The organism is Streptomyces sp. NPDC054770 (assembly GCF_053611985.1).
Genome location: NZ_JBSHBL010000026.1, coordinates 13,241 through 70,911, shown reverse-complemented (window position 1 = coordinate 70,911; position 57,671 = coordinate 13,241). Strand labels below are relative to the sequence as shown.

The window sequence follows — 57,671 nt, the reverse complement described above, 5'->3', positions numbered from 1 at the left end:
CACCGCTTGCGAGTACGCGGAGAGGGAGGACCCCAGGATCCGGACCGTGTCCCCTGGCTCGACCACGTCCGCGGCGGCCTGCACGGTGCAGAAGGGCAGGCTCTGCGACCCCGTCCCCGTGTCGCTGCACGCGACGTCATGGTTCACGTACAGCGTTCCGTCGGCCTCGGGGGCCGCCGTCGCCGTGCCGCTCCCCCAGCCGCTCATCGCGCCCACCGCGACGACCAGGGCGAGGGACAGTCCTACGGCGGGGCGGGATCTGTGCATGAGGTCTCCACGGAGCGTTCGCGGGTGCGGTCACGAGAACGCCGGAGGAGGCAGGTCAGGTCAGCGTTGTCATGCAGCAGTCATGATCGCAGCCCGACTTCAAAGGAACGCCATACTCCGCCCCGGTCTTGCTCAAGAGGCAGCCCGGCGGCGCGGGTTGGCAGGCCCCTGTGCAGACTGCACGGATGAACGAGACGGTCTTTCGGTATACGCGCAGGCAGCGCTTGGCGATGTGGGCGTTCGCGTTGGGGATGGCGGTCTGGGCCGGGGCGGTGAGTGTCCGTGCCGCCAGGTATCTGGCCGACGGCCAGACCGGTTCTGCCGTGGGCCTGTGGCTGATGTTCGGGCTGATACCGACCGTGCTGTTCGTGCCACTGGCGGGAATGCCGACGGGCTGGACTCGCATCGACGCGGAGGGCCTGCGCACCCGCGGGATGACCGGGCGCCGACGCGTGGCCTGGAGAGACATCGAGAGCATCCACGCGCTCTCGGGCCGTGGGCGCAACGGGAGCATCACCCAGATCGGAGTCACCCGGACCGACGGCACATCGTTCCTGCTGCCCATCCCCTTCTCCTCGGGGACGATCGCCGAGGATCCTGATTTCTACGAAAAGCTGGAGCTGATGCGCCGGGAGTGGAAGAAGCGCAGCGGTGCGGGCGGAGGTATGAGAGGCGAGGAATGAGAACAGCCCCTCCGGATCCCGGAGGGGCTGTCTGTTGTGGCTGGGGCCGGGGTCGAACCGGCGACCTATCGCTTTTCAGGCGATCGCTCGTACCAACTGAGCTACCCAGCCACGAGGTTTCACGTGAAACCTCAGCGGTCCTGACGGGATTTGAACCCGCGGCCTCCACCTTGACAGGGTGGCGAGCACTCCAAACTGCTCCACAGGACCAAGCTGTGCGTGCAACAGTGTTGCACACGATCTTGCGTGCCCCCAACGGGATTCGAACCCGTGCTACCGCCTTGAAAGGGCGGCGTCCTAGGCCGCTAGACGATGAGGGCTATCGGCCCGCCTGGGCGCTTCCTCAGCGCGTCGGGGACGTGAGAAGCATATGGGATGGCGGTGAGTATCGCCAAAACGGTTTACGGCGACGAGGGCGACGGTGTGCTGGTCGTGCCTCCTGAGGGTGACGGGCTCTGTGCGGGCGACGGGGTGGCGCCCGGTTGGTTCTCTTGGGGAAGGTGGCGGCTGACCTCGGCCGTCGTCTCGCCCAGACCGCCCAGTTTGATCTCGTCCCAGGCCTGGAGCCGGCGGCTGTCCCGGTCGAAGTAGAGGATCGAGGCCTCGATCGGGTCCGGGTACTTGCCCTCGACGGCCCGGAGTCCGCTGCCGCCCGTGGAGCCCTCCACACGGAGCCGGGTGCCGTGCGAGAGGAGCTCCGTCTGTTCGTGGTGGAGATGGCCCGCCAGGACCAGCGGCACCTCGCCGTCCGTCATCCGGGCCGCCGACGGCTCGTGGACGATCGCCACGTCCACCGGGGTGCCGGCCGCCCGCTGCTCCCGCAGGGCCGTGGCGAGGCGGTCCCCGGCCAGCTCCTCGGCCGCGTCGCCGCCGGGAACGGACGAGCGGTCGGGGGTGAACTGGGGGTCGCCGATCCCGGCGAAGCGCAGCCCCGCGATCGTCTCGGCGTGGCCGTCGTCCAGGACGTGCACGTTCTTCATGCGGGAGAGATAGCGCTGGGTGATGCGGGAGTCATGGTTGCCCCGGACCCAGACGTACGGCACGCCCAGGTCGGCGACCGGGTCCAGGAAGCCGTTCTCGGCCGCCGTGCCGTGGTCCATGGTGTCGCCGGAGTCGACGATCACGTTCACCTTGTACTGCTCCACCAGCGAGGCGATGATCTTCCAGCTCGCCGGGTTCAGATGGATGTCGGAGACGTGCAGGACGCGCAGGGTGGCCGGGTCCGGGGAGTAGGCGGGGAGCGTGGACGTGACGTCGTAGAGCTTCGTCACGTTCGTCACCAGGCGGGCCAGTTCCTTCTGGTAGACGTCGAACTCGGTGACGATGCTGCGCGCGTTGCCGACCAGGGCCGGGGCGGAGGAGAGCAGGCCGGAGAACCTCGGCTCCAGGACCGACTCGGGGTTCCAGGTGGCGTACGCGGTCGCGCCGGACGAGGCGAGCAGGCCGAGGGCGAGGCCGCCGGCGGCCAGGGCGCGGCGCGGGCGGCGGTAGACCGCCAGGCCGAGGGCGGTGGCGCCGGTGACGACCGCCACGCAGGAGCGTACGGCCAGGTCGAGGGTGCCGTGCTCGACGTCGTGGGCGACCTCGTCCTGGAGCCCGGAGAGGCGCTCGGGGTGGTCGACCAGGGCCTGGGAGCGGACCGGGTCGAGCTGGTCGACATTGACGTCGAGGCGGACGGGGCCGGTGTGGGTGTCCAGGTAGAGGGCGCCCAGCGGAGAGACGTTGATCTTCGTGCCGCCGCTGAGGGACGGGCGCAGCGTCATCGTGGTGTCCATCGGGCCGACCTGGGCGCGGACGTTCCCGACGATCAGCAGGCCGAGCCAGGCGCCGACGAGCACGACGGCGGCCAGGCCGAGGACGCGGCTCCAGACGGGCGGCTCATGTGCCTCGGGGGCGAGTTCCAGGGCGGGCAGGCGGGCTCGGGGTCGGGCGCGGACGCGGGCCATTGGTGCCGTATGCCCAGGATTGCTGGCTCATATGCGGCGGTTCGCACCGCTCGACGGTTCGGGGCCGGGGCGGGTCAGCCCCAGCCCAGTTCGTGGAGGCGGGCGTCTCCGATGCCGAAGTGGTGCGCCACCTCGTGGACGACGGTCACGGCGACTTCGTGGACCACGTCCTCCGGTGTCTCGCAGTACCGCAGGGTCGGCCCCATGTAGATCGTGATGCGGTCGGGGAGGACCCCGGCGTACCACTCCCCGCGCTCGGTGAGCGGTGTCCCCTCGTACAGGCCCAGCAGCTCCGGGTCGTCGGCGGACGGCTCGTCCTCGACGAACACGGCCACGTTGTCCATGACCCGCGTCAGCTCCGGCGGGATCCGGTCCAGGGCCTCGCTCACCAGTTCTTCGAACCCGTCGCGTGTCATCTCCAGCACAGGGCCATTGTCAGGGACGAACACGCGGAACGGGGGTTTCCGGTCCCTATTGCACGCCTGTGACAGTGCACGCACAGCTCTGTCATCCCCCGTGGGAAGACTTCTGCCATCACGAAGGGGCGGCACGGGCCGCGGGGACCGGATCAGCTCCGGAGACGGCAGGCAACTCCCCGCGACGACCACCTGTCGCGGTCCCCTTCGTCCTGGTCGTCCATCGTCATTCATCTTGGTCATTCATGCTGGTCATGCACCCTGGGGGGAACCCGATGTCCGCACGTTACCGTCGTCGCACCGCAGCAGTGGCCGCCACCGGTGTCGCCGCGCTGCTGGCCCTGGCCGGCGTGTCCGCCACCGCGACGGCCGCTCCCGCCGCCAAGGCGGTGACCGTGCCCCGGGGGCTGACCATCAGCGACGGCACCCGGCACGTCCTCGTCGGCGGCAAGTCGATCGACTTCGGTACCGTCGTCCGCGACCTGGCCTGGAACCCGAGCGGCAGCAAGGCCGCCTTCGTCGACGGCCACGGCAACCTCGTCGTCTCCGACCCCGACGGCAGCCACCGCGTCACCGTCGCCGCCAACCCGGGCAACCAGACCTGGTCCCACCCGACCTGGCAGGTCGCCGCAGCCGACAGGACGAACGGCATCCCCGCGAAGAACAACATCATCTTCGCCGCCAAGATCAACGGCAGCACCGTGCTGGAGCGCGTCAAGGCCACCAGCAACCACGGCAAGCCGGCCAAGATCAGCCTGTACAGCGACGACCCGGAGCAGGGCGCGCTCCCGCAGACCAACAACGCCTGGCCGAACGTCGGCGGGTCCTACGGCACGGCCGTCTACGAGAACACCCACAACGGCGAGGTCTACATCCGGGACGACTACCTGCGCCAGCAGGGCGGTGCGCTGACCAAGGGGTCCGAGCCCGCGCTCTCCCCCGACTCGGAGGAGGTCGTCTTCGTCCGCTCGGTCGGCGGCCACGACCACCTCTTCGTCGACGACCTGACCGCCGGCACCAACGCCGTCAAGGACATCACCCCGCACGCCACCACCGACTACACCGAGCCCACCTGGTCGCCCAACGGCAAGACCATCGCCTTCCGGACCCCGAACGGCACCTACACCGTCACCAAGTCCGGCCACGGCTTCGGCAAGCCGGTCAAGGTCTCCACGCACAAGGGACTGGCCGCCTACCGCGGCTGACCGCCGCCCAGGCGGCCGCCGGAGCGGGCGAGTTCGGCCCGTAGCGCCGCCAGGTGCTCGTCGGCCGTGTCGTGCGGCAGGAACTCGGCCACGTCGAGGAAACGGAACAGGACCTGGGACTTGGTGACGGCGAACTCGTAGTCGGCGAACCCCACCACGGCACCCAGCTTCCCTCGTACAGCACCCCGGACGACATGCGCGGTCATGTCGTCCGGGGTTTCCGCGCTCGTGCCCCGCCGGGCGTTGGGACGGGCCAGGTACGGGCAGACCATCGAGGCGTAGAGCATGCACGCGCGGTGCCCGGGAGCCTCCAGCGTCGGCGACAGGTTGCGGTACGGCCGCCCGGCGGCCAGCGCGTCGCGGATCGCGGCACTCTCCGCGGCGCCGACCACCCGCCACACCGGGCCCTTCGGCATCAGGGTGTTGCAGACGGAACACAGCCTGTTCCGTGCGCACTCCGCGCTGCGCTCGTAGTCGGTGAGTGCGAACTGGGGAGCGTCGCCCTCCCACGGGGTGATGGCGGGCACGGGGTAGCCGCGGCTGTCACGAGGTCTGGCCTCGACGCTCGCCGGCATGGGAACGGAGTCGAATCGCACACTCCATGGTGAACCACCCGCCCACGCCTCCGCGACGGCCGGGGACGGTTCGGTCCGGGGGTGCGTGTCCTCTTGTGGGCGGCGGGAGTTGGGCAGGTTGACTTCTTTCTCCGCCCCCGGAGGTGGCCGCCGTGCGCCCCTTGTACGTACCCGTCCGTCTGGCCGTCACGGTGATGGTGGCCGCGGCCGCCGCCGGCTGTGTGAGCGTGGGCGACGACGCGGGGAAGGCCAAGCCGTCGCACTCCGCGGGGCACCGGGACGGTGAGGTGGCCGAGGGCGGGTCCGGGGTGTCCGGCGAGGGCGGGGCGGGATACGGCGGGACGGCGGCCGACGGGAAGCGCGGACACGGGGAGAGGGCGAAGCCGGGGGAGTCGGCGTCGGCGTCCGCGAAGCCGACGAAGGGGTCGAGCGCGGCCCCGGCCGGGCCGGCGAAGCCGGGGCAGAGCGTGCCGCCCGGGGTGCCGGCCGGGCCGACGGGAGCCCCGACGACGGACCCGCCGCCCGCGGCCTCGCCCACCCCGCCGCCGGCCTCGCCCACCCCGCCGCCTCCGGCGACGGACCCGCCGTCGGCCGAGCCGTCCTCGTCGGCCCACGAGGACACGGGACCCCAGCTGGTCCAACGGGAGCCGGCACCGGAGGCGGGGACGCCGGCGTAGGGGGTGCGGGGGCCTCGGCACCGCAGGGATGCACCGCGGGGGCTGAGCACCGCCGCGGCGGCAGAGACTCTCGGGCGGCGGGCGAAGCCGGGGTGGTGGTCGATTGTGGGTGCGGGAAGAAGATGGGTGGGGTCGGGTGTTGGGGGTGTCTGTATGGCAGCGCGTCCGGTCTGTGCGATCTGTGTGATCTGCGAGTCGACGGATTGGCGTGAGCGTCTCTGGGGTCGTGGGTGAAACCGCTGTGAGCTGCGAGGTTGAGCTCGGTTTGCCTTCGAGGGTGTTGGGTGCGTATGGTGGTAGATCGTTTGATCCCATTTGCCCGGCGCCACAGCAGAGCGCGCCGTGTGGCGCGTACTCTCCCTTGCCGTGGCGGACCGCATTGAGGCGGTCGTGAGCGAATCACGGAGTTGACGGGCGCGTGCCGAAGAGACTCCGGAAGGTTTCGCATTCGCATGTCCGTGTCCAGTAATGACCAGATCGTTGTGCCCGAGAACATCCAGGACGACGAACTGGTGACCCAGGTCTCCGAGGAGACCGCTGACACCACCGACACCACCCCCCAGACCACCTTCGCCGACCTCGGCCTCCCCGAGGGCGTCGTGCGCAAGCTCGCGCAGAACGGCGTGACGAGCCCCTTCCCGATCCAGGCCGCGACCATCCCGGACGCCCTGCTCGGCAAGGACATCCTCGGCCGGGGCCGCACCGGCTCCGGCAAGACCCTCTCCTTCGGTCTGCCCACCCTGGCCACCCTGGCCGGCGGCCACACCGAGAAGAAGCGGCCGCGTGCCGTCATCCTCACCCCGACGCGCGAGCTGGCGATGCAGGTCGCCGACGCGCTCCAGCCCTACGGCGACGTCCTCGGCCTGAAGATGAAGGTCGTCTGCGGCGGTACCTCGATGGGCAACCAGATCTACGCCCTGGAGCGCGGTGTCGACATCCTCGTCGCCACCCCGGGCCGCCTGCGCGACATCATCAACCGCGGCGCCTGCTCCCTGGAGGACGTGCAGATCGCGGTCCTCGACGAGGCCGACCAGATGTCCGACCTGGGCTTCCTCCCCGAGGTCACCGAGCTGCTCGACCAGATCCCGGCCGGCGGCCAGCGGATGCTCTTCTCCGCCACGATGGAGAACGAGATCCAGACCCTCGTCGAGCGCTACCTGAACAACCCCGTCTCCCACGAGGTGGACGCGGCCCAGGGCGCGGTCACGACCATGTCCCACCACATCCTCATCGTGAAGCCCAAGGACAAGGCGCCGGTCACCGCCGCGATCGCCTCCCGCAAGGGCCGCACGATCATCTTCGTCCGCACCCAGCTGGGCGCCGACCGCGTCGCCGAGCAGCTGCGCGACTCCGGCGTGAAGGCCGACGCGCTGCACGGCGGCATGACGCAGGGCGCGCGGACGCGGACCCTGGCCGACTTCAAGGACGGGTACGTCAACGTCCTCGTCGCCACCGACGTCGCCGCCCGCGGTATCCACGTCGACGGCATCGACCTGGTCCTGAACGTCGACCCCGCCGGCGACCACAAGGACTACCTGCACCGCGCGGGCCGTACCGCTCGCGCCGGCCGCACCGGCACGGTCGTCTCGCTCTCCCTCCCGCACCAGCGCCGGCAGATCTTCCGGCTGATGGAGGACGCGGGCGTCGACGCCGGCCGTCACATCATCAACTCCGGTACGGCCTTCGAGCCGGAGGTCGCCGACATCACCGGCGCCCGTTCCATGACCGAGGTGCAGGCCGAGTCCGCGGGCAACGCGGCGCAGCAGGCCGAGCGCGAGGTCACCCAGCTCACCAAGGAGCTGGAGCGGGCCCAGCGCCGGGCCGCCGAGCTGCGCGAGGAGGCCGACCGCCTGGTCGCCCGAGCCGCCCGCGAGCGTGGCGAGGACCCGGCGGAGGCGGTGGCCGAGGCCGCCGCCGTGGCCCAGGCCGAGACCGAGGCCGAGGTGGCGGAGCAGTCGGCCGCCGAGGCGCCGGCCCGTCAGGAGTCCTCCTCGTACGAGCGTCCGCGCCAGCAGCGCGACGAGCGGGGCAACTACGAGCGCCGTGACCGCCGTGACGAGCGTCCGTCCGGTGGCTTCCGCCGCGACGACCGCCGTGACGGTGACCGTGGTGGCCGTTCCTTCGAGCGTCGTGACGACCGTCCGTCGGGCGGTTTCCGCCGCGACGACCGGCGTGACGGCGGCGACCGCGGCGGCTTCCGCCGTGACGACCGTCCGTCGGGCGGCTTCCGCCGTGACGACCGCGGTACCCGTTCCTTCGACCGCCGTGACGAGCGTCCGTCCGGTGGCTTCCGCCGCGACGACCGCCGCGACGACCGCCGCGACGGTGACCGCGGTGCCCGTTCCTTCGACCGTCGTGACGAGCGCCGGCCGTTCGACCGTGACCGTGACGACCGCGGCGGCCGCTCCTTCGAGCGTCGTGACGACCGTTCCTCCGGTGGCTTCCGCCGTGACGACCGTCCGTCCGGCCACCGGGGCAGCGACCGTCCGTTCAACCGCGACCGCCGTGACGACCGTCCGGGCTTCCGCAGTGGCGGCCACAGCGGCCACGACCGTCCGGTCGGCCGCCGTGACGACCACCGCGGCTCGTCCTCCGGCTCCTTCGGCCGCCGCGACGACAAGCCGCGCTGGAAGCGCAACGGCTGACACCGAGTGAGCTGAGGAAGGGCCCGTACGACGCGTTCGTACGGGCCCTTCGCATGTAAAGGTCGCCGGCGGCCGGGGACCGACGTACCAGGCGGTCGTCGGCGTCGGCGGCATCGCCGGGGACGGGAAGAACGACCTGGTCGTACGGGGCACCGCGGGACGCCTTCACCGCCATGGCGGCAAGGGCAATGGTTCCTTCGGCGGGCCGGTGCCGATCGGGGGCGGACGGCGGGGTTTCAAGGGGCTTTTCTGGCCAAGTTGTGATGCATGTCACGCCTCAGGCGAGGGAATCGCTGGGGGCATGACAGATGACGCGACAGGCACGCCGCTCTCCGACGAGGAACGGCTGGCCCAGCTCGGCTACACCCAGGTCCTGGCCCGCCGTATGTCGGCCTTCTCGAACTACGCGGTCTCCTTCACGATCATCTCGGTCCTCTCCGGCTGTCTCACCCTCTACCTCTTCGGCATGATCACCGGCGGCCCGGCCGTGATCACCTGGGGCTGGATGGCCGTAGGCCTGATGACCCTCTTCGTAGGCCTTTCGATGGCCGAGATCTGTTCGGCGTACCCCACCTCCGCCGGCCTCTACTTCTGGGCCCACCGGCTGGCCCCGCCCCGCAGCGCGGCCGCCTGGGCGTGGTTCACGGGCTGGTTCAACGTGCTGGGCCAGGTCGCGGTGACGGCGGGCATCGACTTCGGCGCCGCGTCCTTCCTGGGGGCCTATCTGAACCTCCAGTTCGACTTCAAGGTCACCCCCGGCCGCACCATCCTCCTCTTCGCGGCGATCCTGGTCCTGCACGGCCTTCTCAACACCTTCGGCGTCCGTATCGTCGCCATCCTCAACAGCGTCAGCGTGTGGTGGCACGCGATCGGCGTCCTGGTGATCGTCGGTGCGCTGACCTTCGTCCCCGACCACCACCAGTCGACGTCCTTCGTCTTCACCAAGTTCGTGAACGAGACGGGCTGGAGCAGCGGCCCCTACGTCGTCCTCCTGGGCCTCCTGATGGCCCAGTACACCTTCACGGGGTACGACGCCTCGGCCCACATGACGGAGGAGACCCACGACGCGGCGACAGCGGGCCCGAAGGGCATCGTCCGCTCGATCTGGACCTCCTGGATAGCCGGCTTCGTCCTCCTCCTCGGCTTCACGTTCGCCATCCAGTCGTACGACAAGGAGCTGGCGTCCCCGACGGGCGCGCCGCCGGCCCAGATCCTCCTGGACGCGCTCGGCGCCACGACCGGCAAGCTCCTGCTCCTCGTCGTGATCGGTGCCCAGCTCTTCTGCGGAATGGCCTCGGTGACGGCCAACAGCCGCATGATCTACGCCTTCTCCCGCGACGGCGCGCTGCCCTTCTCCCGTGTCTGGCACACGGTCAGCCCCCGCACCCGCACTCCCGTGGCCGCGGTCTGGCTGGCGGCCCTCGCGGCGCTCGCGCTGGGCCTCCCGTACCTGATCAACTACACGGCCTACGCCGCCGTGACCTCGATCGCGGTGATCGGCCTGTACGTGGCCTACGTCATCCCGACGCTGCTGCGGGTACGGAAGGGCGACGCGTTCGAGCGAGGGCCCTGGCACCTGGGCCGCTGGTCGCTGGTCATAGGCGTGATCTCGGTGGCGTGGGTGGTGGTCATCACCGTTCTCTTCATGCTCCCGCAGGTCTCCCCGGTCACCTGGAAGTCCTTCAACTACGCCCCGGTCGCCGTGCTGGCCGTCCTCGGCTTCGCCGCGATCTGGTGGCAGGCATCGGCCCGCCACTGGTTCCTCAACCCGGACCGGACGGCACGCCCCGAGGACACCGCCAAACTGGTCGATCTCTGACCGACCGCCCCACTTCTGCCACACGACGCGGCCACGACCCGATACCCGATCGGCGAGACGCCTCCGTCCGGCTATGCTCGGGGAGGCAACATCGCCTGGGCCGTTAGCTCAATTGGCAGAGCAGTGGACTTTTAATCCATTGGTTGTGGGTTCGAGTCCCACACGGCCTACCGGATGCGGGCGGGGGAGATGACCCCTGACCTGCTGTGCAGCGCCTGAGCCGACTTCGGTCGGGTCGGGCGCTGCTTCGTTTGCGGGCCTGTGCGTGAGCGATGCGTGAGCGGATGTGCCCGTGACGGCAGCCCCCTCGGTGGTGGTGGGGAGACGGTGCCGGGGAACAGAGCCGACGGGAAGACGTCGTCCCGGGCGTATGCCCTCACGGGGACGATGAACTTGGTGGGGCCCGCCGCTACAACGCGTCGAACGTGTCCGGAACATCATCTTCACGCATCGCGGCCTGGAGATCAGCGCCGATCGGACCTTATAGATGTCACCGAAGTAGGCGCTTTGGAAAGGCCGCCGCCCAGGCTCGGGACCGCCCTCAGACCTGCCAGCGTCCTTCCGGGCCAGGCACGTTCGGCCTCGGTCTCATCCCCGGCAGGCCGACTCTGCTTGGGCTGGTCGCCACTATGCTTTGCGGCAGTGGCGCGGTAGCGAGGAGCAGAGCGTGATCGAACTGTCTGAGATGATCCGGCAGTTGCGGCAGGAGCTGAACACCGCGATGGCGGACGGCGCGGCTGGTCCGGTCCGGTTTGAGCTTGGCCCGGTGGAGGTCGAGACGAGCGTGGCGGTGGACCGTGAGGCCGGGGCGGGAGGGAAGGTCCGATTCTGGGTCGTCGAGGCGAACGCGGGCGGCAAAATCGCCACGTCGGAGACGCACCGGATCAGTCTTACTCTGCAGCCGAAGCTGGTGGCGCCGGACGGGACACAGCGGGCTGTCCTGATCGCGGGGGATGAGGCCGACGGCGAACGCTGACCGCGACATGGTGGGCATGGCCGGGCTGCGAGCCGAACGCGTGGCGGAGATTCTCGTTACTCTGCCGGATGGTCGGGGCCGCCGTGGTTCCGGCTACCTCGTATCGGCCGACAAGGTCTTGACCGCAGCTCACGTCGTCGCAGACGCGACCGGTATCCGAGTCCGCTTCGACGCCGACCAGCCCGGCGAGCGGACAGCCGAAGCAACGGTGGAATGGGCACATCTGGCGATCGACACCGCCGTCCTCACTCTCCCGGGCACCGACAGGGACACAGGGCATCTCACGCCCTCCATCTTCGCCCGGGTCGACGAGCGCGACGTCGAACTGCACTGCAGCGCCACCGGATTCCCGCGTTTCAAACTCCGTAATGACGAAGACGGCACGCTCTACCGGGACTCCGAACACATCAACGCCACCTGCGCGGCGCTCTCCAACCGACGCGAAGGCACTCTCGACCTGACCGTCACCCCACCCGCCGCGTCCCCGGACCCGCAGACCTCCCCTTGGGAAGGAATGTCGGGTGCTGCCGTGTTCAGCAGCGGCAGAATCATCGGCATCATCGGCAAACACCACCTCGCCGACGGCCCCGGCCGCCTCGCCGCGCACAGAGTCGACCGCTGGGCCAGACAGCTCTCCGCACACGAGCTCGGACAGCTGGAGGCGACGCTGGGATGCAGCCTGGCCCCGGAAGACCTGCCGGACGTAGCCCCGCCATCCAGCCCCGCCTGGAAGATCCTTGACCGGTATGCCGGGATGCTGCGTGACCACACCCGCCCACGCCTAACCGACGTGCACAGTCACCTTGAACTCGATCGCAGTAGCGCCCGCCATAACCTGGTGCAGAGACTCACCGAAGCCGCCTCCGGCCCCAGCACGCTGGTCATCCTCGGTGAGCCGGACGTCGGCAAGTCCGCGCTCACCTTGCGCGCAGTGGAGGACCTGAGGCAGGCCGATGCCACTGTGGCATGCGTTGACCTGCGGGACCTGCCTTCCTCCGTGACCGCCGTGGAATCCGAACTCGGCGCACCCCTGAGTGAAGTCCTGCAAGAGGCGGAAGCCATCCCGGTTCGGCTGCTGGTCATCGACGGCGCGGAAGCAGTGCTGGAAGGCCGCGGGCCACTGCTAAAGGACCTGGCGGCTGCCGCTCTGCGAGCTGGATTCGGGGTGGCCGCGGTAACCCGGACCGACGCGGCACGGGCGGTGTCAGACACCCTGCGACACGCTGCCGACACCTTAGAACTGGCCCTTTCCGACTCGCGGCCCGCCGAGCACGAGGTACCGCGGCTTACTGATGCCGAGACAGAGGAACTGACCCAGACGTTCCCCGCCGTGGCTCGCTTCGGGCAACAGCCTCGCGCGGCCTGGCTGCTGGGTCGGCCGGGACTGGTCGATCTGCTGCTGCGGTCCGATGCCGCGCAGGAGCTGCCTGATGGCGCACTCTCGGAGGCGGACGTATTCGCCGCGCTCTGGAGCCGGCTAGTCCGCCGCGGCGAAGACGCACCTGCGGGCGGTCCATCGCCCGATGACAGGGAGCAGGCGATGGTCGCTCTCGCCCGCCGACGTCTGCTGCCCGACTCCGCGCCTCTTGCGGCACCGGATCCGGCGGCCCTGCCATCCCTACGCTCGGACGGGCTCCTGCTCCCCGCTGGCCCGCACCGTGCATGGAGGCCCGCCGACGATTTCGCCAGCGACCTCGTCCGTGACCTTGCGGTCGCCCATCTCCTGCTCACTGATGGCTGGGAGCTGCTGGAAGCCGCTGGCACCCCGCGGTGGACACTGCGCGCAGTGCGCTTGGCCTGCCAGGCGACACTCGCCGATGCCGGTTCGGACAGCGAGCCGGCGCGACACCGGCTCCAACAGGTCTTCGACGCCCTCGCGGTCGACCACGGTGACCGGTGGGGCGAACTTCCCTTCGAGGCACTGCTCACCCTCGGCTCGGCTGCCGAGGCCCTGGCCGCCGCCTGGCCCGCCCTCACCGAAGAGCCCGCGGACCGCCTGGCCCTGCTGCTCCGCCTCGCCCTGGACGGGCACAGCCGCCACGGAGTCGGTGACCCGGTGATCCTGGCGCCCCTCGTGGAACTCACGTACGGCACTGGCCTCTACCCGGGCAACGGGGACGGCCCCTACACATCGCCCGGTATCGCTTCCTTGGTACGGAAGATGGTGCTGGCCTGGCTCCGCGGCCTGGCCGCCGCAAACGCCGAGGCACTTCCGCTTCGCCAGCAGGTCCGCGATGTGCTGCTGGATGCCGAACCGGCACAATACGACGAGTTCGCCGTCGAGGCGATCGCGATGCTCGGTGCGGACCTGGACGCCCGAGCGGAAGGCTTCCTGCACGCCCTCGCCGAAGACGGCGGCGGCTTCTTGGCACCCGCCGTTGAGTCGGAGCATGTCGCACGGTCGATGTCGCGTACCCGCTCGGAACTGCTGCTGTCGCTTACCGAGGCGTACTACATCGAAACGCCTCGCGCCGGAGACCCCTGGTACTCCCAGTACGACCCCCTGGACGAGGGAGTACGCGGACACACCCGGAGGTCCGGGGCCTTCGGACCGACGGCGAGGTGGGACTTCGGCCCGTTCTTCCCTCTCCTCGCCGTGAAGCCGACCGAGACTCTCCAGATGATCCACCGTCTACTGGACCACGCTGCCGCGACGCGTGTCGGGCGCCCTGCCTCCCTCTCGACCGGCTATGAGCAACGGGGGCCGGAGGGACTGGAACTCGATCTCCCCGGAACCGGTCGTCGACTGTGCGTCGGAGATGAGCACGTATGGTCCTGGTACCGCGGCACCAGCATCGGCCCGTACCCGTGCATGAGCGCGCTCCTCGCTGTCGAAATGTTCGCCGATCATCTGATCGAGACGTTCGGTCTGCCGATGAGCAAGGTCACTGGGCTGCTGCTGCGCGGCTGCGGGAACCTGGCCATGCCCGGTCTCGTCGTCGGCCTGCTGGTACGTCACCTGGAGCGTGCTGGCACGGAGCTGGACTGCTGGCTGAGCCGACCGGAAATCTGGCACTTGGAGACCCTCCGCGCAGTGGCCGAGAACAACCTTCACGTCCAAGGCCCAGACTCAGCCGATGTCACAGGCCGTGACAGACGCCGCTTGAGTTTCCTCGAAGTGTCCACACACGTGACGGTCACGGCCCTTCTCAACGGAAACCAGGAGCGTCTTACCGTCCTCCACGGGCTTGGGGACGAACTGCTGCGCCACGCCGGTGACGAGGTGTTCGGGGAGCAGATCGGCGCTGAGAGCAGCACCCTTGCGATGATCAAAGGGTGGGCGGGCCGACTGCAGGCACACAATTATCATTTCGTCGAACTGGGCGACGGCCGTAACGGGCTGCACTACGAACCGCCCCCCGATGTTGTCGCAGGACTCGCCGCCGAGAATGCAGAACTCGCACGAGGCCAGCAAGCGACCCGGCTGTTGATGACGTACGCCATCAACGAAGACAGGTCAGCTCCGCTCGACACCCTCGCCCCAGATCTGGAACTGGCCCAGACGCTCGCCGCCAATCCGCCCGCGCAGGGGTCGTTGTACCCCATGGACCCCATGGTGGGAACCGCTACAGCCGCCATGGTCGCGCATGCCGACGGACACATCGACCTTGCCGAGGATGTCATCGACTGGGCCGCCAAACTGGTGCTCGACGCCGCCCTGCACCCGCACGAGGACGCGTACGCTGCCATGTCGAGCCTGTATCCCATGGGCGCCGACCGCTCAGCCGCGATCGCTGTGCCGCTCCTGCTGTTGCCCGCCTTCGCCACGGCACGCATCGAATCCAATGCCCTCGAACAGGCCCTGACCCGCTGCGCAACCAGCCTGTTCGACGAGGTGCGATCTGCTCTCCCGCTGGGTCTGGCCCGCGTCTGGAGGGCCCCCTGCGACACCCGCCCACATCAAGGCAGGCGATGGCTACCACGGCTCCGCTTCTGGCCGACACTGCGCGGTAACGGCTCTGTCCGCAGCCGCTGCCGGCACCAGATAGCTTGGGATGCGGTCGAGGCCGGGCTGCGCGAGTGCCGGATCGGCCCGTGGGACCCAGATCTGCAGCAGCGCGCTATCGAACCGCTCACTGGCCCGCTCCCTCGCGCACTGCGAGCAGCGACGGCCGACCAGCTTCTGGTCAACCGGCTCGCCGGACCGATCACCGCCGCCGCTGATGCTGTGCGCGCGCAGTGCTGCATCGCCCCGCGCGCGCAGCGGCTTCTCGACGCGCTCTGGGACGCGCACCGCGCAGGCGCAGTCCGCTGGGCAGCCAAAGGGTATGACGCCGCCACATTCACCAAATGCCGTCGCCAGATCGCCCGGGTACTTCTCACTCTGGCTGGCGACGGGACCTGCGATCCTCTCAACGAGCATCTCCAGGCATTTACCACCCAGGCCCGGGCCCTGGCCGAGCTACTTACCGATCTTTCGCTGCTGTACACCTACGACACCAGCCTGCGCCGTACTCTGCCGCGAGTCTGGCCATCCGTGATGCAAACGGTCCTCGACACGATTGGTGTTGGCGTCGCCCCCCGCACTGACAGCCACTGGGATAGCGAGGCCGTTGCTGGCCTCATCCCTCGCCCGCAGCCGGACATCACAGACAACGACCCCGCTGCCAGCCTGGCCGCAGCAGGCCGCGACTGGATCAGCCCTGAATCCCTCTCTCCTCTCATCGCTCGGTGGATACCCACCGCCCGAGGCACCCCCGAGACCGTCGACGCACTTCTTGGCCTGATCGAGACGGCCCAACCGCCTTGGCAAGCCACCATCGGATTGCAATGGATCAACGAACTGATCGACGGGCAGTACGCCGTCATCGCCTCACGCTCCTGGGGACTCCCGCAGTGGTTGGAGACCCTGCACGCCTTGCCGAGTCTTCCCCCCGTGAGCAGAGCGACTCTCCAGCGCATTACCGACGGTCTCGCCACCCACGGCGACAATCGCGCAGTACGACTGCAACGCCTCGAAGAATGATGCGACGCCGCGCTGCTCCGCCCCGGACTCGATGAATGCGGGCCTACACCGCCAACGGAGCGGACGGCCGGTGTCTCTCGTAGCTGCTGGGCAACCGAGTCAGAACCAACTGGCGTTTTCAGTCACTCCGTGGCAGACGAATCGGTGGCTGTCGGACGCGACCGAGGGATTAGTTTCGCTGCCTTCTCCGCGATTTCACGGTCCAGCTCAGGGAGCAGGCTCGTGTACGTGTCCGAGGTCAGCGTGATGGTGGAGTGCCGGAGGGTCTCCTTCACCGCGTGTATGTCACCGCCGCCTCCGTGCGTGAGCGTCGCGGCGACGTGGCGTAGGTCCCGCAGGGTGATGGGCGGCAGATCGGTTGTGGCGAGGATGCGGCGGAAGGTCTCGGAGACCGTCCCCGGGTGGAGCCACGAGCCGTCTTCCTTCGTGAAGACCTTGCCGGTGTCCTGCCAGGCGTCGCCCCACTGCACGCGCTCCTTCTCTTGGCGGGCTTTGTGGTCGCGCAGTTCGGAGATGGTCGTGCTGTCGAGTGCGATCGTGTTGGCGCTGCCGTCCGTCTTGGGCTCGGATTCGTAGGGGTCCCAGCCGTCCACCACGATCTCCTTCGCAGGGGTGATGAGTCCGGCGTCGAGGTCGATCTCGTGCCAGTCCTGGCCGACCGCCTCGCCGCGACGGAGGCCGCGGGTACCCATGAGGTGGAAGATCGCGTACAGCCGGTCGTTCTCGGCCGCGTCGAGGAAGGCGCCGAATTGCTGAGGGGTCCACACCATCACGGGGCCGGGGACCTCACCCGTCTCGCGCCAGCGCCGGACTCGTTCATCGGTCCAGAGAAGCGGCTTCGGGCGCTTGCCGGACTCCAACTCGACGTGGGACGCCGGGTTGAAGGTGATGAGCTGCTGGGCGATTGCGGAGTTGAGGGCGGCACGTAGTGTGCGGCGGACCGCCTGACGGGACGCCGGGCCGGTGATCTTCCGGAACGGCTTCATCTCCGCCAGCTTGGCCCGCTCGGCCGCGAGCAACTTCCGCTCGGCTCCTACGGGGCGGCCGGGCTTGCTCGGCTTGCAGCGGGCGATCTGCTCGCGGCGTGCCTCGTTCTCGGCCGCGATGACCTCATTGTCGTCGGCTATCCCGTCGAACATCTCCACCAAGTGGCCGACGCTGAGGCGGTCGAGGCGTACGTGGCCGATGCGCGGCTTCAGGTGGACGCGGATGTGGGAGGCGTAGCCGTTGAGCGTGGTCTTGCGGCGCTTCTTCGCGGCGAACCACTGGTCGAGCCACTCGCCGACGGCGAGGCTGCCACGGAGGGCCAGGCCGGCCCTCAGACGGCGTCGGGTCTCCTCGATGGCCGGGAGCGGGGCCTTCTCGACCGCGACCTCCTCCAGCATGTCCACGAGGCGCTGAAGGCTGTCCGGGTCGTCCTTCTCCGCGAGGGTGAGCAAGGAGCGGATGTGGTCGAGGTCGGCCTGCGCGTCCTTGAGGGATTCGTAGCCGGCGCGGCTGAAGGAGCGGCGGGTGCCGTCTTCGCGGGGCGGGAGTTCCTGACGTATGGAGTACGAGCCGTGCTTGCGGCTGGAGAGCTTGGGGCACTTCTTGCCGAGCGGTTTGCCGGTGTGAGGGTCGCGGCAGTAGCAGCGGCGGTGGGTGGAACCCTTCAAAGATCGTTCTCCTCGGTGGTGTCGGTATCGGGCGGGTCGACGTCGTCGAGCTGCGAGGGCAGGTGGGGTGGGGTACCACCGGCTTCGCGGATGGCGTCGCGGTGGCGGCGCAGTTCGTGCTTGGCGTTGGCGGCCTGGTCGGTGTACCGGGCCAGGGCGCGCTCGGCCGCTTCCCGTTGGACGCGGTTGGGCGCGGTCTTCACCTTCCAGCGTTCGTAGTCCTCGCTCTCCACGGCGGCCAGGGCCGCGCGGAGTTCGAGGTCGTGGGCGAGGAAGTGGTCGAGCATGTGGTCGGTGGCGTCTGCAGCCGGCGAGTTGCCGGTGAACCACTGCACGGCGTCCCAGGCCGGTTGCGGGTCTTCGTAGGGGAGTTGGCGGACTTCGTCGACGTAGCCGACGGGGTAGATCAGGCTGATCGGGGATATGCGCAGGGCCTTGGCGAGGACCATGACCTCGACCAGGGGCAGGACGGCGCGGCGGCCGGACTCCATGTTGGCGATCACGTTGCGGGGGATCGGGTAGCCGACCTCCTCGCACCTGTCGGCCAGATCCTGTGCGCTCCACCGCAGTTCCTTCCGCCGTCTGCGGACCTCGCCGGCCACGGTGGCCATCACGTGGTCCTCCCATTCGAGGTCGTCGACCTCGCTGTCTTCCTCATATCCATGGTCGGAACGGCGTTGTGTCATGAAGACACATTAACTTGCCTAGCGTTGATTCCATGGCCTGGAGACGAGCGCGATCGCCGTGTTCGCCGAGGGCTCAGTCATGGATGGAGCGCGTATGCGCGAGAACGCACCCGTCGGCCGCGTGAAGGGCATGAGCCGCGAGGAGCTGCTTGAGCTTCCCGCTGCCGTTGACCTGGATACCGGCAACCGGGCGCTTGGGCTTGGACGGAGCAAGGGGTACGAGTTGGCGAAGCGCGGCCAGTACCCGTGCAAGGTGCTGCGGCTGGGCAACGCCTACCGGGTGGTGACCGCCGACCTGTTGGCACTGCTGGGCCTGGCCGCGTGAGAGCGGGGAGCCATAGCAGACCATTCTGCGCTGAGCTGACACAGAAACGCTGGACTGTTGCCGGGCGTGGACGTACGGTCCGTGTTCCCTCGCGATGGCCTGACGCTCGTGAGAAAGGGGTGGGCCCCCGGCGGTGCAACGCCGGAGGCCCGAGCAACCCCGAACGGCCCTGGAAGAACCAACCCGGCGGCAAGGGCGTGCGAGCCCGCCACCGCCAGACGAGGAGCTGCCGAGTGCAACCCGAGAACCCCGAACCCTATTCCGCCCCCGCGCAGGCCATCTGGCCCGCAGCGGCCATCCCCGGCCGACCCGGCGCCCACCTGCGCGCCACGCAGGCTGACGACGCCGATCCGCGGCCCAGCGGTGATGCGGACGCCCGCAGCACCGACGAGGCGAAGACGCCGAGTGGCCTGGAAGCGATACCCGATGCGGAGACGACCCACGGCTCCAAGCTGCTGGGCGAACTGCGTGCGCAGATCGCCCAGTTCGTGATCCCGCCCTCGCAGGAGGCCCTCGACGCGATCACCTTGTGGGTGGTGGCGACGCACCTGCAGTCCGCATGGCAGCACGCCCCACGCCTGGCGGTAGTGGGCCCCGCGAAGCGATGCGGCAAGTCGCGTCTCCTCGACGTGCTGACCGAGACGGTCCACGAACCGATGCTCACCATCAACACCACACCGGCGGCCATCTTCCGCTCGATCACCGAGGAGAACCCGCCCACACTCCTGGTGGACGAGGCCGACACCATCTTCGGCACACCGAAGATGGCCGAGAAGAACGAGGAGATGCGCGGCCTGCTCAACGCCGGCCACCAGCGCAACCGGTACGTCACCCGGGTCGTCGGCAACGACCACACCCCGCACCGCTTCGCCACCTTCGCCATGGCGGCCATCGCGGGGATCGGAGACCTGCCCGACACAGTCATGGACCGGGCGATAGTGATCCGCATGCGGCGCCGGGCCGAGGGCGAGAAGGTCAAGCCCTTCCGGTCGCGGCGTGACATCCCGACCCTGCATGAGCTGCGCGACCGCATCGCCGAGTGGGCCAAGCCGCTGCTGGACGAGGCCGCGGGCCTGGAGCCGGACATGCCGGTCGAGGACCGTGCCGCGGACACATGGGAACCCCTCGTCATCGTCGCCGAGCTGGCAGGCGGGCACTGGCCTCGGCTGGCGCGGGTCGTCTGTGCTCGGATGGTCGCAGCCGAAGCGGCGGCCGAGGAGGACCACCCGAGCGGTGCGCGGATTCTCGCCGACATCCGCCGGGTCTTCTATGCCCACCGCGAGGTGGACAGCCTGTCCACCGAGGAACTCCTCCACCACCTGCGCCAGGACCCCGAGGCCCCGTGGGCGGAGTGGGGACGCGGCGGGCTGACCGCCCGCGAGCTGAGCAGGATGCTCCGCGAGTTCGAGATCAAGCCTGGCAACGTGCGCATGGCCGACCGGACCCAGCGCAAGGGGTACATGCGCAACAAATTCCTCGATGCCTGGCGCCGGTACTGCCCCGCCGTCCACCCCGTCGACGCCGACACCACTCACGGCAAGGACTGAGGCCCGCCCCCGGTTGCCGTACTTGCCGTCCCTGCCGTGATCTCGCAGGTCACACCGCCTTAAGGCAAGACGGCAGCCGGGGCCAAGACGGGAACGCGATCATCAATCGCGCCCTGCCGCCAAGACGCCGCCCGTATCCGTCTTGCGCCGTCCGCCGCCGTCCTGCCGTATCGCCGCAGGTCGCAGCCCTGCCCACCGGGACGGTAGACGCAACGCCACCGTCCCGACCGGGTGCACGGCCACACCGACACCGGGCCCGCCAGGACATCCCGCGCTTGTTCCTTCTCGGAACAGGACGTCGGCAGCGCCTGCCAGGACGGAGGGCCGAGGCGGTTGCCGTACCCGCTGTGACCTGCGCCTGCAACGGCCAAGACGCCAAAGACGCACACCACGCGACTACCCCAGGAGTACCCCGCTTGAGGATCCCTCTCGTGTCCCGTCGCCGAGACCATCCGCCGCTGAACGACCAGCCCGGTCAGGAGCAGCCGACGAAGACGAAGCTGGCTGCGGAGCAGTACGTGCTCCGTATGGCCGGCATCGTCATCGTGGCTCTTACCGCAGGTGCGTTCTGGCTCTCCTATGCACACCTGGCCGAGGTCGCCGCCCAGCACGGACTCCGCGACTCGCCGGCCCGCCGATGGGCGTGGCCCGCGACGCTGGACGCGTTCATCGTCGCGGGCGAGCTGCTCATGCTCCGTGCGGGCCTACGCCGTGTCACCGACCGATGGGCCATTGGCGTCACTGCCATCGGGTCCTTCGGCTCCATCGGGCTCAACGTGGCTGGGGTGACCGGCACTCGCGACGTCGGCAGTGTCCCGTTGCTCGACTACGTGGTCGCCGCGGTTCCCCCGGCCGCCGCGATGGTGGCCTTCGGCGTGCTGATGCGGCAGATCCACGAACTCGTGGCGCAGCCTGTTGTCGACCATTCGGCCCCCGATGCAGCGCAGGTGCCGGAACCACCGGCCACCACATCCGTCCACCTCACCGAGCCGTCGACCACCGCAGTCGGCCAGTCCGGCGAGGCTCCGGTCGACTACGTCCGGCCTGCCGGTCTGCTGGTTGAGCCCGGCCAGATCACTGAGCTGCCGGCGGCCGTATCCGTCCAGTCGCCGGAATCGCCCGCCGATGCCGCAGCGGGCAAGTTGCGCGGCGGCCGTCCGCCCGGCGCGCCACTCCAGGTACTCGTGGAGATCGGCCGGGCTGCTGCCGCTGAGCAGGGCAAGCTCACCCGGGCCGTTGTCCGGACGGCGGTTGAGGACAAAGGGCTGACGGTCGGCAGTAAGCGGCTGACCGAGGTGATGGACATCCTCCGGGCCGAACTCGAAGCCGCAGCCGAGACCGATCGGGCCGACGGCTGACCGGAACCGCCGCCGGGTGACCGGAACCCTTCCGGACACCCGGCTCGCCGGTCACCGCCCGGCGCAACGCGCGATCGTCCACACCTGTGGACGAGGCGGCAGCCGTCCGAACTCCATCTGATCTCCGCGGTGCCCAGCGTGACCTCCCCACCCCTCTCCGGAGAACCGTCCATGACGCACGACCCGCTCCACCCCGAGAACGCCCCCGACGAGCTGCCGCCGCTGACGCAGTCCCCTACGCTGACGGACCGTTGGCGCCGCGCGTTCGGACGACCTACCCCGGGCGGAGCCAGTAGTACCCCGAGTCCGACTCAAGGCCGGACTTCGGGGATCTCCGCCCCGGGGGTGGCGGAGACGGCCCAGCGCCAGGGGGCGCCAGGCCAGGACGTTGAGGCCGAGGGCGGCTCCGACGAGGACACGCTCCACACCGTCCAGCGCGAGACTCTGCGCCCCGTACGCGCCACCGACACCGCTGAGAGCGTCGGCGGTGAGCCTGTCGTGAAAAGCGTCGAGCCCACGATCCGCCGCTTCACCGGCACCAAGCGCCTCGTCCGCGTCGGCCCCTTGCGCTTCACCGGCGACGAACACACCCAGCTCCGGGAGGCAGCCGCCCAGCACGGCTACAAGGGCGACTCCGGCTTCGCTGCCGACATCGTCCTCGCCTTCATCACCGGCCGGTTCACCGCCAACCTGCCCCTGTCCGAGGACCGCCGCCGCACCCACGTCTTCCGCGCCCAGGTCCTGCGCCAGCTCAACCGGATCGGCGTGAACGTCAACCAGATCGCCCGCGCCCTCAACAGCGACCACACCCCACCCGACATCCGCCAGCGCCTGACCGAACTCCACGACCTGCTGGAGCTGATCGCCGAGGCCCTGCGCCAGCACGCCGACCCGGAGACAGAGGCATCCGCGTGATCGCCGCCATCAAACCGGCCGGATGCAACACCCGCGGCCTGCTCGCCTACCTCTACGGCCCCGGCGACCATGACGAACACCTCGACCCGCACATTGTTGCGGGGTTCGCCATGCTCGGCATGCCCGACCCCGGCCGCGACGAGAACGCCACCCTCACCGAACTCGCCCGCTACCTCGACGAGCCCGTCCGGCTGCGCAACAGCGAGTTCGGCAAGAAGGTCACCGACCACGTGTGGCACTGCCCTGTGCGTGCCGCTCCCGAGGACCGCTACCTCTCTGACACCGAGTGGGGCGAGATCGCCCAGCGCATCGTCCAGTCCGCCGGGATCGCCCCCGCGGGTGACGACCTGGCCTGCCGCTGGATCGCCGTACGTCACGCGGATGACCACATCCACATCCTGGCCACCACCGTCCGCGAAGACGGCCGCCGCTCCAAACTCCACGACAGCGGCATCCGGGTCGGCGACGCCTGCCGCGAGATCGAGAAGGACTACGGGCTGCGCCGCCTAAAGAAGGGCGACCGCGCAGGCGCCCGCCGCCCCACTCAGGCCGAGATGCACAAGGCACAGCGCCTCGGCTGGGAGCAGCCCAGCCCCGAGTGGCTCCAGGACCGCATCCGCGCAGCCATCCCGCACGCAACCAATGCCGAGGAATTCATCGCCTACCTCGAAGCCAGTGGCGTGGAGGTCCAGGTCCGGCGCGGTCCGTCAGGCGACCTCCTCGGTTACGTGGTCGGCCGCCCCAGCGATGTCAACGAGGCCGGCGAGCAGATCTACTACCCCGGAAGCAAGATCTCCCCGGACCTCTCCCTGCCCAAGATCAAGGCCCGCCTCGAATCCAGTCGGCCCGAAGAACACCCCACCGCCCGCCGCGACCACCCAAGCACCCCGTGGCACCAGGCCGCCGACGCCATCGACACCCTCCACGCCGACCTCGCCGACGACGCACACGCCCAAGCTCACATCACCGCCCTCGGTGAACTCCTCGAAGCCACCGCCCAGAACGCACCCGCCAACCTGCGCACCGAACTCCAAGCCGCCGCCAAGGCATTCGCCCGAGCCCAGCGTTCCCAAATCCGGGCGGAAGACCGCGCCGCCCACGCGCTGCGCAGCGCGGCCCGCGACATCGTCCACACCGCCACCGGCCCCGACGGCAGCGCGCTCGCCGCCCTGGTCGCAGCCCTCGTCTGGGCTGCCATCGTCGCCAGGCGCTGGCACGAAGCGAAGAACCACGCCCACCAGGCCGACGCCGCCCGCCAGGCCGTCCAGCACCTCCAGGCAGCCGCTGACCGCGCCCTCGCCCCGACGCTCGCCGACCTCGCAGCCCGGCCGCCCGGGGAGGAAGCCCGCCGCGTTCTCGTGAACGACGTACGAGCAGCCGTCCCCGACCACGCCGAGCGCATCCTCACCGACCCGGTATGGCCAGCGCTCGCCACCGTCCTCGCCGACGCCGAAGCCCGCGGCCACCAGCCCCACCAGCTCCTCAAGGAAGCCGCTGCTCAGCGCGAGCTGACCACCGCCCGCCAGCCGGCCCGTGTGCTCATCACCCGCATTCAGCACGCTGGCCGAAATCCGGCACCCAACCGCCGCGCCGAAGCCGCCCGCCGACGCTCCACCATCGCAGGCCCGGTTGCCATCCAACAGAGCAGTAACCCCCAGTCCTCAGTGGTGGCGACGCCACCTGCCGATCAGCAGCACCGCCTTCGCCGGTAGGCACCAGACGCTTCATTCGTCTTCTTCTACGCGGCTCCCGCTTCGCACGAAGAGTCGGAGGCAGCGGTCAGCGCGATGGGCAACAGCGCGGCCCGACCCAAAGCCTCGACCAGATGTTCGATCAGGAGGCCGGCATGGGGATCAGGCTGAATCAGTGCGGTCGCCTGACCGTGGGCGGTGCGTTCGACGGCCCATTCGTGGTCGAGGCTGGTGAAGTCGTCGTCGATCCAGATGGCGGGTGAGTCGCCGAGCCAGGCGTCAACGTGGTCGCGCTTCCAGAGGTAGCCGTTGGGGTGGCTGGTGGTGATCTGGGGACGTGGGAGGTCGACGTAGGGGAGGGGCGGGAGGCCAAGGAGCGGGCCGATGAGTGCGGTGGCGTCCTGGCGCCAGCTGGTGCACCAGACGGGGGTAACCAGGCCGGTTCGGATCACGTGCATGAGCAGAGGGCCGTGTGCCCGGTTGAGCCAGATGGTGACCGGGTCATCGGCGCTGCGGCCGGTAGGAACGACGACGTGGCAGCCGTGGGTGGCCGGGGTGGTGCCATCGGCATCCGGGAAGGGTATGAGGACGCCGTCGATGTCGAGGAGCAGGTAGGGCGGGCGCATCGGATTCTCCCAGGGGGCGGGTTGGGGGTCAGAGCTTGCGCGCGGTGATCAGGAGGGTGGTAGGCCAACGGCCTCCGTGGCAGGCGTCGTGGAACTCTTGGGCCGAGGTGAGCCAGAGGCCGGCGTGGGCGAGGTGTTTCTCCCAGCGGTCGGCGTCGAAGTCCCAGCGTGCGATGGGCAGTCGAGTGCGGTCGGGGAGGGTGACGTAGTCCTGGCGGGGCCGGTCGTCGGTGGCGGGGCGCAGGCCGCCGCGCTGGGGGTGGGGGACGGAAAAGGCGAGGGTGCGCCCGGGTTTGAGGTGCTGGGCGATGGCCGGAAGTATGAGTTCGGGGGCGACCAGGCCGATGGCCCCGAAGACGGAGTAGATGGCGTCGAAATGCTCGTCGGAGGCTTGCAGGTAGTGCAGGGCATGGCCGGCGACGAAGGCCAGGTTGTTCAGTCGGCCGTAGTGCGAGCGGGCTCGGCGGACCTGGAGGCCGACGAGGTCGACGCCGGTGGTCTGGGCGCCGTAGCGCGTGGCGAGGTGGGCGGCGTTGTGCCCGGGTCCGCAGCCGAGTTCCAGCAGCCGCTTGCGGCGAAGCTCCGGTCCCAGGATCTCGGCTCCGGGGCCGCTGCCTGGCCTCGTGGTCCATTCCATTTGCGCGGGTACGGACAGCGGCTCGGCGGGGCTGGCCGTGGTGCGTTGGAGGGCGTGGACGTACCACGGGGAAGCCTGGGCGAGCACGTCAGACCTCCAGGAGGTGGAGGACGTCGGTGAGGTGGCGGCGTACTGCCTTGAGGTAGGCGGGGTCGGTGGCCGGGTCGTTGATCCAGCGGATGGACTGTTCCATGAACCACTCGACGGCCCAGATGCGGTGCCATCCCAGGGCCCAGTTCTCGGCGGTGAGCCCGCCGCGCCGGGTGAGGGCGTCGGGAGTGCCGCCGGCGGTGACGTACTGCTCCAGGAAGACACGGAGGCGTACGGGGTCGGGGGTGTCGAGGGTGCCATGCCAGCTGGCGAGGTCGAGCAGGCCGGGACCGGTGAAGGCGCGGGCGAAGTCCAGCAGCCGCCAGCCGTGTTGGCCGACGTGGAGGCTGGTGGGATGGAACTCGGAGTGCACCCAGCCGAATGGCGCCACTGTGGCACCGGCCGAGCGGGCTTCGGCAGCCTGGGCGATCCGGTCGAGCGCGTCCTCGATGTCGTCCGCATCCTGCCAGCGCTCGGCTTTGCGGAGTCGGGCGAGGTGGTCCAGGGCCCGGTTCGGCAACGTGCGGAGGCGGGCCTGGTCGAGGACGGGTAGGGCGGGAGCTGTCCGGGTGCCGTGCAGGACCACTGCCGCGGCGGTGCCGTCGAGGTCGTCGGCGTCGCGGACGGTGGGGCCGAGGTCTTCCACGAGCATGCCGAGCCAGCCGTTCAGGACGGCGGAAGCGTGGACCTGAGGGACGGGGACGCCGTGCGTATGCGCCAGACGGAGGGCCTGATCCTCGCTGTCGAAGGGCCGCTTCGCGTACTTGAAGATCGCGGTGGTGGCGTCGGGGAAGGTCAGGCGCTCGACACCGGACATGGACCACACGCGCACCTCCTCGCGCGCGGCGCTGGTGCGGCTGGCCATGGTGAGCAGGTTGTCGAGGAGTTCGGCGCTGGGGTTTGCGGTCACGTGGAGGCTCCAGGGAGGTTGGGGGCGTCCGGGACGGGTGAGATGCATCGGCCCGCCCCGGAGCCAGGTGTGCGGTGTGGTGCTATGCGGCAGGGCTCACGCGATGGGCGTAGACCTGCTCGATCCAGCCGGACTTGAAGGCCGCGAGGTCGTCGCGGAAGTTGGTCATCGACGCACCGTAGGGCGCGACGACGCCGCCGGACTGGTCCGGCACGGACTGGCAGCCGTGCACAAGTCGGCCACCGAGGGCGGCGTGGGCCTTGATGGACTCGATGCGGCGGTGCTCGTTGAACCAGCCGCCGTGGTAGACCTCGTCGAGCATGCCGCCCATCTCGTCGTCCAGGTCGAAGACCACGGAGGTGGCGGCGGGGAAGAACCAGCACGGGCCGACGTTGGAGATGTGCCCGTCCAACTCGACCTTGTTCAGCGCCATCAGCGTGGCCGCCTCGCGCAGCATCCGCAGGTGCTCGGTGGTGATCTGCGGTAGGCCGAGGTCGGCGAGGTGTTCGTCGCGGAACAGGTAGGCGTACACCTCGTATGCGGCGGACAGCACGCGAGCGGCGTCCGAGGTGGACTCGGCGTGCGTCTTGATGAAGTCCAGCGCGAGCTGTTCGACCGCGCTCTCGGTGGTCTCCTCCAACTCCAGGAGCTGGGACTTGATCAGCTCCCAGTCGGCGACGAGCCACGTGCCGGACTCGAAGCGGAAGAAGTACTTGGCCGGGTCGATGGTGATGCGCCGGCCGTCGACCTGGACGCCGGGCAGGCGGCTCCAGCGCTCGTCGAACGCCTCGGGCAGTACGACCGTGATGGCCGTGGTGTCGATGGTGGTCACCGTGTCTCCGTCTCTGATCGGCCAAGTTCGGGCACACGAGTGCCCGAACCGGATGTAGGCGTACGGAACTTCGGGGAGCCGCCCGACCGAAGGGGGAGCCTGGTCACGGCGTTGGACCGGGGCCGGGCGGCTGATGTTTAGTGAACCCTCCGTCACGCACAGTGGGTACGGTGAGAGGCAGTTGAAGCGGTATACGCGGTTTACAGCTCTGGAGCGGAGGCGATCGTGGCAGCGCCGAGAGGCCCCAACTCCCGCCTGCGTGACGTCATCGAGGCGATTGGCTGCACCTACGAGGCTCTGGCGAAGGACATCCGGCGCATCGCGGCCGAGAACGGCGAGATCCTCCAGACCAACAAGTCAGCCGTCTCCCACTGGGTGAACGGCACCCGCCAGCCCACCGGACGAACTGGCCAGTACCTCAGTGAGGCGCTGTCCCGCCGAGCAGGCCGCACCATCACCTCGGTCGAGATCGGCCTTCGCGCACCCGAAACTGCGGTGGCAGAGGAGCCCGATCCTGTTCTGGCCGCCACCGATCTGGGCCGTGCCGACGTCGAGCGCCGCCGTTTCCTTGCCGTGGCTGCCTTCACTACGGCTGGCGTGGCGATGCCGCTCTTCTACGACCACGAGGCCACCGCCCGCATGCTGCGGGCCCGCACCGGCAGCTCGGTGGTCGGGATGGAGGATGTGGATGTCGTACGGCAGATCACCGCTGCCTTCAGCGCGGCTGACGAACGCCTCGGCGGGGGCCACGGCCTGACCACCGTCACCGCCTACCTCGCCGACACCGCCGCCCCCATGCTCCGCGGCCGCTTCCCGAACGAAGCCCTACGGCAAGCGGCCTTCGGCGCTGTCGCTGAACTCGCGTATCTCGCAGGGTGGAAGCACCACGACCTCGGCCAGGAAGGAGCCGCGCAGCGCTATTACCAGGTCGGCTACCAACTCGCCTGCGAAGCCGACCCACGCGGTCACGCCGCTTGGATGATGCGCGCCCTCGCTCACCAGGCACTGAGCCTCAAACAGCCCCACCATTGCGTCGACCTCGTGGAAGGCGCACTCACTTGCGGCCTCGGCCACGTCGACGGCCAGACCGAGGCACTGCTGCACATCACCCACGCCCGCGCCTACGCCGCGGTCAGCGAGAAGTCCGCAGCGGCCCGCGCTCTGCTCGCCGCCGAAGACGCCCTCCTAGGTGACGACGGCCCCCAGCCCAGCTACTCCCGCGTCAGCGGCCCGGCCGCCGGCACTGTCGCCAGCCACACCGCCCGCACCCTGACTGACCTCGCCGACCACGTCGGCACCGAACAACAACACCGCGATGCCCTGGTGCGCTGGGACCCCGAGAAGTACAAGCGCGTCCACGCCCTCACCTACGCCGACCTCGGTGACAGCCTCGCCGCCCAGGCCCGCGCCGATGAGGCCGTCGCCGCCTGGTCCCAGGCCCTGACCCTGATGGAGGGCATGACCTCCGACCGCACCCGCAAGGCGATCACCTCACTCCGCTCCACCCTCTCCATCTACCAGCGCCGCAAAGTGCCCGGAGCCGCCGAACTCGCCCGCCGCGCACGCGAAGCACTGGCCTAAGCTGCCCACCAACCGGCCGATGAAGGGACGTAACCGTGGCTCAGCGGACAACCGACGACCAGCCCAAAGCCCTACCGCCCGCCCTCGAATCCATGACCCTGCTGGTCGCCGCCGTCATCGTCCACGACCGCGCCACCAACCGTGTCGTCCTCCTCCAGCGCAGCCAGAACGCCAAGTTCGCCCAGGGCATGTGGGACCTTCCCGTCGGCAAGAGCGAGCCCGGCGAGCCCATCACGGAGACCGCCGTACGCGAGCTGTATGAGGAGACTGGCCTGACCGTGAAGCCAGAGACTCTGAAGGTCGCCCACATCATCCACGGCGCCTGGGGCGTAGAAGCTCCCAATGGCTTCCTCACGGTCGTCTTCGTCGCCTACGAATGGACCGGGGAACCCACGAATCGCGAACCGCGTAAACATGCGCAGGTCCGGTGGGTCGATACGGATGCGATCCCCAAAGAGTTCGTGGACACAACTGCCAGCGCCCTCCACCGGCACCTCACCGACGGTCCCCACGTGTCGCTGGATGGGTGGGATTAGAAACCGGGACCGGTTTGTCCAGTTAAATCTGCAGAAACTGGTCCCCTTCGGATCAGTCAACCAGGCGAAGGATGGGTCGAGATTCTCGGACCCCGAGAATCTCCCGGACCCGTTCTGGCTTCCAAGCCAACTCCTTCGCCAATTCTCGAATTGTTAGCCCTTGATTTTTCTGCGCGAGCTCGAAGGCTCTTTGGAGCATGATTGACTGTTCGCCAGGAAAATGTGCCACGGGTTCCGGCGCGAAGCCTGACTGATCAGACAAAGCATTCAGTCTTTGGTAGGCGCGGCTTGCGGTGGCATCGGATGCGAGGCCGAGCTCACGACACCTATAGATCAGGGACTTGACTGAGACGCCCCAGGTGCGTGACAGGTCAGCGAGTTGCGCTAGGTCCATTCTGTGTGGCAGGAGAGGGAGGATGCTTGCTCGTGGGGTGAGGAACTCGGCCGCGAAAGCGTCGGCCTCTCGCTCTTGTTGATTGTCGCCAGTGGAGGAAGAGTGTAGGACCAAGTGACCCAACTCGTGTGCTGCGCTAAACCGATGCCTGTACACATCATCGGCGCGATTGCGGGTTAGTACCATGAGCGGACGAGGTAGACCTGAAGTTGCAAATGCATCAATTCTAGTTGCAGTTTCATCGGCCTCGGGCGGAACGGAGACTACGATTCCATGAGTCTCAAGTTGTCGCACCAAGTGCTTGACGGGCCCTCGGCCGAGGTTCCAGTAAGCGCGAAGCTCATGTGCGGCTTCTCTGGCGTCAGAAGACAAATCGGTCCCCGGATGCACTTCGCCACCAGTGAATCCGGGAAGATTGACAAGAGGTAGTTGAACGCGACGTTCCAGGGCAAAAGTCAACTCCCATACCTGCCCTGCGAGGCCAAGTGCCCGACTCCTCTGTGCCCCGCTCGTAGACCGCAACGAGCGAAAATAAGCCATGGAGGTGTCCAGCTTCCCGATCGGCCTACCCGCGAGGAAGAACTCGATCGGGACCTCTAGGACATCAGCCAATCGAGGCAGAAGATCTGGCCGCGGTTTGCTACTGCCTGTCTCGTACTGTCCGACAGCGGCAGGGGAGACACCGATGCCCTGGGCAACGTCCTTCTTGGTCATGCCTGCTAGCTGGCGGGCTTGTGTGAGGCGAGGCGGGTGGAACGCATCCCAGACGGCCTTGGGGGACACGCCACCAAGGCCGGGGATCGTTGGATGATCAGTTCTCATCACTCTCTACGGCGTCGTCGTCGGTCTCGTCGGCTTGCTCGGTGGGCAGAGGCTGCTCAGAGTGTTGCTCCTCGTCGGGCCTGTCGGCCATCGGCAAGTCTGGCAAGTCACCCGAGTCGAACCGATCATCTCCTGTCTGGTCGGCTACAAGAGCAAGCGGGGGGGCGAGTGGGGCTACGAGTGGCGAACGCTCTGTCAGCCATCGAATAGCGCCCGCTTCATTCCGGAGCTCAGCCTCTCCCCACCAGATGCGCTTCAGCCCTGAACGATCCAACTCATAGACAACAAGCACCAAGCGCGGCCTCGGGTCACGCCCTGCGAGATCGGCTAGCGAAGCACGGAGCTGGTCCTCGATCTCGAAGCCGCTGATGGGATCGGCTACCCACTTCCGACCGGCCGCTGTCGAAGCGAAGATCTCCTTCATCAGCTTCGACAACCTCCGACGAGGCCAGCGATCTGCGTGCTCGTCCCCGTTCTGTGTATGGACCGGATAGATGAGCGTGTTCAGCACGAGAGGCAAGCCGTACCAGGAGCCCGTGCTGATGACCTCGGTGCCCTCAATCCCAAGCTCCTCCAGTTCTCCGACCAGGAGCTCAAACTGGTCGACAGCACGTTCACCGCCAGGAGCGAAGCCCTTCTTGTTCCGTGAGGCTGCCCGGATGTCAGCAACTCCCTGAGCCGTCTCGCTGAGGGCCCGCCATATTGCCCCTTGGATCGCCGCGGCGTGTTCGCCGAACCGCGACTGAGCCCAGGCGGGGATGGAACCGTCCATGCATCACTCCCGTCCACTGCTAGCGCTTTGTGCGTCACGGTACACCTGTCGCTTCAGTTTCACGCATGAAACTTGCATTTTTGCTTCAGGTTGCCGCATCGCGGGACGTTTCCGCAGGTGGGTCCGTGTGGTGGCAGGCGTGGACGTTCGTGTCCGGTCTCAAGCCTGCCCGGATCTCAATCGACGCCATGGCAGAGAGAGCCGCCCGTGTCTGCATCTCCTGCGCGGAGCGGGTCTTCTCAGGTCGAGAGCACGCTCGACGCGTCCACCCAGCGGGCGAGCACACTGAACGCCGCGAGTTGCTCAAGCGCCTCATGCTCTGGCAGCTCGGGGAGGCCGTCCTCGTGGCTGTTCGGATTACGGATGCCGGCGTAGCAGCCCTCGGCGAAGGCCATGGCTCCCCGGTGGAGGCTGCGGAAGGTGTCGCTGCCGTCGTCCGCCATGAGTCGCAGGCGGGGTTCGTCAGGCTTGGGGGCGTTCAGCGAAAAGGCACTCTGGAAGAGCTTGGTCTCGCTGGCATCCCGGCGGCCAAGCTTGTTCTGCGTCTCGGCGTTGACCTTTCTGGCAGCCGCTGTGACCGCCTCCCGAAAGTGCCCGCTGCGCCACAGCGCACGAGCCCCTTCCCATGCCCATGGGTGCATGGTGGCTGCACTTACCTGGGGAGCGTCATCACCGAGGCGGGCTCGGACCTCTTCGTCCCGCTGGAGGGCGGCGACTGCTCGTTGCGCGGCCTCCCGGTGTTGCCACCAGCGGTTCACAGTGCTGTTGTTCTTGCTCGGAACCTCAGTGCGCCAGCGCGGGAGGGCGCGGTCCAGGATCTGTTCCACCACGTGAGCGCTGGCCACAATGTCAGCCTGGGAGCCGTGGTTGGAAAGTCGGCTGCTGACCGTGAGTACGCCCGGCGGGTCGTTTGGCCGGTACAACTCGGTCAGTTGCAGGAACTGGTCCAACTCATTGCGAGCCCAGAGGATATCCATACCCATGTCGTCATAGTGCCTTGCGCCACTGACAGTCCCATCTGCCCGAGCGAGCTGGCCGGCGCGCCGAGCCTTCACAAGGAGCGACGAAGAGCACAGGGTGCTGCGCGATGGGACGGGCCTTGAGGGGCTTGATTCCGAGCGGGACCATACGGCCGCAGTAGTCGCGGTGCCAGGTGCGGATGATTACGGCGATCTTCGATGCAAGCTCGCCGCCGCCGGGGCCGCGGCTGATGATGCCGAACGCCCAGGGCTCCTCGCCTGCCCATGGCTGGCGCCCCAGCGTCACGCGCGCTCGCTGAAGGAGTCGCCAGCGCGGTGGTTGAACAGTGCCGGGACCTCCAGTTCGAAGTACGAGCTAAGCCATACGAGCCATGCGACGGACGGACAACCTCGCAAGGAAAATCAGGAGTTGCCTGCGAAGCACCGCGGTGGTGGCTACACTCGCAGCGTTGACTTGTCTAACCTGAGCGCAGAGGCTCAGGAGTTCCGACGCGTGGACACCGGCCATAAGCGTCGTCTCACGGGTGTATGTGCACTCACTCTGCGACAGCAGTGCAGCAAGCAGAATTTTTTTGGCGTCCAACTCAAACGTCGACCGGTGCGGCGAGTGGGGTTTTGGCATGCCAAATTCTGCAAAGAAGCGAGCTGCGCACATGCGCAAAGCATATTCGGGTGAGATTTACGAAGCTGCGCTTGCGGGAATCCCGAATGACCGCACTCATGGGTTGGATTCGTGCGCGCCAGGGCAGCGGAAGATGAACGCTCTGCTGGCCCTTGGTCTATTCAACCGTGGCGAAGATGGTGCACCTCCCGCGAAGTGGTTGTTGAGCACCCTCACCTGGTACACGATCACCGTGTCGCCTCGGTGGAATCAGCTGGTATTCATCAGTGATGCCCCGGATAACGTCACCAGGTATCTGGTGCCGCATGGTGATAGCACCCCAAGGCTTCCCGGGATGCGATTGAGGGCTATCCATGACTACCGGACGTATGCGTTGGAGCATGTCCCTACAGGGGCGCGATTGGTGGTCACGAGTCGGCTGGATGGAAAGCTGCAGGGAGTGCGAGAAGGCTCGCACTTCGATTTTCGTACGCTTGATGATCCTCTGGACTCGGTAGAAGAGCGGCAGCTTGCCGAGGTGCCTCCCATGGGGGACGCAGCTCAGACCCTGTTGGCTGGTATGGCTGCCCGTATGTCCATGACTGACCCCAAGGGGCGGTGGGCTACGGGGAACTGGTACTGGGACCCGTTGCGGCGTGATGAGGGCAGAGGTCGCGACGATGATTCGGATCCCCGGCGCAGGCTTTGGGGGGCAGGCGATGAATGGGACGCCCAGTGGACAGGACTTCCCTACCCGGAAGATGTCGCGGCTGCGCTAGCTGATCCGATGGTCGGTATTTCTGGAGCAAGGCTTGCGAAAAGCAAGAGGGCGTACGACGTGACTCTCGGCGATTCGGTTCTTAGGATTCGAATCTAGTGGAGATTTTAAGAACGGGTCCCCAAACCATCTTCGTGTAGAGAGTCGTCGCCGTGCTTGAAATCCCCCAGAGTGCCTTTACTGCAATGCCGTGGTGGGCTGCATTCTTTCTGGTCTTTGTGTTGAGTTTCGCCCGCGCGATCCTTCCGAAGGAGTCGCGTGACCTCTACATGTGGTGGGTTGCCTTGTGGGAACACCGCCGCAAGCATGCAGCCTTAAAAAGGAGGGGGCAGGAACGCCGTCGAGCAGCCAGGAAGGAAGGGAAGCAGAACGAGGAACAGGCGCCCCCTTCTCATTTAGGGTGAGGTCGACCTCGTCGTGGATGTGTTCGTCGGCCCAATCCGGATGCAGCCCGCGGGTCTTGGTGTCGGGGTTCGTCGCCTTACGCTTGCATCAAGAGTGTGATCGTCTGCGCGACGGTTTGCGGGCCTCCGCCCACACCGCCGTCCCAGAGGCGCGCCTGGGCCGTGTTCGCGTTAATAGTGGACTGATCCCAGGAAGCGGTCGAGGTGCAGTCGGTGGTGCGGCATGCCGACGAGCGGCGCCACCCAATCGCGGGACTTCATCCGCCAGGTGATCACGCTGCGCTGTTCGCAGTCGGCGACTTCCCTGACAGTCACGGGCGGGGCGTCGGCATGTTCGAGCGTGCTGGTCAGCGGGCTCTTCTGCGTGAGCGATGCGTGAGCGGATGGCGGAGCACAAGTCAGAACAGGGTGGATCGCGCCTGACAGCGGATGCGTTGTGACCAGGTGGTTCCGGACCCCGGCGCACCGTCCGGAACCACCCGGCAAGCTTTGGCCAGGACTTTTAATCCATTGGTTGTGGGTTCGAGTCCCACACGGCCTACCGAGGAGCCCCAGCTCAGACCTCGTCTGGACTGGGGCTCGCGGCGTTTCCCGGGCTTGGAGGTCGCTTGTCGGCCCGGTGCCGGCCCGAAGAGCCGCCGACACGATTCGGGCGGCGGGCCGGAGACCTTCTCGGTGGGGTGGGTGTTTGCCTACCTCAGAAGTAGGTCTCGGCCCATGGCGCTTGCCGGTCCCCTCGCAGCAGCATGATCTCCAGGTCACAGAGCGTGGCCTGGAAGACGGGACGGGGGGCGGACATGTGGCCGTTTCCGGTGGACGGGGCGCCCTGGCCGGCGGGCGTGCTGGTGGCGTTGACCGCGGTCTGCGCCGTACTGGCCTTCAGGGCGGAACAGGCGCGGGACCGGCCGGTGCGTACCGTGCGACGTGCTGGGCGGTTCGGCTGGCCGGTCGTGGCGGGGCTGGTGGGTACGGCCGCGTACAGCAGTGTGCCGACTCTGCTGCTCGCCCTGCACAACACCGCAGGAACGGGTGGCTACATCGTCACCGTGCCGGATCTCCAGCCCGACGGGCTGCTCGCGGTGACGCTGCTGACGGCCGGTCTGCTGGCCACCACACTGCTCAACTCGGCGCGCGTGCCCAGGCGGTGGGTACTGCCCGTGGTGGCAGCGGTGACCGGCGAACTGCTGGAATGGACGTACTGGCTCACACATGCGGTCACGCGTTCCTCTGTTTCCTACGGCCTGACACCCCTGAACGTCCTGGTGGGCTGTGTGAGCATCCCGGTGCTTGCCGCCTTCGCCGGTGCGGCTCTGCGCCGGCCGGCGAACGGCAGGCCCGAGCGCCTGGCCGGAGCCGATGCGCTCAGGTCCGCGCGCTGGGCCCTGCTGCTGCCCGCCGTCGTGGTGATGACCGGCAACCTGTTCGGCCTCGATCTGTGGCGGCCCGCGTCGCCGGGCACCGGGATCGGGCCGGCCGTGATGGGTTACCTGGCCGGGCTGGCGCTGCTGGCGGCCGTCGTGGCCGGGCTGGTGCGGTGGCCGAGGGCGGCGGCGGACCTGGCGGTCCTGGGGCTGGTGGGGATCGGGGCGTACGACGTCGCCCAGAGCGGGTTCGGGCAACGCCTGGTGGAGGTGCGGAAGTTCGGCTCCCCATCCATGCCGGAGCCGTCCCTCCCCTTTGAAATGGTGGCTCACCATGCGTCGGTCCTCGGCGGCATCCAGGGGGCAGTGCTGCTGGCCCTCGGGCTGTGGCTGCTGCCGAGGACCGTGCTGGCGGACGCCGGCCGGCTGCTCGGTCGCGGGCCGGACCCGGCGCTGACCCGGCGGGTGGCGGAGCTGACCGAGACGCGGGCCGATGCGGTCCGTTCCGCGGCCGCGGAGCTGCGCAGGATCGAGCGGGACCTGCACGACGGCGCACAGGGACGGCTGGTCACCATCGGGATGAACCTCCGGGTCGCGGAGGAGATGATCCACAGCGATCCGCACGAGGCCGCCGCCCTCGTCGTGGAGGCCCGCGTAGCCTCGGCGGCGGCACTGGAGGAACTGCGCGGCCTGATCAGAGGGATGCACCCGCCGATGCTGGCCGACCGGGGGCTGGGGGAGGCGGTCCGGGCGCTCGCACTGGACCTGCCCCTGCCGTGCGAGACCGATATCGATCTGCCTGAACGGCTCGCCGCCCCGCTGGAGTCGGCCTGCTACTTCGCCGTCGCCGAGGTGGTCACCAACGCCGTCCGGCACGCCTCGGCGCACGGCCTCCAGATCCGCATGGCCCGGGCGGACGGGCTGCTGCGCATCGAGGTGGTCGACGACGGAGTGGGCGGCGCGGATCCCGCCCGGGGCACCGGACTGGCCGGGGTGGAGCGACGGCTGGCGGCCTTCGACGGCATCCTGGCGGTCAGCAGCCCGCCCGGCGGGCCGACGATCGTGGTCATGGAGGTGCCGTGCGCGTAGTCGTCGCGGAAGATCTCTTCCTGCTCCGGGAGGGGCTGGTCAGGCTCCTCAAGGCACGTGGGTTCGAGATCGTGGCGGCCACCGACAGCGCGCCGGGCCTGCTCGACGCGCTGCTCGAGTTCCGGCCGGACCTCGCGATCGTGGACATCAGGCTGCCGCCCACCCACACCGACGACGGCCTCCGTGCGGCGCTGACCGCCCGGGAACGGATACCCGGGCTGCCGATCCTGCTGCTCTCGCAGTACGTCGAGCAGATCTACGCCCAGGAGCTGCTCGCCGACCAGGCCGGAGGGGTCGGCTACCTGCTCAAGCACCGGGTGTTCAGCGACGACCAGTTCGTCGACGTGATCCGTACGGTCGCCGCGGGCGGCACGGTCATGGACCCCGAAGTGGTCACCAAGCTGCTCGGCCGCCGCGGCCGCGGCGAACGCGAACCCCTCTCCAGGCTTACCGAGCGGGAACGCCAGGTGCTGGAGCTCATGGCCGAGGGACGATCCAACAGCGCCATCGCGAACCGCCTCTTCATCAGCGAGAAGGCCGTGTCCAAGCACAGCACCAGCATCTTCACCAAGCTGGAGCTCGCACCCTCCGACGACGACAACCGTCGCGTCCTGGCCGTACTCGCCTACCTCATGTCCGTGCCGCCTGAAGGCCGCACTTCGTCAAGCCTTTGAGCTGATCAAGATCGAAACATGGACGGACCGGCCGGCGGCCCAAGTGCCGGGCGTGGCCCGGTGCTGTCCAGAAACCCAGGGAGGGTCCGTGACAACCACGCCGTTCATGAACCGAGAAGGACTGACGCGCCGTCGCATGCTCGCAGCCGCGCTGGCAGCCGGGGTCGCCGTGCCGATCGGCGCCGCCCGCCCCGCGTGGGCGGCTTCGACCGTCCCGGGTCCGGTGCAGCTCACCCTGCCGGTGCCCACCGGACCGTACCTGGTGGGCACGGTGCCCCTGCACCTCGTCGACACCTCACGTCCGGATCCCGTCGCCGGTCCCGGGCATCACCGCGAGTTGATGGCCGCCGTCTGGTACCCCGCCCGGGGCGTCGAACGGTATCCACTGGCCCGTTGGACGTCTCCGGCCGTGACGCGGGCGCTCCTCACGTCGGTGGGATTCCCGGCCGACGTGGCGGTGGCGCCGCTCACGGCCGGCCACGAGGGTGCCCCGGTACGGCGAACCGGCCGACGACTGCCCGTCGTCGTGTTCTCGCACGGCGCGCACGATCACCGGGCGGACACCACCATCGTGGTGCAGGAGCTTGCCAGCCACGGGTATGTGGTGGTCACGGTGGACCACACGTACGACGCGTTCAGCCTGTTCCCCGACGGCCGGCTCACGGTCCCGCTCGACGTACCCGCCCTGACACCACGGGACTTCGCCACTGACATCCGGTTCGTGCTCGACCGGGTCGAGGACCTCGCGGCCGGGCGCAACCCCGACGCCGAACACCGGCCGCTGCCGGCCGGCCTCCTCGGAGCCCTCGATCCGCAGCGCATCGGCATGTTCGGCTGGTCGAAAGGCGCGACGGCGACCGCCTTCGTGATGAGCGAGGACCGGCGCGTCCGGGCCGGGCTGAGCTTCGACGGGCCGATGCAGCCGATGATCAGCACCGACCTGGACCGGCCGTTCATGATGATGACCGCCGAGTTCACCCGGGCCGCGCAGCCGAGCGTCGCCGAGTTCTGGTCCCGCCTGCGGGGATGGCGGCTCAACGTCCAGGCGGAGGGCACGGTGCACTCGTCGTACTGCGACGTACAGTTCCTGATCCCGCAACTTGCGCAGGCCGTCGGGATGAGCGACGCGGACCTCCAGGGCTGGATCGGCACACTCGATCCCGCCCGGGCGGTGCGGATCCAGCAGGCGTACCCGCTCGCCTTCTTCGACCTCCATCTGCGGCACCACCGGGAGCACCTGCTCGACGGCCCCTGCCCGGCCTTTCCGGAGGTGACGTTCATCCCATGATTCGTGCGCGGTGGGGTCCTGCTTGGGGGCGGCCGGCCTTCTGTGCGGGGTCAGGAAGCCGCCCAGCCGGCGTACGTCGCGAACCGCCAGTCCTTGGCGAGGCAGTCGACCTGGGCGAAGCCGGCCTCGCGCAGCCAGCGGAGCTGGGTGTCGAGGTCGATGGGGATGTCGTACTTCATCCGCTCCCGGCCGGCGGCCCACTCGTGCTCGGGTGTGTGCGCGTTGATCACATGGCGTTCGTGCTGCTCGTCGTACATCTCCTCCAGGCGCGGGGTGCTGCCCAGCAGTTGCTCCACGTTGACGAAGACCCCGCCCGGGCGCAGAGCGGCGTGAATACGGATGAACAGCTCCCGCTTCTGCTCGTGGGCCAGGTGGTGGATGGCCAGACCCGAGACCACCGCGTCGAATGTGCCGTCCGGCAGCGGGTCGAGCAGATCGCCCGTGCGTACGGTGATGTGGTCCTGGTCCGCGAAGCGGGAGCGTGCCTGGGCGAGCATGATCTCGGAGCGGTCGACGAGGGTGATGTGCGCTTCGGGGAGCCGGCTCAGCAGAGCCGAGCTGAGCAGGCCGGTGCCGGCGCCGAGGTCGAGGATGCGCGGGGCGCCCCGGACCGTCATGGCCACCGCTTGCACCGCGCTTGCGTACAACAGGTCGAAGGACGGGATGAGCTGGCGGCGCAGTGCGTCGAAGGTGGTCGGGTCCCAGAGGTCGTTTCCCTGGATGGCGAAGCCCTGACTCATGGCAGTATCCGTTCGCTTCGTTCGATGTCCGTTTCCGGGCGGTCGCAGCGTCTTCGGAAATGAGATCCGAACGGAGGCGGGCCGAGGAGCAGGACCGGCGTGAAGCGGTATGAAGAGACCCCGGGCATTCCCATCCGTACCGCGGCCACCCGCACCCGCCGGCCTTCCTGGGCACGGTCCGGGTCACGCCCGTCACGCCCGTCCCGCCCGTCACGCTCCTCGGCGTGACCCGCTTCGGTCAGTCCGGCACGATCGAGGACGTCCACCGCCGTCCTCGCCGCGGTTCAGTACGGACATGCCAAAGATGTGTTCAGCGGGGGGTTTGCCGTTCACGGCCGTGGATACCACCTGTCGCGGGACCCACACGAGTACGAGTCCGAGTGGCCAGGGGGATTCTCGATGCGGAGGCGGACACCGCGGTGGCCGGTGCGGAGGCAGAGCCCACCCGGTCCACCTCCCGTGCGGACCCGCCGGAGCATGGCCGGGACGGCGGTCTTCCTCGTGCTGATGGTCGACTCGGTGGTGAACGGGCTGTTCGTCCCGCTGTCCATGCTCTATCTGTCGGCGAGTTCGGGTGCCTCACTGGTGCGGGTGGGGACGCTGCTGAGCGTGGCCGGCCTGGTGTCCCTGCCCCTGCCGCTGTGGATCGGCAGCCTCGTCGACCGGCTCGGGCCCAAGCCGGTCGTGCTGGTGGCGCAGCTGCTCCAGGCGGCCGGTTTCCTGGGGTACCTGACGGTCAGGAACGACGGTGCGATCCTCCTGGCCGCGACCGTCGCGTCACTGGGGCAACGGGCCTTCTGGTCCTCCGCCTTCACCCTCGTCAGCAATCTGTCCGACCGGGATCCCGGTGGGCACTCCCGCGAGCGGTGGTTCGGCATCATCGGCTCGCTGCGCGCGGCGGGCTACGGAGTCGGTGCCATCGTCGCGGGCGTCGCTCTGTCGGTGAAGTCGGGCCCGGTGTATCGCGGGGCGATCGGCGCCTGCGCCTGTCTGCTGCTGCTGGCTGCCGTGTTGCTCGAACGGGGAGTTCCACGGGACGCGGCTCTGCCGGCCCGAACAGGTGGCGCGGAGTCGGGGAAGACCGCGCCGGGGGCGACCGCGCCGGGGACGACGGAGCGGACGGCGGCGCCGGGCAGCCGCGGTTACCGGGTGCTGTGGGCCGACCGTCCCTACCTGGGGCTCGTCGGGCTGAACACGGTGTTCGCGCTGTGCAACGTCATGCTCAGCATCGCCTTCCCACCCTTCATCGACCGCCGGCTGCCCGCCGTGACCTGGGTGGTCGGGCCGCTGCTGGCGATGAACACGGTGGTCCAGGCCGTCCTCCAGAGACCGGTCGTCCGCCTGATCCGACCGCTGCCCAGGTCCACGTCGCTGTGCCTGGCCGGAGTTCTCTGGGCTTTATGGGCGTGTCTGACGGCTGCCCCGCTCGCGTTGCCCCGGGCCTTGTGGATCCCCTGTCTCGCCGTGGCCGTGCTGTGCTACTCGGCGGCTCAGCTCCTGCACTCTCCTGTGTCGAACGCGCTGTCCGCCGATGCCGCGCCCGCTGACATCCGGGGGCGTTACATCGCGGTGTTCCAGTACTCCTTCGCGATCGCCACGGTCGTCGCCCCACTGCTGTTCTCGCTGCTGTTCGCCGTGTCGAGCGCGGCTCCCTGGGTCACCCTGGTGGTGCTCGCACTTGCGACGGTTCCGGGCATGCTGGCCCTTGCCCCTCGCCTGCCGAAGTCCGCACTGGCGACCGGCGAGGCCCGACCGCAACGGGAGGGGGACGCCAGGGAAGTACATTGAGCGGATGTCCGCCGTGCCGGTGATTCTGTTGCTGTCGGGGAGCCTGCGTGCCGGTTCCACCAATGAGGCCGTGCTGCGCACCGCGCAGGTCGTGGCGCCGTCCGTGAAGGTGCGTGCCGTCAGATACGACGGTCTGGCGGAGCTTCCGCACTTCAACCCGGACGACGACACCGACCCGTTGCCGGCCCCCGTGGCGCGGCTGCGGGCGGCGATCGAGGGGGCGGACGGAATCCTGATCTGCACCCCGGAGTACGCCGGAACCCTGCCGGGTTCGTTCAAGAACCTGCTGGACTGGACGGTCGGCGGCACCGAGATCTGCGACAAGCCGGTGGCCTGGGTCAACGCGGCGGCACCGGCCCGCGGCCAGGGGGCGGAGGCCACGCTGCGAGCGGTTCTGGGTTACACCGGCGCCGACATCGTGGAGTCGGCCTGCGTACGGACCCCGGTGGACCGGCGGACGGTCGGCGCGGACGGCATCGTCGACGACCCGGAGGTCCGCCGTCGACTCGGCGACGTCCTGGGCCTGTTGGCGGCGGCCGGCGAACAGTCCGCCGTGGCCCGCCTCGCCGAGCTCATCCCTCCGGCCGCCCCGCACCGCTCACGCGACTGGGCGGCCGTCGAGCGGCGACTCGGCACGCCGCTGCCGGACGACTACAAGGAACTGGTCGAAACCTACGGCGGCGGTGTCTTCGACGAGACCATCTGGCTTCTGGACGCGGAATGCCCCGACGAGAACCACAACCTCGTCGACCAGGCCGCGGAGCGCGCGGTGATCCTCGCCGACCTGTGGCGGACCGAAGCCCGGCCGGCGGAACTCCAGGACCCCGACGCGCGGGTGCTGCCATGGGCCTACGTCGAGGGAAGCGGCATGTACCTGTACTGGCTGAGGCGGCCGGAGCAGAAGCCGGACGAGTGGACGGTCATCCTCAACGAAGGCCGGGGCCCGGAATGGGAACACCACCCCACCGGGTGCGCGGCTTTCCTCCTCGCCGCCCTGACCGGCGAGGCCGGGACCGGGTATTTTCCCGACCTGCCGAGGGACAGCCACGGCTTTGCCTCCAACGACGAGATCCTCGGCTGACCGCTGGGCGGGCCGGGCGAGCCCGTTCGGCCCGGTCGGCGTCGTCGCCGGCCCGGAGGGTTACCTCGGCTGATCCGCGCGCACCCGGATCGCGGTCAGCACGCCGTCCCCCACCTCGTGCAGGGCGACGGCGAACTCCGGCTCCCCGGTGAGCAGTTCACGGAACGCGGCCACTTGGTCCCGGTGGCTCACCGCGTTGTCGACGGCCACGATGCCGTACGGCTTCAGGACGCGCCGCAGCTGCGGCCAGTAGTCCACGTAGGCCGGCCGCTCGGCGTCGAGGACGACCAGGTCGAGGGAGGCGTCCGGGGCCTTGGCCAGGGCGTCGGCGCCGTCGCCGTGGACGACGTCCGCGTACTCCCGGATCCCCGCCCGTTCCAGGTTGGCCAGCGCCGCGGTGACCCGGTCCGCGTCGATCTCCACGGTCGTCAGCCGGCCGCCGGTGTCGCGGGCGGCGTCGGCGAACCAGATCGCCGAGTAGCCGTTGGAGGTGCCGATCTCCAGGACGGACGTGGCGCGCCGGGCCCGGATCAGCGTCGAGATCAGCCGGGCCGCGTCCGGGGTCATGTTGCGCAGCCTCAGCAGCCGGTCGGCCAGCGGGCCGTCGTGCGCCCGCCCCTCCTGGTAGAGGTCGTCGAGAACACGCGCCAGCTGGTCGTCCACGGAGGCTCCCCTCGTCGGTGTGCCTGCTGTTGCTAGCACGTCCGGCGGGGCGTCGTACATCGAAAGAGCAGCGGCTCAGCCCGCGTTGAGCTCCGTCAGCTGGGCCAGCGGCAGGGTGTGCTGGGTGTGCAGGACCTTCGCGCGCAGGTAGCGGACGTTGTGCGCGGTGCTGAAGACGCCGGTCGGCACCCGGTCCCGGACGGTGACGCCGAGGCCGCGCAACTGCTCGGCCTTGTCGGGGTTGTTGGAGAGCAGGTCGAGGTCGGTGATGCCGAGGGCGGCCAGCATCTGGGCGGCGGCGGTGTAGTCGCGGGCGTCCTCGGGGAGGCCGAGGGCGGCGTTCGCCTCGTAGGTGTCGAGGCCCTGGTCCTGGAGGGCGTAGGCGTCGAGCTTGTTGTAGAGGCCGATGCCGCGGCCCTCCTGGCGCAGGTAGAGCAGGACGCCGCCGCGGTCGGCGATGCGCTCGACGGCCTCGCGCAGCTGGGGTCCGCAGTCGCAGCGGGCCGAACCGAAGACGTCGCCGGTCAGGCACTCGGAGTGCAGGCGCACCAGCGGGAGGGTGCCGGGGGCGGGCTCGCCGATGACGACGGCGACGTGCTCCTGCCCGTCGGTCAGGCCATGGAACGTGACGATCTCGGTGTTGACGCTGTAACCGTCGTTGAAGCGCAGCGGGACCCGGACGCGGGCGCGCTGGGTGGCGGCGGGGAAGTCGGTCATCGGGGTCTCCAGTGGGACGTCGCGGGGTGCCTGCTTCAGATTTGAAGCAGATCCACGGCTGGAACCATACCCCATGCTTTAAATTTGAAGCAACAGATTTCCGTACGGTTCTGGGAAATCGAGTGCACGGTCAGGTGACCCCGGTCCCGGGCCAGGTCCGAGGCCGGGGTTCAGGAACCGGAACAGGGCGACGACGACCGGCGCCGCCACGGCAGCTGGTCCGAGGCCGGGAGGGGGGCGGACTCGTCGCCCTCCAGTGCCCGCGCGATCACGGAGCTGATCTCCTCCAGCTGCTCCACCTGCTCGTCGGAGAGATGGTCGAAGACCGCCGCCCGTACCGTCTCCACATGCCCCGGCGCCGTGCGCTCCAGCACCGCCATGCCCTCGTCCGTCAGGATCGCGAAGCTGCTCCGCTTGTCCCACTGGCAGTCCTCGCGCCGGACCAGCCCGTCCTTCTCCAGCCGCGTCACGGCGTACGTCAGCCGGCTCCGGGTGATCTTCGCCTTCTGGGCGAGATCGGTCATGCGCAGCTTGCGCTCCGGCTCCTCGGAGAGGTTCGCGAGGATGCCGTAGTACAGGTGCGGCATGCCGGCGTCCTGCTGGAGCTGCCGGTCGATCGCGTCCTCCAGGAGGTTCGTCGCCGCCATGTAGGCGCGCCAGGCGCGCTGCTCCTTCGGGGTGAGCCAGCGAGTCGTCATGCGACCAGTGTAGGTTTGTTTCAAACTTTAACCAAGCGTCCGAGTCGGAGCAGTCCGCCGGCCCACCGGCCCACCGGCCCGCCTGTCCCGCCGCCGCCGAGAGTGAGCGCGTTCGATGCCGCACCCCTACGTCCTGCTGTCCGCCGCCGTCTCCCTCGACGGCTACCTCGACGACACCGGTCCCGACCGGCTCCTGCTCTCGTCCCCCGCCGACTTCGACCGCGTCGACGAGGTGCGGTCCCGTGTCGACGCCATCCTGATCGGCGCGGGCACCATCCGCGCGGACAACCCGCGGCTCCTGGTCAACTCCCCGGAGCGGCGCGCGGCCCGGGTCGCCGCCGGCCGGCCCGAGTACCCCCTCAAGGTCACGGTCACCGCGACCGGCGACCTCGACCCGGACGCGAAGTTCTGGCACACCGGCGGCGAGAAGATCGTGTACACGACGGACGAGGGTGCGCGGCGGGCCAGCGCCCTCGGGATCGCCGCCGACGTCGTCTCCCTCGGCGCCGACCTCGACTGGCGGCCGCTCCTCGAACATCTGCACGACGTACGGGGCGTGCACCGCCTGATGGTCGAGGGCGGCGGCACCGTCCACACCCAGCTTCTCCAGCAGGGCCTGGCCGACGAGCTCCAGCTGGTCCTGGCCCCCCTCTTCGTCGGCGACCCGAAGGCACCGCGCCTGTTCGGCCCCGGCGGGTACCAGGACGGGCGGCTGCGGCTCCTGGACACCCGCCGTATCGAGGACGTCGTCCTCATGCGCTACGAACCCACGGCCCCCGGCACCGCGGGGTCGGCGTCCGCCGCGGACCGGCACTGGCTGCGGCTCGCCTGCGAGCTGGCGGCCGCGTGCCCGCCCTCCCGGACCGCGTTCAGCGTGGGCGCGGTGGTGGTCGCGGCCGACGGCACGGAACTGGCCCGCGGCCACTCCCGGGAGGCCGGCGACCCCGTGGTCCACGCGGAGGAGGCGGCCCTGGCCAAGATCCCCCCGGCCGATCCCCGGCTGGCCACGGCCACGGTCTACACCAGCCTCGAACCCTGCACCCACCGCGCCTCCCGCCCGCACCCCTGCGCCGAGCTGATCCTCCGGGCCGGGGTGCGGCGGGTGGTGACGGCGTGGCGCGAGCCGGACACGTTCGTGACGGCGGCCGACGGGACGGGGATGCTGCGGGAGGCGGGGGTGGCGGTCGTGGTGCTGGGTGAGTACGAGGCGCAGGCGAAGGCACCGAACGGGCATCTGCTCGGCTGACCTGGTGGGGGCACGTTTCCAGGGGCGCGTTGCTGTAGCGCCCCTTCAGGGGCGCGGGGAACTGTGCGACCGGCCCCCACCGGCCGTCGGCCGACAGCCCACCGGAAGTAACCCGTGTGACTCCCCCTCTTCTGATGGCGTATGCTGGTGTCAACGACGCGGGGTGGAGCAGCTCGGTAGCTCGCTGGGCTCATAACCCAGAGGTCGCAGGTTCAAATCCTGTCCCCGCTACTGAAAACTCAGGGCCGGAATCCAATTTCAGGGATTCCGGCCCTGAGTCATATCCAGGCGCGTGTTCCTCATCACACACGTCCGTACTCATCCGCCCGGCCCACACCATTCGCCCCACCCGCTCACAGCCGCAAACCTGGACGGACAGGCGTCGAAGACATGGGACACCAGGAGGACCGCGTGGCGGGCCGTGGCGAGGCGGAGCTGCACGGCCCGGCGCCCGCCCGCCTCCTCGCCCGCACCCTCGCCCGCTTCCTGCCCGCGCTGCTGATCAGCGCGGGCGTCTGCTACGACGTCCTCACCCCCGAGGCCTTCACCGCGGTCCCCTTCTTCACGGCCGCCCCGCTGATCGCCGCGCCCCTCTCGTCCCTGCGCACCACCGTCCTCACCGGCCTGGCCGCACTGCTGGCCACCTACGCCGTGCATGCGCGGTTCGCGGTCGTCCCGGACGCCGACGCCGTCACCGAGATCGTCACCGTGGCCACCGTCGCCGTCCTCGCCGCCGGCATCAACCGGATCGTCCGTATCGGCGACCAGCGTCTCGCCTCCGCCCGCGAGGTCGCCGAGGCCGCCCAGCGGGCCGTCCTGCCCGAGCCCGCCGAGCGGATCGGCGGCTTCGAGATCGCCGCCCGCTACGAGGCGGCCCAGGAGGGCACCTTCATCGGCGGCGACCTGTACGCCGTCCAGGACACCCCGTACGGCGTACGGCTGGTCGTCGGCGACGTGCGCGGCAAGGGCATGGGCGCGGTCGCCGCCGTCGCCGTGGTCATCGGCGCGTTCCGGGAGGCCGCCGAGCAGGAGGCCACGCTGGAGGCGGTCGCCGGGCGGCTGGACCGGGCGCTTGCGCGCGAGGGCGTCCGGCGCGGGGGCATCGACGCCCAGGAGGGGTTCACCACCGCCGTACTCGCCGAGCTCCCGCACGGCGACAACACGCTCCGGGTCGTCAACCGGGGTCATCCGCCGCCCCTGCTGCTGCACGGCGACGGCGAGGTGTTCCCGGTGCGGCCGCCGGAGTCCGCGCTGCCGCTGGGGATGGGCGAGCTGGGGGCATGGCCCGACCGGGCCGCCGAGCACGCGTTCCCGAGCGGGGCCACGCTGCTGCTGTACACCGACGGCCTCTCCGAGGCACGGGACGCGCACGGCCGGTTCTACGACCCCGAGCGGCGGCTGACCGGCCGTACCGTCACCGCCCCCGGCGCGCTGCTCGCCCGGCTCGCGGCCGAGGTGCGCCGGCACACCGGCGGCGGCATGACGGACGACATGGCACTGCTCGCCGTACGGCGGCCCTGACTGGGCTCCGACCCTGTGCTATGTCACATATCGTGTTCGGACGGCCGCCCTCCGCATCACATCTGAGTCACCATCAAACCCCGTGTGACTCCTGAGTTGAGCAGCGGACACCGTCAACTCGACCGTTTTTGGCCGATCGTGCCAGGTAAGTCCAAGCTTTGAAAGCTTAATGATCAAGGCGAACGGCTTGGAATCTCATAGCCGTGTCTATTAACGTTCGATAACGCAGCGCGGTCGTCCCAGCCGTCACCCGCGACGGCTCCGTGCGCACGCGCCGAATCCCGCAAGGGAACCGGGGAACCACCACCTTGGGGTGAATCGCACGGCTACCGCCGGGTAGGAAACGGCCGGTATACGCGCGTAGGAGACCTTCCCGCTCCGAACCCGTCAGCTAACCCGGTAGGCGGCGGAAGGAAAGGAGTGCGCCCGCGTGGCGTCCAACCCGCCTGCTCCGACAGCCCCGTTCGTGCCCAGCCAGCGTCAGCCCGACACCTTCGGATACGGCGGTTACCGCACAGACGAGGGCCCCTTCGAGGAGTGGAACCCCACCGAGGAGTCCCTCTCCTCGGCCCGCGGCCGGCACCGGGTCGCCCGGCAGAAGGGCGGCGGGCTCGCCCGCAGCTCCACGGTTCTCGGCGTCGGTGTCATCGCAGCCGTCGGCGCGGGCGGCATGGCCAGCGCCAACACCGGCAAGCCGCCGGTCTCCATCTCGCTGCCCGACCTGCCGACCTCCGTCAGCTCCCTGCTCGGCGAGGGCACCGGCCACCAGGCCACCCAGACCGCGCTCAGCAGCGTCACCACGACGACCGCCACCGACGCGGACTCCTCGTCCTCCGACGCCGGTGAGGCGCTGCGCAGCCGGATCATCGCCCAGGCCGCGCAGCAGCAGAACCAGCTCGACACCAAGGCCAGTGCCAAGGCCGTCGCCGCCGCCGACAAGGCGGTCGCCGACGCCGAGGCCAAGGCGGAGAAGGCGGCCGCCGCAACGGCCGCCGACGCCAAGGAGAAGGCCGAGGCCTCCGCGAAGCAGAAGTCCGAGCAGGCCCGGCTCGCCGCGCTGGCCAAGCAGTACACGCTGCCCGTCGTCTCGTACACGATCACCGGCACCTTCGGCCAGGCCGGCTCCATGTGGTCCTCCGGCTACCACACCGGCCTCGACTTCGCCGCGCCCACCGGCACGCTGATCAAGGCCGTGCACAGCGGCACGGTCACCGAGGCGGGCTGGGCCGGCGCCTACGGCTACCGCACGATCATCACCCTCGACGACGGCACCGAGCTGTGGTTCTGCCACCAGTCCTCGATCGGCGTCAAGGTCGGCCAGAAGGTCGCCACCGGAGACGTGATCGGCCGCGTCGGCGCCACCGGCAACGTCACCGGCCCGCACCTCCACCTGGAGGTCCACCCGAACGGCCAGGCCACCGCCATCGACCCGATGCCCTGGCTGCGCGGCAAGGGCCTCAACCCCTGACGTCTCAACTCCTGACGTCTCAACTCCTGACGTCTCGACTCCTGACGTCTCAACTCCTGACGCCTGAGCCCCTGACCCGGACCGCCGCGCTTTACGAGAACTTCGTGTTGCGTCGGCATGGGGCGCCAGGTGACGCGTGTTGAAGTGAAGCATGACTGCTTCTTCCGCTTCCCCTTCCCTCCGTAAGCTCGGCGCCTCCGACCTGGAGGTCTTCCCGCTCGCCCTCGGCGGCAACGTCTTCGGCTGGACCGCCGACGAGGCGACCTCCTTCGCCGTCCTCGACGCCTATGCCGCCGCGGGCGGCAACTTCGTCGACACCGCCGACTCGTACTCGGCGTGGATCGAGGGCCACCAGGGCGGCGAGTCCGAGACGATCATCGGCAAGTGGGTCAAGGCGCGCGGCAACCGGGACGACGTCGTCATCGCGACGAAGGTCAGCCAGCACCCCGAGTACCCCGGCCTGTCCGCCGCCAACATCAAGGCCGCCGCCGACGCGTCGCTGCGCCGTCTCGGCACCGACCACATCGACCTCTACTACACGCACTTCGACAAGCCCGAGATCCCGGTCGAGGAGATCATCGGGGCGCTGGACGAACTGGTGCGGGCGGGCAAGGTCCGGCACATCGCCGCGTCCAACATCACCGCCGAGCGCCTCCAGGAGTCGCTGGACTTCTCCGACCGCGAGGGCCTGGCCCGGTACGTCGCCCTCCAGCCCCACTACAACCTGGTCTCCCGCGACACCTACGAGGGCCCCCTGCAGAACCTGGCCTCCCGCACCGGCCTCGCCGCCGTCCCCTACTTCGCGCTGGCCGCCGGCTTCCTCACCGGCAAGTACCGCCCCGGCACGACGGTCGACAGCGCGCGAGCGGGCCGAGCCGCCCAGTACGCCGATTCGGACCGCGGCCAGAAGGTGCTGGCGGCCCTGGACGAGATCGCCGAGGCCCACTCCGCCCCCGTCCCCACGGTGGCCCTCGCCTGGCTGGCGGCCCAGCCCACCATCGCGGCCCCCATCGCCTCGGCCCGCACGCTGGAGCAGCTCCCGCCGCTGCTGGCCGTGGCGGACCTGAACCTGACAGACCAGGAACTGTCCCGCCTGACGGCCGCCTCCGCCTGACACTCACCTTCTTCTCCGCTGCAACGGCGCTCGGCCGCGACGGTCGAAGCCGGCGGGCGCCGGGCGTGCCGGCGCCCGCCGTCGGGATGCCGGCCGGTTGCGGAGTGCAGCGCCGCCGTGGCTGGTCGCGCAGTTCCCCGCGTCCCCAGGGGGTTGCAGTGCGGCTTGCTGCTTTCCCCCCCCCGGCGCTCACATTCGGCTAGCTCTGGTACGGGTTGTAGGCCGGATACGGCACCGCCGCCCCGTACCACCCCGCCCCCGGTGCCCCGTACGCCGACGGCGCCTGGCCGCCGTACCCCGGCCACCCGCCCGGCGCAGCCGTCCGTGCCGCGTACTCCAGGGCCGGCCGGACCAGTTCCCGGCGGCTCCACAGCTCCGTGAGGAGCTCGCGCTCCCGCACCACGAAGTCGGCCCCCGCCCGTCCCCGCTGCCCCCGCCGCCGCAGCAGCGCCAGCGTCGTCGCGTACCCCTCGTACTCGGCGACCGCCCGCCCCGCCGCCTTCCCGAAGTGGTACGCGGCGTACTCCCGGGCCATCTGCCGGGCCCGCATCGACCCGAGCACGAACGGCTCGGCCGCTCCCAGCCACCCCGCGTAGACGTACGCCGGCAGCTCCTCCCGCACGGTCCGCAGCTCCCGCTGCCGCGTCCAGACCGCGAGCCAGGTCAGCAGCCCGAACGTCGGCACCATGAACATGCCGTACACGGCGAAGAACCCGTACTGGCCGAACGTGGACGACCCGTTCCAGAACGCGTGCATGCTCATCGCGAGCAGCAGCCCGGCGACCGGCACCAGCACGCGCCGCGCCCGCTGCCGCTCCCCGGAGAGCGCGGCGATGCCGAAGCCGATGCCGGTGAGGACGGTGAAGAGCGGGTGCGCGAACGGGGACATCACGATGCGCACGAAGAACGTCGCGGCGGTGACGGAGGCGATCCCGCTGTCCCCGGTCAGCTGGTCGGTCCCGAAGGCCGTGCCGAGGTAGAGGATGTTCTCGGTGAACGCGAACCCGGTCGCGGTGACCCCCGCTATCACCACCCCGTCGACGATCCCGGTGAAGTCCCGTCTGCGGAACAGGAAGACGAGGAGTACGGCCGCCGCCTTCGCCGACTCCTCGACGATCGGCGCTATCACGGTCGCCCCCAGCGTGTCCGCACCCCTCGGATCCGCGGTCGCCGTCGCTATCCACTTCGTCGCGAAGCTGTTGGCGACGATGGCTATCAGCGCCGCCGCGCAGGCACCCCAGGCGAAGGCGAACAGCACGTTCCGCCAGGGGCCGGGCTGCACCCGGTCGAGCCACCGGAACGCGCCGACGAGCAACGGCACGGGCAGGACGGCGAGCCCCAGCCCGACGAGAAAGCCCTCCGTGCCCGTCTGCTGCCGCACCAGCGCGATGATCACCAGGCCGGAGAGGGCGAGCAGCGTGCTCAGCGCCCCGTACCGCACCCAGCGCCGCTGCCACCAGCGGGGATGCCGCAGACCGCCGCCGGCGGGGTCCGGTGGATGCTGCGGGTACGGCGGGTACGGCGGCGGGAAGGTGGCCACGGCATCGACCCTAACGAGGTGACTCCTGACGGTGCTGCTCGCTCTGCGGCACCCGGTGCTGTACGCGGCGGAAGAGCAGATCGTTCACCACATGTCCCTTGTCCAGTCCCTGGCCCTCGAAACGGGTCAGCGGCCGGTGCGCCGGACGTGGCGCGAAACCGCCGTCGGCCTGCGTGTTCTCGAACTCCGGGTGGGCGTCGAGCACTTCCAGCATCTGCTCGGCGTACGGCTCCCAGTCGGTCGCGCAGTGCACGATCGCGCCGGGCCGCAGCCGGGTCGCGGCGAGGTCGAGGAACTCGGCCTGGATCAGCCGCCGCTTGTGGTGCCGCTTCTTGGGCCAGGGGTCCGGGAAGTAGACGCGCAGCCCGTCCAGCGAGTCCGGCGTCAGCATCTCCCGGAGCAGGATGATCGCGTCGCCGTTCGCGACACGGATGTTGGACAGCCCGTTCTGGTCGGCGAGGTTGAGCAGGTTCCCCTGGCCCGGCGTGTGCACGTCGACGGCGAGGATGTTGACGCCCGGGTCCTCGGCGGCCATCTGCGCGGTGGCCTCGCCCATCCCGAACCCGATCTCCAGCACCACCGGGTCGCCGTTCCCGAACAACTCGCCGAGGTCGACGACCCGCTGCCCGTCGATGTCCAGGCCCCACTTGGGCCACAGCCGCTGCAGCGCGTCGGCCTGTCCGGCGGTGACCCGGCTGCGGCGCGGCTGGAAGCTGCGGATCCGCCGCTCGAAGTGCGACCCGGCGGGATCGGCCATGGGCCCGTCCGGGAACCGCGGCTCCCCCTTGGACCGGGTGTGCCGGACGGACACCCCGGGGGTGTGCTGGGGGTGCTCACCAGGGGCGTGCTCGGCGGGCTGGGGGGCTTCGGGGGCATTGAGGGAGTCAGACACAGTGCGTCGATTTTACGGCCCCCACGCGGCGGCCCGCGGGGTCACACCGAGCCCAGCGTCTCCAGGGCCCGCCGTGCCACCTCCCGCCCGATCGGCAGCGAGGCGGTCGCCGCGGGCGAGGGCGCGTTCAGCACATGGACCGCCCGCGGCCCCTCCTTGATCAGGAAGTCGTCGACGAGCGTCCCGTCCCGCAGCACGGCCTGCGCCCGCACCCCCGCGGCCGCCGGCACCAGGTCCGCCACCTCGGCCGCGGGCAGCAGCCGCCGTACGGCCGTCGTGAACGCCCTCTTCGACACCGACCGGAGCAGTTCCCCGCCCCCGTACCGCCAGTGCCGCCGCGCCAGCGCCCAGGACCCCGGCCAGGCCAGCGTCCCGGCGACCTCCCGCGGCCGTACGACACCCCACCCGTACCCCTCGCGGGCCAGCGCCGGCACCGCGTTGGGCCCGATGTGCACGCCGCCGTCGATCCCGCGCGTGAGATGCACCCCGAGGAACGGGAACGCCGGATCCGGCACCGGGTACACCAGGCCCCGCACCAGCTCCGGCCGCGCCAGCTCGTAGTACTCCCCGCGGAACGGCACGATCCGCATCCCCGGCTCGTCCCCGGTCAGCCGCGCGACCTCGTCGCAGTGCAGTCCCGCGCAGTTGACCAGCACACGCGCGCGTACGACGTCCCCGCGCGTGGTGAGCACGGCCACGCCCCGCTCCGGGCGCCGGTCCACGCGGGCGACCCGCGCGCCGTACCGGATCTCCGCCCCCGACGCCTCCCCGAGCTGCCGGGCGACCCCCACGAAGTCGCACACCCCGGTCGTCCCGACGTGTATGGCGGCGAGCCCCCGCACCTCGGGTTCGTACTCCCCGATCTGCGCGGCCCCGAGCTCCCGCACCGGAATCCCGTTCTCCCGGCCGCGCTGCACCAGGGCGTGCAGCCGGGGCAGCTCCTCCCGCTCGGTGGCGACGATCAGCTTGCCGGTGACGGCATGCGCGATGCCGTACTCCGCGCAGAACTTGACCATCTCCGCGGCCCCCTTGACGGCGTACCGCGCCTTCAGCGACCCGGGCCGGTAGTAGATCCCGCTGTGGATCACCCCGCTGTTCCGGCCCGTCTGGTGCCGCGCCGGCCCGGCCTCCTTCTCCAGCACGGTGACCCGGGTCCCGGGCGAGGCACGAGTGATCGCGTACGCGGTGGACAGCCCGACGATCCCACCCCCGACGACGAGCACATCGCAGTCGTACCCAACCCCGGCAGACACCTGCACCACCTCCCACGCTCGATAGTGCACTGCGCCACTGACAGCCACTTCAAACGCACCATTGGTGAAGCGCCCCGTCAGGGGCGCGGGAACTGCGCGAGCAACCACGACGCACCCGCACCCGCCCGGTGTCCTCAGGCTCGCAGACGACTAGGCGCCCCTCACGCCGGCGCCATCAGCAACGGCCGGGCCCGCTCGCGCAGCTCCACCACCCTCGGCTCGTCCCCGTACGGCTCCAGCCGGTGCAGCAGATCCTTCACGTACTCCGTGGTCCGCGCCGAAGAGATCCGCCCGGCCACCTCCACGGCCCGCACCCCCTGCTCGCACGCCGCGTCGAGGTTCCCCGACTCCAGTTCGGCGACCGCGGAGACGACCAGCCGCAGCCCGTGCGACCGCACGAACTCCTCCGTCGGCTTCGAGAGCGCCTGCTCCGTGAAGCGCCGCACCTGCCGCGGCGCCTTCAGGTCCCGGTAGCACTCGGCCGCGTCCGCGGCGAACCGGTCGTAGCCGTAGAACCCGAGCCAGGAGGGATCGTTGTCCCCCTCCCGCGCCCGCTCCAGCCACCCCTCCGCCGCCTTCAGCGCGGCCCCCGCGGCCTGTGCGTCACCCGCACGCGCGTGTGCCCGCGCCTCGACCAGCCGGAAGAAGCTCATGGTCCGCGCGGTCGCCAGCCCACGGTTCCGTTCCACCGCGGCCTGCGCGAGGTCGACGCCCTCGTCGCCGAACCCCCGGTACGTCGCCTGCAAGGACATCGATGCCAGGACGTATCCGCCGAGCGGCACGTCGGCCGCCGCGCGGGCGAGCCGCAGCGCCTGGATGTAGTAGCGCTGCGCGGCCTCCTGCTGCCCGGTGTCGAAGGCCATCCACCCGGCAAGGCGCGTCAGTTCGGCACTCGCCCCGAACAGCGCCCGCCCGACCTCGTCGGAGTACGCGCCGAGCAGCAGCGGTGCCGCCTCCACGCGTAAACACTCCGGCACCATCGACGACCGCCAGTCGCCGCCGCCGTACTTGGAGTCCCAGCGTCTGGCGTCCTCGGCGGCCTCACGCAGCTTCTGCACGTCGCTGTGGCCGACTTTGAGCGGTGCGCCCGAACCGTCCACGGCGTTCGCCTCGCGCGCCACCGAACTGTCGGCGGGGGTTATCAGCCAACGCGAGGCGGGCGTTGCGTATGCGCTTACTGCGAACGATCCGGCCAGCGACTGCCAGATGCCGCCGGAACCGGCCCGGCGGCCGGCCAGGTCGAGGCGGTACAGCTCGGTCGCCGACCGCACCGCCTGGCCGACGTCCCTGGGGAAGGCGAGGCCCACCTCGGGTGCGGGATCCGCGTCCGCCAGGCCGATCTCGTGGAGCGGCACCGGGCGGCCCAGCTTCTGGCCGATCGCGGCAGCGATGAGGTGCGGGGCGGCGCCCTGCGGCACCATGCCCTTCGACACCCAGCGCGCCACCGACGTCTTGTCGTAGCGAAGAGTCAACCCGCGTTGAGCGCCAAGATCGTTGACGCGTCGCGCGAGTCCTGCGTTGCTGATTCCCGCGAGGGCGAGAACGGCGCCGAGTTTTTCGTTCGGCCCGCGTTGCTCCCTGGACATGCGCCACCCCTCGACACAGACGGCTGCCGCGCTGGCATAACCACGCGGCATTCGTAAACCCAGCGTAGTTCGCCGCATCCCAAGCGTTAAGGGGCATTGTTCCGGATGGCGGGATTGTGGTCCGTACGCGAGTGCGGCCCATATACGCACCGTGCACGGCCAGTCGCGACGTGCCCCCGCCGTGTGGCCGTGCGCCCGTGCGTGCGCTCTTCTCCGGCCATCGGGGGAGCGGTTCCATGGTCAGTGCGTGGGTCGGCCCGCTGTACTGGATCCAGTGGGCTGGGGGACACCGCCACCTTCATCCCCGCGGGTGGCGGACCGGTCCGGGAGGCGATGCCCGCCTCCCGGACTGTGCGCGGTTCGAGCACGCGCGCGTGCGATGCGCAAAGCATGTACGGAGCGTGCGCAAGTCCGCGCGGCCATCTCCGATTTGGCCGAAAATCGACCCCACCTTTCGCGGGGGTCCAACGCTCCTACCACGGCAATTGAGGGCGCGAAGGGCGTTTTTGGGGAGCGTACAGGGGGCGCATTCGCGTCGCAGTCGCCCGGTGCCGTACGGCAGTCGGCTCCCGCCGCCGCACATCCACGGCACGCGCGCGTGGCCGGTCCTGCGGCAACTCCACGGCAACTCCGGGAAATCTTCCAGGGATCAAAGGCGGCCCCACCGCCCCTCCGGAGCGCGTCCTTCATGGCAGCATGGGGACCCGGTTCGTACCGTGCATGGTTGTCCACAGCCTGTGGAGGCGTCGATGCGGTGGTTGGTGGGATGGAGCAGCACCGCCTCCGGTGCCGCCACGCTCGGCTCCGCCGGCGCCATGGGCTACGACGGCGAGACCGTCCACCCCGTCGGCTCCCAGCTGCTGTGGGGCGACCCCGACCCGCTCTGGGCGGTCGGTGACTGGCGCCCCGACGAGGTTCGCGTCATCAGGGCCGACGCGCAGAACCGCATCGCCGTCCTCGGCACCTGCGGCGCCACCGACGAGGAACTGCGCCTCGGCCTCTTCACGGCGCGCGGGGGCGCACTCCGGCATCTGACCGCCTGGCCCGGCAGCTACACGGCCGTCGTCCAGGTCGGCCGCCGGATCACCGTCTGCGGCGACCTCGCGGGCGCCCGCCCGGTCTTCCACAGCCCCTGGGCAGGCGGTACGGCCTACGCCACGGCCGCGCTGCCGCTCGCCGACCTCATCGAGGCCAACCTCGACTACGGCCACCTCGCGGCCCTTCTCGCCGTCCCCGACGTACCGGCCGCGCTGCACGACTCGACCCCGTACGAGGGCGTGCGGCGCATTCCGCCGGGGCACGCGCTGATCCTGCGCACCGGGGCGCGCGAGGTCGCCGGGTACGAGCAGGTCGCCTCGCTCGCGGTCGCGGCACCCTCCGCCGACCCGGACCGCGCGGTGGACGCCGTACGGGACGCACTCGTAGAGGCGGTACGCGCGCGGCTGTCGGCACCCCGGCACGTCCCGGACATCGACCCAGGTCCGGTACCCGGCATGGGCCCCGCCGAGCGGCGCGCGGCCCGCGGGATGCCGGTCCCGGGCATCGGCGCCGACCTCTCCGGCGGCCCGGCCTCGGGGACGCTCGCGCTGCTCGCCGCGGGCCTGCCCGGCATGCCCGGCACCGTCCTCGGCCATGGCACCGGCGCCGGCGAGCGCCTCCTCGCCGTCACCTTCAACGACCTGGCGGTCGGCGGCCGCGAGGCCGAACTCCAGCGTGCGGGCACCCTCGCCGCCAACCCGCGCCTGCACCACGTGGTGGTCGCCGGCGGCGAGGAGACGCTGCCGTACGCCGACCTCGACGGCCCGCTGACCGACGAACCGGGCCCGTCCCTGATCTCCGCCGCCCGGCACCGCGCCCGGCTCGCCGCAGGCAGCGCCGACCACTTCACCGGCTACGGCGCCCGCCAGGTCCTGGACGCACACCCCGCGCGCCTCGCCGACCTGCTGATGGACCGCAAGCGCCGCCACCTCGTCCGCCCGGTCGCCGCGCTCGCCAAGGCCGACGGCTCGGTGATGGTCCCCGCGCGCGTGTACGGCGCGGCGCGCCGCCTGGCGCGTACGCCGTACCGCGCGGGCGTCGAGTCGCTCGCCGAGCGCCTGCTGCGGCGCCGGTTCGACGACCCCGGGGGCGCGGTGGGCGCCTCCCTCGCGGCGCTCACCTGGGCGAGACCGGGCCCGGCGGCGCGCTGGCTGACCGGCGAGGCCCTCGCTGAAGTATCGGTTCTGCTCCAGGGGGCGGCGAACCGCTCCGGGGTCGGCCCCGGGCAGCGCCCCGGGGACTACCGCGCGCGTGCGGTGCTGGCCCGCCACGCGGCCGACATCCGCGTCCTGGAACAGGCCGCCGAGATCCGCTCCCAGCGCCTGCACGCGCCCTTCCTGGACAACCAGGTGGTCCGCGCCTGCCGCGACCTCCCCGAAGCGCTGCGGGTCCAGCCGGGCGCCCGCGCCGCGATCCTCCGTACGGTCCTGGAGGGCGCCGGCGTCACCGACCTCCCGCCGGGCTGGGGCGCCCCCTCCCACGCCTCCTCGGCGGGCGCCCCCCCCCCCCGGCGGGGGGGGGGGGGCGGCCGGGGGGGGGCCCCGGGGCGGGGCCGCCCCCCCCACCGCCGAGACCGTCCTGGACCGCATGCTCCAGGCC

46 protein-coding genes, 6 tRNA genes and 1 riboswitch (1 of these 53 cut by a window edge) are annotated in these 57,671 nt (G+C 69.8%); of the genes, 27 read left to right on the top strand and 25 right to left on the bottom strand.

The features are described from left to right. A protein-coding gene (locus tag ACWGKQ_RS23110) for a PKD domain-containing protein (RefSeq protein WP_453293835.1) crosses the window boundary here: on the bottom strand, window positions 1–267 show its beginning. It extends 2,601 nt beyond the left edge of the window; only the first 267 of its 2,868 coding nucleotides appear in the window; it begins with the start codon at window positions 265–267; its stop codon lies off the left edge, out of view. A gap of 185 nt (window positions 268–452) precedes the next feature. Here ACWGKQ_RS23110 and ACWGKQ_RS23105 point away from each other — a divergent pair, with 185 nt between their 5' ends. Next, entirely contained in the window at window positions 453–950 is a 498-nt protein-coding gene (locus ACWGKQ_RS23105; protein ID WP_453293834.1) for a PH domain-containing protein, read from the top strand. A gap of 37 nt (window positions 951–987) precedes the next feature. Here the strand turns inward: ACWGKQ_RS23105 and ACWGKQ_RS23100 are convergent. From ACWGKQ_RS23100 to ACWGKQ_RS23080, 5 genes are all read right to left on the bottom strand, one after another. Then, window positions 988–1,061 (bottom strand) — tRNA-Phe (locus ACWGKQ_RS23100). A 24-nt stretch (window positions 1,062–1,085) separates the two neighbouring features. Then, window positions 1,086–1,160: transfer RNA gene (locus tag ACWGKQ_RS23095), tRNA-Asp, on the bottom strand. Window positions 1,161–1,197: 37 nt separating this feature from the next. Next, a tRNA-Glu gene (locus tag ACWGKQ_RS23090) sits at window positions 1,198–1,270 on the bottom strand. An 81-nt stretch (window positions 1,271–1,351) separates the two neighbouring features. Continuing rightward, the gene (locus ACWGKQ_RS23085) at window positions 1,352–2,896 is read right to left on the bottom strand and encodes a metallophosphoesterase family protein (RefSeq protein WP_453293833.1); all 1,545 of its coding nucleotides are present in this window, start codon (window positions 2,894–2,896) and stop codon (window positions 1,352–1,354) included. 74 nt (window positions 2,897–2,970) lie between these two features. Then, complete coding sequence (locus ACWGKQ_RS23080; RefSeq protein WP_352361908.1) at window positions 2,971–3,321, bottom strand: metallopeptidase family protein; 351 nt, start codon at window positions 3,319–3,321, stop codon at window positions 2,971–2,973. A gap of 266 nt (window positions 3,322–3,587) precedes the next feature. On the opposite strand from ACWGKQ_RS23080, the gene ACWGKQ_RS23075 reads away from it, so the two are divergent. Beyond that, window positions 3,588–4,517, top strand: a complete 930-nt coding sequence (locus ACWGKQ_RS23075; protein ID WP_453293832.1) for a TolB family protein — start codon at window positions 3,588–3,590, stop codon at window positions 4,515–4,517. Here ACWGKQ_RS23075 and ACWGKQ_RS23070 read toward each other — a convergent pair. Further along, window positions 4,505–5,092, bottom strand: a complete 588-nt coding sequence (locus tag ACWGKQ_RS23070) for a hypothetical protein (RefSeq protein WP_453293831.1) — start codon at window positions 5,090–5,092, stop codon at window positions 4,505–4,507. The two genes, ACWGKQ_RS23075 and ACWGKQ_RS23070, sit on opposite strands and share 13 nt — an antisense overlap. A 152-nt stretch (window positions 5,093–5,244) precedes the next feature. Between ACWGKQ_RS23070 and ACWGKQ_RS23065 the strand changes: the two genes are divergently transcribed. The 6 genes from ACWGKQ_RS23065 (at window position 5,245) to ACWGKQ_RS23040 (ending at window position 16,175) form a co-directional block, all read left to right on the top strand. Further along, on the top strand, window positions 5,245–5,769 hold the full coding sequence (locus ACWGKQ_RS23065; RefSeq protein WP_453293830.1) for a hypothetical protein: 525 nt from the start codon (window positions 5,245–5,247) through the stop codon (window positions 5,767–5,769). Between the two features lie 452 nt (window positions 5,770–6,221). Beyond that, the gene (locus ACWGKQ_RS23060; protein WP_453293829.1) at window positions 6,222–8,414 is read left to right on the top strand and encodes a DEAD/DEAH box helicase; all 2,193 of its coding nucleotides are present in this window, start codon (window positions 6,222–6,224) and stop codon (window positions 8,412–8,414) included. Window positions 8,415–8,715: 301 nt separating this feature from the next. Then, the gene (locus ACWGKQ_RS23055; protein ID WP_453293828.1) at window positions 8,716–10,233 is read left to right on the top strand and encodes an amino acid permease; all 1,518 of its coding nucleotides are present in this window, start codon (window positions 8,716–8,718) and stop codon (window positions 10,231–10,233) included. Window positions 10,234–10,330: 97 nt separating this feature from the next. Beyond that, window positions 10,331–10,403: transfer RNA gene (locus tag ACWGKQ_RS23050), tRNA-Lys, on the top strand. Window positions 10,404–10,900: 497 nt separating this feature from the next. Beyond that, entirely contained in the window at window positions 10,901–11,209 is a 309-nt protein-coding gene (locus ACWGKQ_RS23045; protein WP_453293827.1) for a trypco2 family protein, read from the top strand. 7 nt (window positions 11,210–11,216) lie between these two features. Further along, entirely contained in the window at window positions 11,217–16,175 is a 4,959-nt protein-coding gene (locus ACWGKQ_RS23040) for a trypsin-like peptidase domain-containing protein (RefSeq protein WP_453293826.1), read from the top strand. A gap of 122 nt (window positions 16,176–16,297) precedes the next feature. On the opposite strand, the gene ACWGKQ_RS23035 is transcribed toward ACWGKQ_RS23040, so the two are convergent. Next, entirely contained in the window at window positions 16,298–17,830 is a 1,533-nt protein-coding gene (locus ACWGKQ_RS23035; RefSeq protein WP_453293825.1) for a site-specific integrase, read from the bottom strand. Beyond that, a complete protein-coding gene (locus tag ACWGKQ_RS23030) occupies window positions 17,827–18,516 on the bottom strand; it encodes a helix-turn-helix domain-containing protein (RefSeq protein ID WP_453293824.1) in 690 nt (229 codons plus the stop codon). Before ACWGKQ_RS23030 ends, ACWGKQ_RS23035 begins: the two co-directional genes overlap by 4 nt. Window positions 18,517–18,610: 94 nt before the next feature. Here ACWGKQ_RS23030 and ACWGKQ_RS23025 point away from each other — a divergent pair, with 94 nt between their 5' ends. The 5 genes from ACWGKQ_RS23025 (at window position 18,611) to ACWGKQ_RS23005 (ending at window position 24,373) form a co-directional block, all read left to right on the top strand. Beyond that, window positions 18,611–18,841 (top strand): hypothetical protein, encoded by a 231-nt coding sequence (locus ACWGKQ_RS23025; RefSeq protein ID WP_453293823.1) that lies wholly within the window; start codon window positions 18,611–18,613, stop codon window positions 18,839–18,841. A gap of 233 nt (window positions 18,842–19,074) precedes the next feature. Beyond that, window positions 19,075–20,388, top strand: coding sequence for a DUF3631 domain-containing protein (locus tag ACWGKQ_RS23020; RefSeq protein ID WP_453293822.1), 1,314 nt, complete (start codon window positions 19,075–19,077; stop codon window positions 20,386–20,388). 431 nt (window positions 20,389–20,819) lie between these two features. Next, the gene (locus ACWGKQ_RS23015; protein WP_453293821.1) at window positions 20,820–21,746 is read left to right on the top strand and encodes a DUF2637 domain-containing protein; all 927 of its coding nucleotides are present in this window, start codon (window positions 20,820–20,822) and stop codon (window positions 21,744–21,746) included. Window positions 21,747–22,091: 345 nt separating this feature from the next. Beyond that, window positions 22,092–22,661, top strand: coding sequence for a MobC family plasmid mobilization relaxosome protein (locus ACWGKQ_RS23010; RefSeq protein WP_453293820.1), 570 nt, complete (start codon window positions 22,092–22,094; stop codon window positions 22,659–22,661). Then, complete coding sequence (locus ACWGKQ_RS23005) at window positions 22,658–24,373, top strand: relaxase/mobilization nuclease domain-containing protein (RefSeq protein ID WP_453293819.1); 1,716 nt, start codon at window positions 22,658–22,660, stop codon at window positions 24,371–24,373. The genes ACWGKQ_RS23010 and ACWGKQ_RS23005 overlap by 4 nt, the downstream gene beginning before the upstream one ends. Before the next feature lie 26 nt (window positions 24,374–24,399). Here the strand turns inward: ACWGKQ_RS23005 and ACWGKQ_RS23000 are convergent, their stop codons facing one another. The 4 genes from ACWGKQ_RS23000 to ACWGKQ_RS22985 form a co-directional block, all read right to left on the bottom strand. Further along, window positions 24,400–24,978, bottom strand: a complete 579-nt coding sequence (locus ACWGKQ_RS23000; RefSeq protein ID WP_453293818.1) for a hypothetical protein — start codon at window positions 24,976–24,978, stop codon at window positions 24,400–24,402. A 28-nt stretch (window positions 24,979–25,006) separates the two neighbouring features. Beyond that, window positions 25,007–25,702, bottom strand: a complete 696-nt coding sequence (locus tag ACWGKQ_RS22995) for a class I SAM-dependent methyltransferase (RefSeq protein ID WP_453293817.1) — start codon at window positions 25,700–25,702, stop codon at window positions 25,007–25,009. Between the two features lies 1 nt (window position 25,703). Next, a complete protein-coding gene (locus ACWGKQ_RS22990; protein WP_453293816.1) occupies window positions 25,704–26,615 on the bottom strand; it encodes an aminoglycoside phosphotransferase family protein in 912 nt (303 codons plus the stop codon). Between the two features lie 82 nt (window positions 26,616–26,697). Beyond that, complete coding sequence (locus ACWGKQ_RS22985; protein WP_453293815.1) at window positions 26,698–27,447, bottom strand: hypothetical protein; 750 nt, start codon at window positions 27,445–27,447, stop codon at window positions 26,698–26,700. Window positions 27,448–27,672: 225 nt separating this feature from the next. Between ACWGKQ_RS22985 and ACWGKQ_RS22980 the strand changes: the two genes are divergently transcribed. Both ACWGKQ_RS22980 and ACWGKQ_RS22975 read left to right on the top strand, forming a co-directional pair. After that, window positions 27,673–29,028 carry a tetratricopeptide repeat protein gene (locus tag ACWGKQ_RS22980; protein ID WP_453293814.1) on the top strand — a complete coding sequence of 452 codons (1,356 nt, stop codon included), beginning with the start codon at window positions 27,673–27,675 and terminating at the stop codon, window positions 29,026–29,028. A 35-nt stretch (window positions 29,029–29,063) separates the two neighbouring features. Next, on the top strand, window positions 29,064–29,564 hold the full coding sequence (locus ACWGKQ_RS22975; protein WP_453293813.1) for an NUDIX domain-containing protein: 501 nt from the start codon (window positions 29,064–29,066) through the stop codon (window positions 29,562–29,564). A 52-nt stretch (window positions 29,565–29,616) separates the two neighbouring features. Here the strand turns inward: ACWGKQ_RS22975 and ACWGKQ_RS22970 are convergent, their stop codons facing one another. The 4 genes from ACWGKQ_RS22970 to ACWGKQ_RS22955 form a co-directional block, all read right to left on the bottom strand. Further along, complete coding sequence (locus ACWGKQ_RS22970; RefSeq protein ID WP_453293812.1) at window positions 29,617–30,780, bottom strand: helix-turn-helix domain-containing protein; 1,164 nt, start codon at window positions 30,778–30,780, stop codon at window positions 29,617–29,619. Then, a complete protein-coding gene (locus tag ACWGKQ_RS22965; RefSeq protein WP_453293811.1) occupies window positions 30,770–31,552 on the bottom strand; it encodes a hypothetical protein in 783 nt (260 codons plus the stop codon). The genes ACWGKQ_RS22970 and ACWGKQ_RS22965 overlap by 11 nt, the downstream gene beginning before the upstream one ends. 239 nt (window positions 31,553–31,791) lie before the next feature. Beyond that, complete coding sequence (locus tag ACWGKQ_RS22960) at window positions 31,792–32,535, bottom strand: TIGR02391 family protein (RefSeq protein ID WP_453293810.1); 744 nt, start codon at window positions 32,533–32,535, stop codon at window positions 31,792–31,794. A 1,951-nt stretch (window positions 32,536–34,486) separates the two neighbouring features. Continuing rightward, a complete protein-coding gene (locus ACWGKQ_RS22955; protein ID WP_453293809.1) occupies window positions 34,487–34,630 on the bottom strand; it encodes a hypothetical protein in 144 nt (47 codons plus the stop codon). Window positions 34,631–34,782: 152 nt separating this feature from the next. Between ACWGKQ_RS22955 and ACWGKQ_RS22950 the strand changes: the two genes are divergently transcribed. The 4 genes from ACWGKQ_RS22950 to ACWGKQ_RS22935 all read left to right on the top strand — a co-directional run bounded on the left by ACWGKQ_RS22950 (window position 34,783) and on the right by ACWGKQ_RS22935 (window position 38,727). Next, window positions 34,783–34,855: transfer RNA gene (locus ACWGKQ_RS22950), tRNA-Lys, on the top strand. Window positions 34,856–35,112: 257 nt separating this feature from the next. Next, complete coding sequence (locus ACWGKQ_RS22945) at window positions 35,113–36,765, top strand: sensor histidine kinase (protein WP_453293808.1); 1,653 nt, start codon at window positions 35,113–35,115, stop codon at window positions 36,763–36,765. Further along, the gene (locus tag ACWGKQ_RS22940) at window positions 36,756–37,439 is read left to right on the top strand and encodes a LuxR C-terminal-related transcriptional regulator (RefSeq protein ID WP_453293807.1); all 684 of its coding nucleotides are present in this window, start codon (window positions 36,756–36,758) and stop codon (window positions 37,437–37,439) included. The genes ACWGKQ_RS22945 and ACWGKQ_RS22940 overlap by 10 nt, the downstream gene beginning before the upstream one ends. Window positions 37,440–37,527: 88 nt before the next feature. Next, window positions 37,528–38,727: an alpha/beta hydrolase family protein gene (locus ACWGKQ_RS22935; protein WP_453293806.1), complete on the top strand. Its 1,200-nt coding sequence runs from the start codon at window positions 37,528–37,530 to the stop codon at window positions 38,725–38,727. Window positions 38,728–38,777: 50 nt separating this feature from the next. Here the strand turns inward: ACWGKQ_RS22935 and ACWGKQ_RS22930 are convergent, their stop codons facing one another. Further along, complete coding sequence (locus ACWGKQ_RS22930) at window positions 38,778–39,467, bottom strand: class I SAM-dependent methyltransferase (protein WP_453293805.1); 690 nt, start codon at window positions 39,465–39,467, stop codon at window positions 38,778–38,780. 477 nt (window positions 39,468–39,944) lie between these two features. Between ACWGKQ_RS22930 and ACWGKQ_RS22925 the strand changes: the two genes are divergently transcribed. Further along, on the top strand, window positions 39,945–41,255 hold the full coding sequence (locus tag ACWGKQ_RS22925; RefSeq protein WP_453293804.1) for an MFS transporter: 1,311 nt from the start codon (window positions 39,945–39,947) through the stop codon (window positions 41,253–41,255). A 4-nt stretch (window positions 41,256–41,259) separates the two neighbouring features. Further along, window positions 41,260–42,336, top strand: a complete 1,077-nt coding sequence (locus ACWGKQ_RS22920; protein WP_453293803.1) for an NAD(P)H-dependent oxidoreductase — start codon at window positions 41,260–41,262, stop codon at window positions 42,334–42,336. A 60-nt stretch (window positions 42,337–42,396) separates the two neighbouring features. On the opposite strand, the gene ACWGKQ_RS22915 is transcribed toward ACWGKQ_RS22920, so the two are convergent. The 3 genes from ACWGKQ_RS22915 to ACWGKQ_RS22905 all read right to left on the bottom strand — a co-directional run bounded on the left by ACWGKQ_RS22915 (window position 42,397) and on the right by ACWGKQ_RS22905 (window position 44,414). Continuing rightward, window positions 42,397–42,999 carry an O-methyltransferase gene (locus ACWGKQ_RS22915; RefSeq protein ID WP_453293802.1) on the bottom strand — a complete coding sequence of 201 codons (603 nt, stop codon included), beginning with the start codon at window positions 42,997–42,999 and terminating at the stop codon, window positions 42,397–42,399. A gap of 75 nt (window positions 43,000–43,074) precedes the next feature. Then, complete coding sequence (locus ACWGKQ_RS22910) at window positions 43,075–43,716, bottom strand: GTP cyclohydrolase II (RefSeq protein ID WP_453293801.1); 642 nt, start codon at window positions 43,714–43,716, stop codon at window positions 43,075–43,077. Between the two features lie 170 nt (window positions 43,717–43,886). Continuing rightward, window positions 43,887–44,414, bottom strand: a complete 528-nt coding sequence (locus ACWGKQ_RS22905; RefSeq protein ID WP_453293800.1) for a MarR family winged helix-turn-helix transcriptional regulator — start codon at window positions 44,412–44,414, stop codon at window positions 43,887–43,889. A gap of 115 nt (window positions 44,415–44,529) precedes the next feature. On the opposite strand from ACWGKQ_RS22905, the gene ACWGKQ_RS22900 reads away from it, so the two are divergent. From ACWGKQ_RS22900 to ACWGKQ_RS22880, 5 genes are all read left to right on the top strand, one after another. After that, a complete protein-coding gene (locus ACWGKQ_RS22900) occupies window positions 44,530–45,660 on the top strand; it encodes a dihydrofolate reductase family protein (protein WP_453293799.1) in 1,131 nt (376 codons plus the stop codon). A 157-nt stretch (window positions 45,661–45,817) separates the two neighbouring features. Next, a tRNA-Met gene (locus tag ACWGKQ_RS22895) sits at window positions 45,818–45,891 on the top strand. 159 nt (window positions 45,892–46,050) lie between these two features. Further along, the gene (locus ACWGKQ_RS22890; protein ID WP_453293798.1) at window positions 46,051–47,181 is read left to right on the top strand and encodes a PP2C family protein-serine/threonine phosphatase; all 1,131 of its coding nucleotides are present in this window, start codon (window positions 46,051–46,053) and stop codon (window positions 47,179–47,181) included. A gap of 262 nt (window positions 47,182–47,443) precedes the next feature. Continuing rightward, window positions 47,444–47,602: riboswitch (cyclic di-AMP (ydaO/yuaA leader) on the top strand. Between the two features lie 9 nt (window positions 47,603–47,611). After that, complete coding sequence (locus ACWGKQ_RS22885) at window positions 47,612–48,649, top strand: M23 family metallopeptidase (protein ID WP_453293797.1); 1,038 nt, start codon at window positions 47,612–47,614, stop codon at window positions 48,647–48,649. Window positions 48,650–48,800: 151 nt separating this feature from the next. Further along, window positions 48,801–49,763 (top strand): aldo/keto reductase, encoded by a 963-nt coding sequence (locus ACWGKQ_RS22880; protein ID WP_453293796.1) that lies wholly within the window; start codon window positions 48,801–48,803, stop codon window positions 49,761–49,763. A 199-nt stretch (window positions 49,764–49,962) separates the two neighbouring features. Here the strand turns inward: ACWGKQ_RS22880 and ACWGKQ_RS22875 are convergent, their stop codons facing one another. The 4 genes from ACWGKQ_RS22875 to ACWGKQ_RS22860 all read right to left on the bottom strand — a co-directional run bounded on the left by ACWGKQ_RS22875 (window position 49,963) and on the right by ACWGKQ_RS22860 (window position 55,034). Further along, a complete protein-coding gene (locus ACWGKQ_RS22875; protein ID WP_453293795.1) occupies window positions 49,963–51,303 on the bottom strand; it encodes a PrsW family intramembrane metalloprotease in 1,341 nt (446 codons plus the stop codon). Window positions 51,304–51,313: 10 nt separating this feature from the next. Next, window positions 51,314–52,195 (bottom strand): tRNA (guanosine(46)-N7)-methyltransferase TrmB, encoded by an 882-nt coding sequence (gene trmB / locus ACWGKQ_RS22870; protein ID WP_453293794.1) that lies wholly within the window; start codon window positions 52,193–52,195, stop codon window positions 51,314–51,316. A gap of 41 nt (window positions 52,196–52,236) precedes the next feature. Beyond that, window positions 52,237–53,457 carry an L-2-hydroxyglutarate oxidase gene (gene lhgO / locus ACWGKQ_RS22865; protein ID WP_453293793.1) on the bottom strand — a complete coding sequence of 407 codons (1,221 nt, stop codon included), beginning with the start codon at window positions 53,455–53,457 and terminating at the stop codon, window positions 52,237–52,239. A gap of 152 nt (window positions 53,458–53,609) precedes the next feature. Continuing rightward, on the bottom strand, window positions 53,610–55,034 hold the full coding sequence (locus ACWGKQ_RS22860) for an MFS transporter (protein WP_093501181.1): 1,425 nt from the start codon (window positions 55,032–55,034) through the stop codon (window positions 53,610–53,612). 749 nt (window positions 55,035–55,783) lie between these two features. On the opposite strand from ACWGKQ_RS22860, the gene ACWGKQ_RS22855 reads away from it, so the two are divergent. Beyond that, window positions 55,784–57,671 (top strand): asparagine synthase-related protein (locus tag ACWGKQ_RS22855; protein ID WP_453293792.1); only part of this gene is annotated, 1,888 nt, incomplete at its 3' end.

Excerpts from the sequence above, each read along its gene's own strand:
- ACWGKQ_RS23105 (WP_453293834.1), top strand. The coding sequence starts at position 453 with ATGAACGAGACGGTCTTTCGGTATACGCGCAGGCAGCGCTTGGCGATG.
- ACWGKQ_RS23085 (WP_453293833.1), bottom strand. The coding sequence starts at position 2,896 with ATGGCCCGCGTCCGCGCCCGACCCCGAGCCCGCCTGCCCGCCCTGGAA.
- ACWGKQ_RS23075 (WP_453293832.1), top strand. The coding sequence starts at position 3,588 with ATGTCCGCACGTTACCGTCGTCGCACCGCAGCAGTGGCCGCCACCGGT.
- ACWGKQ_RS23070 (WP_453293831.1), bottom strand. The coding sequence starts at position 5,092 with ATGCCGGCGAGCGTCGAGGCCAGACCTCGTGACAGCCGCGGCTACCCC.
- ACWGKQ_RS23060 (WP_453293829.1), top strand. The coding sequence starts at position 6,222 with ATGTCCGTGTCCAGTAATGACCAGATCGTTGTGCCCGAGAACATCCAG.
- ACWGKQ_RS23055 (WP_453293828.1), top strand. The coding sequence starts at position 8,716 with ATGACAGATGACGCGACAGGCACGCCGCTCTCCGACGAGGAACGGCTG.
- ACWGKQ_RS23040 (WP_453293826.1), top strand. The coding sequence starts at position 11,217 with ATGGTGGGCATGGCCGGGCTGCGAGCCGAACGCGTGGCGGAGATTCTC.
- ACWGKQ_RS23030 (WP_453293824.1), bottom strand. The coding sequence starts at position 18,516 with ATGACACAACGCCGTTCCGACCATGGATATGAGGAAGACAGCGAGGTC.
- ACWGKQ_RS23025 (WP_453293823.1), top strand. The coding sequence starts at position 18,611 with ATGCGCGAGAACGCACCCGTCGGCCGCGTGAAGGGCATGAGCCGCGAG.
- ACWGKQ_RS23000 (WP_453293818.1), bottom strand. The coding sequence starts at position 24,978 with ATGCGCCCGCCCTACCTGCTCCTCGACATCGACGGCGTCCTCATACCC.
- ACWGKQ_RS22970 (WP_453293812.1), bottom strand. The coding sequence starts at position 30,780 with ATGAGAACTGATCATCCAACGATCCCCGGCCTTGGTGGCGTGTCCCCC.
- ACWGKQ_RS22965 (WP_453293811.1), bottom strand. The coding sequence starts at position 31,552 with ATGGACGGTTCCATCCCCGCCTGGGCTCAGTCGCGGTTCGGCGAACAC.
- ACWGKQ_RS22960 (WP_453293810.1), bottom strand. The coding sequence starts at position 32,535 with ATGGGTATGGATATCCTCTGGGCTCGCAATGAGTTGGACCAGTTCCTG.
- ACWGKQ_RS22945 (WP_453293808.1), top strand. The coding sequence starts at position 35,113 with ATGTGGCCGTTTCCGGTGGACGGGGCGCCCTGGCCGGCGGGCGTGCTG.
- ACWGKQ_RS22930 (WP_453293805.1), bottom strand. The coding sequence starts at position 39,467 with ATGAGTCAGGGCTTCGCCATCCAGGGAAACGACCTCTGGGACCCGACC.
- ACWGKQ_RS22925 (WP_453293804.1), top strand. The coding sequence starts at position 39,945 with ATGGCCGGGACGGCGGTCTTCCTCGTGCTGATGGTCGACTCGGTGGTG.
- ACWGKQ_RS22920 (WP_453293803.1), top strand. The coding sequence starts at position 41,260 with ATGTCCGCCGTGCCGGTGATTCTGTTGCTGTCGGGGAGCCTGCGTGCC.
- ACWGKQ_RS22910 (WP_453293801.1), bottom strand. The coding sequence starts at position 43,716 with ATGACCGACTTCCCCGCCGCCACCCAGCGCGCCCGCGTCCGGGTCCCG.
- ACWGKQ_RS22905 (WP_453293800.1), bottom strand. The coding sequence starts at position 44,414 with ATGACGACTCGCTGGCTCACCCCGAAGGAGCAGCGCGCCTGGCGCGCC.
- ACWGKQ_RS22900 (WP_453293799.1), top strand. The coding sequence starts at position 44,530 with ATGCCGCACCCCTACGTCCTGCTGTCCGCCGCCGTCTCCCTCGACGGC.
- ACWGKQ_RS22890 (WP_453293798.1), top strand. The coding sequence starts at position 46,051 with ATGGGACACCAGGAGGACCGCGTGGCGGGCCGTGGCGAGGCGGAGCTG.
- ACWGKQ_RS22880 (WP_453293796.1), top strand. The coding sequence starts at position 48,801 with ATGACTGCTTCTTCCGCTTCCCCTTCCCTCCGTAAGCTCGGCGCCTCC.
- ACWGKQ_RS22860 (WP_093501181.1), bottom strand. The coding sequence starts at position 55,034 with ATGTCCAGGGAGCAACGCGGGCCGAACGAAAAACTCGGCGCCGTTCTC.